At 39.6% G+C, this 51,784-nt stretch carries 39 protein-coding genes; 23 read left to right on the top strand and 16 right to left on the bottom strand.

Going from position 1 to position 51,784, the window contains the following annotated elements:
* Positions 1 to 239: 239 nt before the first annotated feature.
* Both msrA and lpdA read left to right on the top strand, forming a co-directional pair.
* Entirely contained in the window at positions 240 to 803 is a 564-nt protein-coding gene (gene msrA, locus Q0954_RS13045) for a peptide-methionine (S)-S-oxide reductase MsrA (RefSeq protein WP_299457490.1), read from the top strand.
* Positions 804 to 1,095: 292 nt separating this feature from the next.
* Entirely contained in the window at positions 1,096 to 2,490 is a 1,395-nt protein-coding gene (lpdA, locus tag Q0954_RS13040; RefSeq protein WP_299457489.1) for a dihydrolipoyl dehydrogenase, read from the top strand.
* Between the two features lie 471 nt (positions 2,491 to 2,961).
* Here the strand turns inward: lpdA and Q0954_RS13035 are convergent, their stop codons facing one another.
* The 3 genes from Q0954_RS13035 to Q0954_RS13025 all read right to left on the bottom strand — a co-directional run bounded on the left by Q0954_RS13035 (position 2,962) and on the right by Q0954_RS13025 (position 5,107).
* The gene (locus tag Q0954_RS13035) at positions 2,962 to 4,071 is read right to left on the bottom strand and encodes an alpha/beta fold hydrolase (RefSeq protein WP_299457486.1); all 1,110 of its coding nucleotides are present in this window, start codon (positions 4,069 to 4,071) and stop codon (positions 2,962 to 2,964) included.
* Positions 4,072 to 4,134: 63 nt separating this feature from the next.
* Entirely contained in the window at positions 4,135 to 4,791 is a 657-nt protein-coding gene (locus tag Q0954_RS13030; protein ID WP_299457484.1) for an SdpI family protein, read from the bottom strand.
* 25 nt (positions 4,792 to 4,816) lie between these two features.
* Positions 4,817 to 5,107: an autorepressor SdpR family transcription factor gene (locus Q0954_RS13025; protein WP_299457481.1), complete on the bottom strand. Its 291-nt coding sequence runs from the start codon at positions 5,105 to 5,107 to the stop codon at positions 4,817 to 4,819.
* 313 nt (positions 5,108 to 5,420) lie between these two features.
* Between Q0954_RS13025 and Q0954_RS13020 the strand changes: the two genes are divergently transcribed.
* From Q0954_RS13020 to Q0954_RS13005, 4 genes are all read left to right on the top strand, one after another.
* Entirely contained in the window at positions 5,421 to 11,579 is a 6,159-nt protein-coding gene (locus tag Q0954_RS13020; protein ID WP_299457478.1) for a hypothetical protein, read from the top strand.
* An 87-nt stretch (positions 11,580 to 11,666) separates the two neighbouring features.
* On the top strand, positions 11,667 to 12,488 hold the full coding sequence (locus Q0954_RS13015; protein WP_299457476.1) for a hypothetical protein: 822 nt from the start codon (positions 11,667 to 11,669) through the stop codon (positions 12,486 to 12,488).
* 740 nt (positions 12,489 to 13,228) lie between these two features.
* Entirely contained in the window at positions 13,229 to 16,351 is a 3,123-nt protein-coding gene (locus tag Q0954_RS13010) for a gliding motility-associated C-terminal domain-containing protein (RefSeq protein ID WP_299457473.1), read from the top strand.
* A 357-nt stretch (positions 16,352 to 16,708) separates the two neighbouring features.
* On the top strand, positions 16,709 to 17,746 hold the full coding sequence (locus Q0954_RS13005; protein ID WP_299457471.1) for a PorP/SprF family type IX secretion system membrane protein: 1,038 nt from the start codon (positions 16,709 to 16,711) through the stop codon (positions 17,744 to 17,746).
* Between the two features lie 73 nt (positions 17,747 to 17,819).
* Here the strand turns inward: Q0954_RS13005 and Q0954_RS13000 are convergent, their stop codons facing one another.
* The 3 genes from Q0954_RS13000 to Q0954_RS12990 form a co-directional block, all read right to left on the bottom strand.
* On the bottom strand, positions 17,820 to 18,608 hold the full coding sequence (locus Q0954_RS13000) for a prolyl oligopeptidase family serine peptidase (RefSeq protein ID WP_299457469.1): 789 nt from the start codon (positions 18,606 to 18,608) through the stop codon (positions 17,820 to 17,822).
* 221 nt (positions 18,609 to 18,829) lie between these two features.
* The gene (locus Q0954_RS12995; protein WP_299457467.1) at positions 18,830 to 19,186 is read right to left on the bottom strand and encodes a hypothetical protein; all 357 of its coding nucleotides are present in this window, start codon (positions 19,184 to 19,186) and stop codon (positions 18,830 to 18,832) included.
* Between the two features lie 41 nt (positions 19,187 to 19,227).
* The gene (locus Q0954_RS12990; RefSeq protein ID WP_299457465.1) at positions 19,228 to 20,055 is read right to left on the bottom strand and encodes a hypothetical protein; all 828 of its coding nucleotides are present in this window, start codon (positions 20,053 to 20,055) and stop codon (positions 19,228 to 19,230) included.
* A 554-nt stretch (positions 20,056 to 20,609) separates the two neighbouring features.
* Here Q0954_RS12990 and Q0954_RS12985 point away from each other — a divergent pair.
* A complete protein-coding gene (locus Q0954_RS12985; protein WP_299457463.1) occupies positions 20,610 to 21,761 on the top strand; it encodes a hypothetical protein in 1,152 nt (383 codons plus the stop codon).
* Positions 21,762 to 22,344: 583 nt separating this feature from the next.
* Here Q0954_RS12985 and folE read toward each other — a convergent pair.
* Both folE and Q0954_RS12975 read right to left on the bottom strand, forming a co-directional pair.
* The gene (folE, locus tag Q0954_RS12980; protein ID WP_299457462.1) at positions 22,345 to 23,091 is read right to left on the bottom strand and encodes a GTP cyclohydrolase I FolE; all 747 of its coding nucleotides are present in this window, start codon (positions 23,089 to 23,091) and stop codon (positions 22,345 to 22,347) included.
* The gene (locus tag Q0954_RS12975) at positions 23,051 to 23,461 is read right to left on the bottom strand and encodes a 6-carboxytetrahydropterin synthase (RefSeq protein ID WP_002699514.1); all 411 of its coding nucleotides are present in this window, start codon (positions 23,459 to 23,461) and stop codon (positions 23,051 to 23,053) included. Before Q0954_RS12975 ends, folE begins: the two co-directional genes overlap by 41 nt.
* 512 nt (positions 23,462 to 23,973) lie before the next feature.
* Here Q0954_RS12975 and Q0954_RS12970 point away from each other — a divergent pair.
* Together Q0954_RS12970 and Q0954_RS12965 are read left to right on the top strand one after the other, a co-directional pair.
* The gene (locus tag Q0954_RS12970) at positions 23,974 to 25,449 is read left to right on the top strand and encodes an NAD(P)/FAD-dependent oxidoreductase (protein WP_299457459.1); all 1,476 of its coding nucleotides are present in this window, start codon (positions 23,974 to 23,976) and stop codon (positions 25,447 to 25,449) included.
* 530 nt (positions 25,450 to 25,979) lie between these two features.
* The gene (locus Q0954_RS12965; protein ID WP_299457457.1) at positions 25,980 to 27,509 is read left to right on the top strand and encodes a SulP family inorganic anion transporter; all 1,530 of its coding nucleotides are present in this window, start codon (positions 25,980 to 25,982) and stop codon (positions 27,507 to 27,509) included.
* Between the two features lie 312 nt (positions 27,510 to 27,821).
* On the opposite strand, the gene Q0954_RS12960 is transcribed toward Q0954_RS12965, so the two are convergent.
* From Q0954_RS12960 to Q0954_RS12935, 6 genes are all read right to left on the bottom strand, one after another.
* Positions 27,822 to 28,403, bottom strand: a complete 582-nt coding sequence (locus Q0954_RS12960) for an alkylphosphonate utilization protein (protein ID WP_299457455.1) — start codon at positions 28,401 to 28,403, stop codon at positions 27,822 to 27,824.
* 77 nt (positions 28,404 to 28,480) lie between these two features.
* Complete coding sequence (locus Q0954_RS12955; protein ID WP_299457454.1) at positions 28,481 to 29,044, bottom strand: hypothetical protein; 564 nt, start codon at positions 29,042 to 29,044, stop codon at positions 28,481 to 28,483.
* Positions 29,041 to 29,604: a hypothetical protein gene (locus Q0954_RS12950; protein ID WP_299457452.1), complete on the bottom strand. Its 564-nt coding sequence runs from the start codon at positions 29,602 to 29,604 to the stop codon at positions 29,041 to 29,043. Before Q0954_RS12950 ends, Q0954_RS12955 begins: the two co-directional genes overlap by 4 nt.
* 628 nt (positions 29,605 to 30,232) lie before the next feature.
* A complete protein-coding gene (locus tag Q0954_RS12945) occupies positions 30,233 to 30,388 on the bottom strand; it encodes a hypothetical protein (RefSeq protein ID WP_002699500.1) in 156 nt (51 codons plus the stop codon).
* A 294-nt stretch (positions 30,389 to 30,682) separates the two neighbouring features.
* Complete coding sequence (locus tag Q0954_RS12940) at positions 30,683 to 31,555, bottom strand: response regulator (protein ID WP_002699498.1); 873 nt, start codon at positions 31,553 to 31,555, stop codon at positions 30,683 to 30,685.
* Positions 31,556 to 31,652: 97 nt separating this feature from the next.
* A complete protein-coding gene (locus Q0954_RS12935) occupies positions 31,653 to 34,517 on the bottom strand; it encodes a tetratricopeptide repeat protein (RefSeq protein WP_299457447.1) in 2,865 nt (954 codons plus the stop codon).
* Between the two features lie 294 nt (positions 34,518 to 34,811).
* Here Q0954_RS12935 and holA point away from each other — a divergent pair, with 294 nt between their 5' ends.
* From holA to Q0954_RS12895, 8 genes are all read left to right on the top strand, one after another.
* Positions 34,812 to 35,888: a DNA polymerase III subunit delta gene (gene holA / locus Q0954_RS12930; RefSeq protein ID WP_366916742.1), complete on the top strand. Its 1,077-nt coding sequence runs from the start codon at positions 34,812 to 34,814 to the stop codon at positions 35,886 to 35,888.
* A 110-nt stretch (positions 35,889 to 35,998) separates the two neighbouring features.
* Positions 35,999 to 39,061, top strand: a complete 3,063-nt coding sequence (locus Q0954_RS12925; RefSeq protein ID WP_299457446.1) for a tetratricopeptide repeat protein — start codon at positions 35,999 to 36,001, stop codon at positions 39,059 to 39,061.
* 230 nt (positions 39,062 to 39,291) lie between these two features.
* Entirely contained in the window at positions 39,292 to 39,792 is a 501-nt protein-coding gene (locus Q0954_RS12920) for a hypothetical protein (protein WP_299457445.1), read from the top strand.
* Between the two features lie 7 nt (positions 39,793 to 39,799).
* Positions 39,800 to 40,162 (top strand): alkyl sulfatase C-terminal domain-containing protein, encoded by a 363-nt coding sequence (locus tag Q0954_RS12915; RefSeq protein WP_299457444.1) that lies wholly within the window; start codon positions 39,800 to 39,802, stop codon positions 40,160 to 40,162.
* A gap of 145 nt (positions 40,163 to 40,307) precedes the next feature.
* Positions 40,308 to 40,508 (top strand): hypothetical protein, encoded by a 201-nt coding sequence (locus Q0954_RS12910; RefSeq protein ID WP_002699489.1) that lies wholly within the window; start codon positions 40,308 to 40,310, stop codon positions 40,506 to 40,508.
* 277 nt (positions 40,509 to 40,785) lie between these two features.
* Positions 40,786 to 41,799 (top strand): RluA family pseudouridine synthase, encoded by a 1,014-nt coding sequence (locus tag Q0954_RS12905; RefSeq protein ID WP_299457491.1) that lies wholly within the window; start codon positions 40,786 to 40,788, stop codon positions 41,797 to 41,799.
* A 213-nt stretch (positions 41,800 to 42,012) separates the two neighbouring features.
* Complete coding sequence (locus Q0954_RS12900; protein ID WP_299457441.1) at positions 42,013 to 42,462, top strand: YbjN domain-containing protein; 450 nt, start codon at positions 42,013 to 42,015, stop codon at positions 42,460 to 42,462.
* Between the two features lie 156 nt (positions 42,463 to 42,618).
* Positions 42,619 to 43,179: a hypothetical protein gene (locus tag Q0954_RS12895; protein WP_299457440.1), complete on the top strand. Its 561-nt coding sequence runs from the start codon at positions 42,619 to 42,621 to the stop codon at positions 43,177 to 43,179.
* A gap of 125 nt (positions 43,180 to 43,304) precedes the next feature.
* Here Q0954_RS12895 and Q0954_RS12890 read toward each other — a convergent pair whose 3' ends face one another.
* Entirely contained in the window at positions 43,305 to 44,402 is a 1,098-nt protein-coding gene (locus Q0954_RS12890; RefSeq protein WP_299457437.1) for a TerC/Alx family metal homeostasis membrane protein, read from the bottom strand.
* Between the two features lie 1,551 nt (positions 44,403 to 45,953).
* Between Q0954_RS12890 and Q0954_RS12885 the strand changes: the two genes are divergently transcribed.
* The 6 genes from Q0954_RS12885 to Q0954_RS12860 all read left to right on the top strand — a co-directional run bounded on the left by Q0954_RS12885 (position 45,954) and on the right by Q0954_RS12860 (position 50,575).
* Positions 45,954 to 47,255, top strand: a complete 1,302-nt coding sequence (locus tag Q0954_RS12885; RefSeq protein WP_299457435.1) for an AAA family ATPase — start codon at positions 45,954 to 45,956, stop codon at positions 47,253 to 47,255.
* Positions 47,256 to 47,405: 150 nt separating this feature from the next.
* Positions 47,406 to 47,765, top strand: coding sequence for a hypothetical protein (locus tag Q0954_RS12880; protein ID WP_299457433.1), 360 nt, complete (start codon positions 47,406 to 47,408; stop codon positions 47,763 to 47,765).
* A gap of 7 nt (positions 47,766 to 47,772) precedes the next feature.
* Positions 47,773 to 48,129: a hypothetical protein gene (locus Q0954_RS12875; RefSeq protein ID WP_299457431.1), complete on the top strand. Its 357-nt coding sequence runs from the start codon at positions 47,773 to 47,775 to the stop codon at positions 48,127 to 48,129.
* A 17-nt stretch (positions 48,130 to 48,146) separates the two neighbouring features.
* Complete coding sequence (locus Q0954_RS12870; protein ID WP_299457429.1) at positions 48,147 to 48,500, top strand: hypothetical protein; 354 nt, start codon at positions 48,147 to 48,149, stop codon at positions 48,498 to 48,500.
* A gap of 91 nt (positions 48,501 to 48,591) precedes the next feature.
* Complete coding sequence (locus tag Q0954_RS12865; RefSeq protein ID WP_299457427.1) at positions 48,592 to 49,689, top strand: M28 family peptidase; 1,098 nt, start codon at positions 48,592 to 48,594, stop codon at positions 49,687 to 49,689.
* 37 nt (positions 49,690 to 49,726) lie between these two features.
* Complete coding sequence (locus tag Q0954_RS12860; RefSeq protein ID WP_299457425.1) at positions 49,727 to 50,575, top strand: M23 family metallopeptidase; 849 nt, start codon at positions 49,727 to 49,729, stop codon at positions 50,573 to 50,575.
* 148 nt (positions 50,576 to 50,723) lie between these two features.
* On the opposite strand, the gene Q0954_RS12855 is transcribed toward Q0954_RS12860, so the two are convergent.
* Positions 50,724 to 50,960, bottom strand: coding sequence for a hypothetical protein (locus tag Q0954_RS12855; protein WP_299457423.1), 237 nt, complete (start codon positions 50,958 to 50,960; stop codon positions 50,724 to 50,726).
* Positions 50,961 to 51,784 lie beyond the last annotated feature (824 nt).

Below are 51,784 nucleotides of genomic sequence, written 5' to 3'. Positions count from 1 at the left end.
AAGTTGTTTACCTACTTTATTTTTAAAAGGGTTTCAGTTTTAGGTCTACGCCGTGCAATTAAATAGTTTTTAAAATCGCGGAGTATTGATACTTCTATTCTATATTAAAAACATTTTACCTGAACCATCACTTATAATAATTTATGTATAACTTACTCAAAGTAAAAACGCTACTTGTTGGGCTTATGTGCCTGGCAATGGCTTGTAACTCTCAAAACAAGGTTAGTAACAGAACAACTATGACTCAAACAAACAACCAACCTACTCCTGACGGATTGGAAAAAGCTACACTGGGGGCAGGCTGCTTTTGGTGTGTAGAAGCTGTTTTTCAACGATTAAAAGGGGTAACTAAAGTAGAATCGGGCTATACAGGTGGTAACACCAAAAACCCTACTTACCGCGAAATTTGTACAGGTACAACTGGACATGCTGAAGTAGCTCAGGTTACGTTTGACCCAAAGATCATTAGCTTTGCTGAGCTATTAGAGGTATTCTGGCGCACCCATGATCCTACCACGCTCAATCGTCAGGGCAACGACGTGGGTACGCAATACCGTTCGGCTATTTTTTACCATAGCGAAGAGCAACGCAAAATAGCCGAAAAATCTAAAAAAGATGCGGATGCTGCAGGTATATGGGCCAATAAAATTGTCACTGAAATTACTCCTTTGGGGGTGTATTATCCGGCAGAAGATTCTCACCAAAACTATTACAATAATAACCGAAAACAAGGGTATTGTGTGTATGTGATTGACCCCAAGGTAGAAAAACTTAAAAAGAACTTTGCGGACAAACTGAAGTAAATCAATCATTGGCCTCGAACCAGGCTCAACAACTTACCCCAGAAAACACTTCTTAAAAATTAAGGAGTGTTTTCTATCTGGCATAATAAGCAGCAAGTAACACAAAAGCTGGTTTTCTCTCCCCTACCCTAAACTCTCACTAAATTTCTTTTTTTTCTCATTTCTGCTACCTTTGTAAGGACTTGTATGCATGATGGAATTTTTCAAAAAATTAATCATTTGGCAAAGAATGGTAAATATGAAAAATTCTATTTCGAATTGATTTCTCAACATCTTAAACACACATAAAAATATGTCCGCACAATATGATCTTATTGTAATAGGTAGTGGTCCGGGAGGCTATGTAGCTGCTATTCGTGCTTCTCAGCTAGGAATGAAAGTAGGCATAGTAGAAAAAGCCGAACTAGGGGGTATTTGTCTAAACTGGGGATGTATTCCTACCAAAGCTTTGCTCAAAAGTGCTCAGGTGTTTGACTACATTACACACGCTGAAGACTATGGTGTAAAAGTAAGTAAGGCTGAAACTGATTTTACCGGCATGGTGAAACGAAGCCGTGATGTAGCAGGAGGAATGAGCAAAGGAATTCAATTTTTGCTTAAAAAAAATAAAATCGATCATATTGCTGGCTTTGGAAAAGTACTGAAAGGCACCAAGGTTGAAGTAACCGATGACAAAGATGCCAAAACTGTATACTCACCCAAAAACATCATACTTGCCACGGGTGGTCGCGCCCGCGAGCTGCCTAACTTGCCTATAGATGGCAAAAAAATCATTGGTTATCGCCAGGCAATGGTGCTCGACAAACAGCCTAAGTCGATGGTGGTGGTAGGCTCTGGTGCTATAGGCATCGAATTCGCTTATTTTTATCATACCATTGGCACCGAAATCACTATTGTGGAGTACATGCCTAACATTGTGCCTAATGAGGATATAGACGTGTCGAAACAACTGGAACGCACTTATAAGAAAAAGGGCATGAAGGTGATGACCAACTCTGAGGTGACCTCGGTGGATACTAAAGGTAAAAAGTGCAAAGTACACGTAAAAACCAAAAAGGGCGAAGAAGTAATAGAGTGTGACGTAGTGTTATCGGCGGTAGGCGTAAGCACCAACATCGAAGGTATTGGTCTGGAAGATGTAGGCGTGGCAACTGACCGCGGACAAGTGGTGGTAGATGAGTTTTACCAAACCAATATTCCTAACATTTACGCCATTGGCGATATTGTAAAGGGACCTGCTTTAGCACACGTAGCTTCTGCCGAAGGTATTATTTGCGTAGAAAAAATGGCAGGGCACAACCCTGAGCCTTTAGATTATGACAATATTCCGGGTTGTACTTATTGTGCTCCTGAAATTGCCTCTGTAGGTTATACTGAGAAAAAAGCCAAAGAAGCAGGGTATGAGCTTAAAGTGGGTAAATTCCCATTCTCTGCCTCAGGTAAAGCCAAGGCTGGTGGAACTCCAGACGGATTTATCAAGGTGATTTATGATGCCAAATACGGCGAGTGGTTGGGTGCGCATATGATTGGCGCTAATGTAACCGAAATGATTGCCGAGGTAGTAGTAGCACGTAAGCTGGAAACTACTGGCCATGAAATTTTGAAGGCGGTACACCCCCACCCTACTATGTCAGAAGCCATCATGGAAGCTACAGCAGCTGCTTATGATGAGGTGATTCACTTGTAAGTTCCCCACAGGGGGCAAGCTTCAAGTCCTTGGATACCGATGCATATCGGTGCGACAAGTCGCAAGTCCTTAGATACCGATGAATATCGGTGCTACTCCCTGTTCCACGGGTAACTACACTTTTATATCACGTTGATTTTCAACTGTTTACAAAAAGCGTAGTTAAAAGCTTTCCATCGATAGTTGACGGCTGTTGCATAAGCTTCTAAAAATATCCTGAAAAGCCCTGACTTATCTTAACGATTTGGTCAGGGCTGTTTTATTTTGGGAATATTTAGTAAATCACTGGCTTTCGAATTAATAAGAACATTTATAAACACGAAGCGGTTTCTAACTATCAAAGTTGTAAGTATCTGAAAATAAACCCTTTACAAACTTGATGACTCTACCTAGACCTAGCCGCTAGTGGAGGTTATGCCGACATCCCGTTTATGGGGAACCTTGTTGGGGCTACTAATTAAAAGCTATTGACTATTTCACCACTTTTACCCGCTTCAATACCCAACTACTTACCAAGGGCAAAAACTCAGGCAACAATTTTTTAGGAAGTTGGGCATATTCGCCAGGCGAGCCTGTATTGGCTTTCTGAAACAAGTGATTGGCGTCTTTGAGCACTTTTACGGTTACATCTTTGTTTCCTGCTTTTTTCAGGGCTTTTTCTAAAGGTTTTCGGTTTTGTGAGGTCAGCACTTGTAAATCTTTTTCGCCAAAAATGGCAAGTACTGGACAAGTAATTTTCTCCATATTTGGGCGAGGGTCATAGCCGATAAAAAACTTATACCAAGGGTTTTGCACTCCTTTGAGCTGTTGTTTAATCACATATTCAGCATATACTTTAGGCTTGGTAATATGAGCGGTTTTTTCTTTGGGTAGCTTTTTTATTTCTTCTAACAAATAAGCCACATTTGCTTTGGTTACTTCTTCCCAACCTTTGCCTGTTTCTACTGCCTTAAACATCATCAACGAACGTTTTCTTTGCGCTTTGCACTCCTCGTCTGACTTACCCGCAGCTTTTAGCATAGCATCCGATTGTTCTAAAATCACTTCTCTGCCTGCCACTGTAGGTCCTGCCATCAATACCATAAAAGCAAGGCCAGGATGCTTGGCATAGACCAAATGCGACACAATGCCCCCTTCGCTGTGCCCCAATACACCTATTTGTTGGGGGTTGATGTCTTTTCTTTTTTCTAACAATTGAATGGCTGCTACCACATCTTCGGCAAAATCTTCGGTGGTTGACTGCATAAGTTTTCCTGTAGACTTGCCCACACCTCGATCGTCGTACCTTAGCACAGCGATGCCTTTGGCAGTAAGATCATCGGCGATTTGTTTAAATATTTTAAACCCCAAAATATCCGAATCGCGGTTTTGTGGTCCGCTACCCGTAATAAGCACTATTGCGGGATGTCTACCCTTGGCTTTGGGCAAAGTAAGGGTACCACTTAGGGTAACTTCACCATTCTTAAAAATGACTTCTTCCTCAATATGAGCTTTGTTTTGTGCCATTGCCTGGCCAATTGTTAAGGTAGCCATGAAGCAAGCAATGAATAATAATGTATGCAAATGATTCAATTTTTTCATGGGTAGTTTAATCAAGAGTTATACTGCAACTTAGTTAATAATAGGTGGAGGTTATGGTGTACACTAGTGTTCTTTGAGTTGTTTGTGTAAAATATAAGAGTACACGGTTGGTACCAATACCATGATTAAAATGCCTGTCATAAAAACCCACATTGGCGATTGTACACCATAGAGCATAACCAAAGATATAAGTGCTGTAACCACCCACACCTGTCCACCCAAACGGTGGGTTTTTACCCAAACATCCTCGTTTTCTATAGTCCAAGGGGTACGAATGCCCACAAAATAGTTGGGGCGAAGTTTACCCATAAAGTTGCCCAAGACTAAAAATAACAACAAAATAAGGGTGAGAATGGCTTTGAACAGGTGAAACTGAACACCTGCCGAATGGATAATGATAAGGCTGGTAATGGCCGCTATGAGCGTAGTACTTGAGAAGATCACCCAACGAAAAGCGGTTTTAAATTGCTCAAAATTTTTCTTAGGATCAATTTTAGGCAACAAAAAAAGCAAGCCATACGACACAATATTGATGCCCATAAACAGGGCAATGCTTACCTCTTTAGCCGCATAAGAGTCAGGTTTGCCGTGAATATTCCAATGTATTGGAATCTCTGCCGGGAGCTTGCTCCAAAGTAACGCCGCAATTGCTGCTGGTAAAGCAATGGTGAGCCCACCCCAAACCCACCAAATCAAGGTATGTTGTTTACTGTCCATCATATTTTTTAATATTAAAGTTTCAAAATTAATCACTCATTGCCTGGTCGCTCGAAGGAGCCTCACTGTCTTTGAGCCCCATTAGCCAGGTCACTATATCTTCAAGCACTGAAGTACTCAACGAATAATATACATATTGCCCTTTTTTGACCGACACCACCAACTCTGCCTGCTTGAGCAAGTCAAGATGATACGATACGCTAGGCTTGCGCATATCAAAATGGTCTGCAACTTCCCCTGCTGTCAGGTCACTGTCTTTGAGCAAATCCAGAATTTTACGCCGAGTAGGATCATCCAACGCCTTGAAAATTTTTTTCATGTATTATTCATTTTAATTCAATAGTTAGATAATTATCTAAATATATATTTCTATAACGAATTACACAAGTTTTGAGTGCAAAAATCTTCCTTTTTGAAATCTCCCCTCAATTTAAGTGACTGTTTATAAGTACTTTACAAAAAACAAGCTATTCTATTACTTATAATATGATGTTATATGATCATCATAAAAAAAAATAGTCCTAAGAAAAAGAGGAAAGATGCACAATTTTGGCGGCAGGGAATTATCACTAACCGAGGGAGGTGTTTTATAAAAGAACACCCTATTATTACACTTATTTATTAAATATCCGATGCCCAAGTCAATCCAGAAAACTGATTCGATCCAAGAAAACAGGACACAGCATACATTGCCCAAAAACAATGCTGGCACCAATAAACACAAGGCCAAGCAACACCCTATAACCGCCAAACAAACACCCATACAACGAAAGAAAAACCACGGAAGAGCTGCCAAAAAACAAAACTGGCAGCATGAGATTAATGAGGAAATAGACTTATACAATGAAGAGAGGTTTGACACAGGTCGAGAAGATTATCTACCAGATCATAGTGAACGCCCGAAAAAAAGGAAAAGAAGAAGGAAGAAAAAGAAAAAGTCAACTCCCCCACTCAAAAAAGCACAGTCACTTATTGCCAAAGATTTACCACCCAAGGTAAAGAAAGATACCCTGCCTTTGCCAGAGGTAAAAATCAACCCTGCACCTGAATCAGGAAGTCGTCGAGAAGAAGTAAGTCCAACTCAACTACCCGGAGGTGACATAGGCTACGAACGCTCGGCACGGGAGATAAATGATGGAGAAAAGATTTTTGAGCAAAACCGTAACTATGCCATCACAGCAATCAGTAGGCTTAATCAATACTTACATACTTTAGATGAAAGCATTCTTAAAACTCATAGCAGTGACCCTATCCTCGCTACACTAAAGATAGTAGCTAAAGAAGTGAAAACAGCCATTGAAAACATCAATCAGGATATATATCAGGCAGTACAAGATGTATCGTTGGCTTTATCATTTAACATTACAACTCCCTATGCACCAAAAAAACAAAAGGCAGTTACCCAAGCTATAGACCAACGTCTTGCCCGCCTCGCTACTCAGGCAAACAAGCTTAAAAGTACTTGGAATGGAACTATAGCCGCACTGGTGGCCGAAGCACAAGCCTTGAGGGTTTCTAAAGGGCAAATACATATTGGCGACAAAGCTGAAGCTAATAGTGATTCTGACCAAACACTCTATAATGTATACGCTCCTTACAGAGGACGGGAGTTTAGGGGATTAAGCCAAAAAAATCCTGAAAAGAAACCAGGTGGACAAAGCTCATTAAAAGCTACTTTACTGGAAAAAAGTATGTCGATCAATGCGGCCGCTCATCAACTATATAATTTGCTGATGGTGAATTTTTCCAAAGACCAAATTGGTTTTGTTCAAGCAATCAGGCTCATGTCGCGCCCTGACATACACAAAGTAGAAACCGCTTTTGTAAATGTGCCCGATAACACTAACCATAAAACTTTGCGTGAAGTACTCATCAAGCGCTATGGTACGCCCAACGTAGGCAACGATCGCAAAGATGGGCAACGCGCCAAATACTTGTTTGAACTACTCGACAATGGAGGGAAAGCCACCAATGCCACCCGTTTGGCAGTATCGCTGGGGCTAATGGAGCGGGGTACTTGGGCTAGGTTTGTGTCTAACGAAGAAGAGGTAGTAAGACTGGCTGAGTTATGCGACCCGCACGAGTTGGAAAAGCTCTGGAATATTTATGGAGCAGCTATGCAACGTAGCCTAAACACCTACAACTACCGCAGAATCAAAAACTTTGTAATTTCTAATACACACTATGCTGCGATCAAAACCACTGCTAAGGCAATAGGCAAAGAAAAAGACTCAGCCAAAAAAACAGCACTGGAAAATAAACTGGGCGAATGGCAGGCCAATATTTTGAGGGATAGAGATGGGGCATCGGCTTTCTTGGCACAAAAAGACCGACAATTGGCCGCTATTGTTAAAAACTTTAGTGTAGGCGCCAGCAAGTACGTTGGGAGGCTTGGGTTTTCATTACCCAAAACCAATGGCAAAGTAAAAGACCTTGCCAAAGCGGTAGAGGCCTGGCTAAAAACCATTGCCAAAGAAGAAAAAACTTATTTTAACAACCAACCTGTCATTCGTCGCTACATTTCGGGGCAAGCAGTAAAATTTAAACCAATAGGCAAATATAAAGACAAGAACCAAAGCAAAGATTTCGAAGAAATAAATATTACCCCTCCCAGCCCTACCCAATACCTTCAATCTATTGGCGAAGGTCAAGTATTGCTTGGCAAAGGTTTTTGGGGCAAACTGGGCGGCTCTGTTGCCGCCGTTTTTCAATACCCCACCGCACTTGCGACCAATATCTTGTCTTTGGGCAGGTATACCCTCTTTTTGTCTGACAATCAAAAACAACAGTACCGCGCCAATAAGATGGGCTGGAACTCAGGTGACCGAAAATTTTTGCGCTATATGGTAGAGGCTGGTACCGCCAACAACGACCGACAAGACGATCACCCAAGCGATGAAAGTAGGCACGCACCTGCACCTAACAGCTCAAAAAATCCTGAACGAAAGGCTTACCTGCCAGGCTTAGAAGAAGAACGGATAGAAGGACACCAAGCTTCAGATCTCAAGCAAATTGTACATACAGTCCGCCACATTATTCAAACCCGTGGGGCAGAGTTTGAACCTGAAATGTTGGCGGCACTGGTAAATATTGCCCGGCAAGCAGACATTACTGACCAAGGCGGAGGCTGGGATAATAAATGGAATCCACTCAACGCCAAAAGGTATAAAATCAACCGTCGGCAAGACTTGGTAAAATCGCTGATGAAGTTGCCCGACCGCTGGAAAATTCAGTTTTTGAATGCCTTTTTGCCCAAAGACCAGTCTATAGACAAAGCCACCGATGCCCAACAAGCCAACGACCGCACCGACTGGGCATTGGATTGGGTAAGGCGAGTGTTGATAGCTTTGCGAGTTGCACCTAAACAGATACACGAGGTAGTGGGCAGTCTAAAATACGGTGGTGATGTATCGCCTACTTATTTAGAATTGAGGCGCTATGCAGGCAAAGAAAGTTTTAGCTCGCACAAGGTGGTAGCCTTGGCTTTTCAGCTAAACGATAAAGAACTGAAGATTGCCCAAGCAGACAAGGAAATGCACATAGGGCTGGAGCGCCAGTTTGCCAAACACCTGAAAAGTTCTTTTTTGGGCATTTCGTGGAAACGAAAATTGGGTAATAAAAGCATTGTAGAGCGGTTTAATAGCCTGAAAGCTCATTTGCATATTCACCCTTTGCTCAACTGGAGCAATGATGGACAGAATATTAGTAAGGGGAGTTATAAAAAGCTGGAAAAGAAAACTTCACACACCCTCGATAAACGCATCAGAAAGGATATAAGTGACGGAGCATCAGACCTCAACCGTGAAGAAAACCGTTTGCCAGATAGTGATTACAAACGTTATCACCTCGACTATGTGGAGTCTAAGGATGTAAATGATGATATAGGCAAAGCACAAACAGAGCGACGTGACCAACAAAGCGACCTGGATAACCTGGGAGGGGTCAAAGAACTGTCTTATAAAGCGTACCGGGCAAAAGTTAAAACGTATGCCGCCCGGTTTGCCCAAATAATAAAAAATACCAACGACTATAACAAGGCATTACAAGCAGCGCTTGATATATGGCAAAAAGGTGATGAATTTGTGATGTCAAGGGCACACTTCAACGCAAACCTTACCAAATGGCGTAATCCTAACTTCAGGAAAGACGAACATTCTTACCCAACCTACGCCCGCTCGCTCCAGCAACGCAAAAATATTTTCTTTGTAGAGGTATACAGCAGTTTATTACACAGTGATTTTAAGGCTTACCGAAAGTTTGAAAAGTTAACTAAATTTAACTACCGCCGAGAAAGTTCCTCACGTAATGTGAACACTGTCACTAGTATGTATGGGCACGATTTTGATCTAATCAACGAAATTCTTAAAAGCAATTATCGCTGGTTTAGGCCTGCCTCAGGGCGAGATAAAAGTGGGGCAAGTGCCGCTTTCGCCAATCTCAACGGCAGGGTACTGCTGGAAGAATGGACTAATGTAAAAGCACACAGCGACAAAATTGATCGCCGGACAAAGTTGAAGGAAGATATAAAGGCTGAGAAACGACAAAAAAAGCCCAATGAAAACCGAATAAATACGCTGGAACAAGCATACAATGAATTGAACATTACCATTAGAAATGAGTGCGTACCTATGCCCCGCCAAGATCGGTTGAACCAGCTTAAGAATGCTTTTCCGAACGATGGAGCATACCTGGACATGGTGCGTAATCTACTATTGCACCTAAGCAATTCGGCAGAGTTTGATAAAAGTTTTTTTGATGCTTTGAAAGAAAAAGGCTACCAATCGGGCGACATGGTGACCTTGACTGAAGTGTATAAATACCTTGCTTCGCAAGAAAAAGAGAAATTTTTGACAGGGGGCTCTATGACTACCCAATGGAAAGCCCTCACAGTGAAAAGTACCGAACGTAAAGAAGGAGCCGCTCGTTTGGTAAGTGCCATGCGCGAGCTGGACAGTGCTCGTGATGAGGGCAAGGTGCACTCAACCATTGGCGAAAATAAGGGGTTCTTTTATGACACGTATTTCGACGATGTAGAAGAACGTCAGGAAGGCTATGAAAAACAAGCAGCCAAGTATCGAAAAAACATTGGCAAGATGCTTTGGATGTTATCTACAGCAGCTTTTGTACCTTTTGGCGCCGGGCTAGGCATAGGCAGTGCCTTAGCAGCTAAGCTGGTGGTTTCGGCATTTTTTATCGGGCAAGGAATGGCCATTACTTTGCTTAATTCGGCACTTGATCCTTATAAACACAGCATAGGGGGCGCTTTTGGTGAAACTGCCTGGGCGGGTGTCAAGGGAGCGCTTTTGTCGGGAATGCTCATGGGTGGTTTTGAACTCAAAGCCATTTTTGAAAACATGAGTTGGTTAGGCAGCGAGAGTATTGATGCACTGGAGTCGGCAAACGTGGACAATGACGCCTCTTTTTTTGACAGGTTTACTGGCAACCCTGAAAAACGAATGGAACTATTGGGCAAAAAAGCCGGGGAGTATGGCATGCGCAAAGTATACAAAGAGATTGGCAAAGAAATAATCAGAGGCATTGACAAAGGGGTAAGGGAAGGGCCTCAGGCTGGATTAGTAAATTTTAAAGATGTGTTCAACCGGGCATTCATTGTAGAGATGTTTTCTAAAGTAATGCTTAAAATATCATTGACTGATGGAGCTACAGGGGTCGCTCCTGCCTTGGATGAGTTATTTGGGGCTCCTGACAAACCCAAAGAAAAATACACTAACCAAGATTTTGCTGATGACTTTAGAGGAGGTGAGTTGCGTAGGAATGTGCGCCGTAAACTGTACGAACAATTGGGCTTTAAGCATTATACCGGTATGTTGGAGTATGCTATTTCTAACCAAAATCCTGCTTTTCGTCCATTTATTGTAAAATACGATGTAAGCCGAAAAATGCCCACTGCTCAAGAGTCGGTAGACTACTTAAAGCATAAGGAAGAGGCAGAAGAAGCATTGCTCAACCTAGAAATGAAAGTAAATAAGGCACAAAACCAACTCAGAAAGAAAAAAGAAGAAGATGTAGAAGACTACACCCCTGACTTTACTTTTTTGAATCGCCTTATATCCAACTTAGAGCAAAACGCCCCCAAAAAACTAGAGGCATTAAAGAACGCCATTAACACTACCTGTGCTCCGCAAATAGACTATATCATCAATATTTTATCGGGCTATCAAAATGAGGATACTACAACAGGGGTCAAAAAAATAAACTTGACTGATGAGAACGGCCAAGAGCAAACTTTACTCCATCGTCCAACTGGTTTGCCTGGAAAGCAACCAAAGAAAAAAGGCACAAAATCAAACCAGTCTGTACCAAAACCTAAAAAAGCTCCTTCAAAGAAAAAAACTGCCACTAAAAAGAAAAAGGCAGCTAAAACACTGTCGTGGTTTGAAACTAACTCAATAGTAACTAATGACACACCCAGCGAGCATTTACCCAGTCGTTTTAGGGTAACCAATGTATCAGGCAATAATAATAACTGTTTGGTATTTTCTATTGCTGCGGGTATAGGCAAAACACTCACCAAGCAAGAGGCTCTGCAGATAAGGCAGACTATAGGAGTGCACCATCAAGGTTTTTTGGAGAATAACTTCAATATTGTGGATAAGATATGTACTGCACTGGGGCAAAGCATAGAAATACGCTGGTGGCGACAATCCTCGGCAAATACCGTGACACCCGCTGGAATCAACTTTACTTATGGTACAGGACCAAACAGTGGTCGGGTAGTAAATGTAGTCGAAGTAGGTAATAATCACTTTCAGTTATTATCAGAGATCTAACAGTATATTCGTTCATTATCAATTTATTACGCATTAATGTTTTCTAAAAATTCTTCAAAAAACCTTACACTTCAGTTTGATCAAAAAATGCAATGGATGCTTGGCAACACCCCACTACAAAACAACACCAACATTGCCTTGTTAAAAAAATGGTGGCAATACCTGAATGTACCCCCTGCTTTATTTAGTGCAGCCATAACTCAGCAACGTAACTGTCTTACTTTCAGTACTCAGGGAAAAACAGTGGAGGTGTTAGAAAGTCACGCCAATTATTATCACCAAGAGCTAGGGATAGCAATGACTCACTTGCAACGACTAGAAACGCTGGGTGAACGCTGGCAACCCAACACACTGGGGAGTTGGATAGAGCTAAACACCCTGGGAGCAAATGCTGGGTGGTATGTTCCCGTAAATTTAACTGCAACCGAAATACTTGCCACATTTGATGAAGACAGCCTCAACCGACGATTGTTTTATAGGTGGACACAATACCACCCAGCGTTTAAGTGCACCCAATACGGAGAAGATTTTTCTGGAGCAGGTATTCAACAAATAGAACTCTTGTTTGACGTTACACAAACACTTACTACCCAGTATCACCACGCACTTGCTTTGGCAGACTTATATAAGGTTAACGCCTTTCCTACTTATCTACAAGAAATACTAGAGCATTACAATACTATCCAATTGGCTCTTTCGCTATGGCTCACCCCTCAGGGTGTGGTAAAGTTTGGCTTAAAAGTATACCAACCCTCAATAAAATTGATGATGGCGTTGACAATGCTTACTGGGTTAAGCAAAACCGATGAAACATCATTGGCTCTAATACATAGCTCTTTTGACAAAATTGCTTGGGTAGAGGTTCAACAAGTCACTGAAGGGCTGGTAACAACGCTAGAGTTTAGGTAAATTACTTTGATCAACAAGCCTTATAACTATGCATTATGTTAAGTTAAGTGGTTAAAAATGCCATCGTAATCATACTACTACCAGGCTTACTTACACAAAAAGTTGTAATATAAAGGTTCAAAATCGATAAAAACCATCGCCTGCGACCTAAGTTTATACAAGGTTTACTTCAAAAAACAAGGTGCTAACTCCTACACATTTTTACACTTGTGTAGTCTAGTGTGCACTTAGATGTATCCCACTTTACCCCCAAAAGATAAGTTCTGAAGAGGCAAAATACATTAGTGAACTTTTACAACACAAAAACAGGGGCTTATCTAGGTTTACAGATTACCAACACAATATAAGCCCAATAATTGGCTATTTACCTGAGAGATTGATGCTACACAGTTCCCCCCATATTATTCAAAAATTAGCTCCGCTTTTATAGTATTATTTTAACCAAAACCTACACAAAATTAACATTCAATTGTAACGTCTAAACAAAAAAAGTTCTAACATTTGTAAGTTTTTTACAAAAAGACACTTTTTTACCTTCTGACAACTCTCTTACTTTACATATTATTTCACGCCACAAAATTTTATAAAATATGGAATTAGCAAAATATACTTTTGCATTACCTAGCAATATACTGGGTGATGCCTTCTATTCTATTGCCTGTTGGCAAGTCCCACATCAACATTCTATTACTCAATTAAATATCTAGGCTCAGCAGCCCTTCTTTATATACTATACATCAATGAGAAAATACATAATCGCCTGCTTAATTTTAATCATAAGCGGGCTGCTGACCTCGTATGCTCAAGCACAAAATGTGAGCTGTACTGATATTAGTTTCGAGAGTGGAACTTTTGGTGCATGGACTGGCCAAACTGGAAGCATTGACGGTAGTGGAGTGATCACTTTGCCAAACACTGGTTTGGTAAATGGCCGCCATACTATCATGACTCCAGGAGTAGACCCTTTAGTGGGAATCCCGACTGTACCTGCGGGTGCAACGCACTCAGTAAGGTTAGGCAATGACGCCTCAAACAGAAAGGCTGAATCAATGGAAATTACTTTTACAGTAACTGCCGCTCAGTCAACTTTTCAATATCAATATGCCGTAGTACTGGAAGATCCCAACCACCAACCCCACCAACAACCAGGGCTGGAGTTTAACATGTTTGATGCTGCGGGGCAACCTATTCCGTGTAGCTCGGTTAAATTCGTGTCAGGGGGCAATATTCCAGGTTTTCAGTCTAAAGGGCGCATTCGCTACAAAGACTGGACAACCGTAGCGGTAGACCTGATGCCCTACATTGGACAAAAAATCACAATCAAGTTTACTACTAATGACTGTACGTTGGGTGGGCACTTTGGCTATTGCTACCTTACTACTGGATGTTCGCTTCAGTCGGTGTCAGTCAGTGGTTATTGTTTCAATGTCAATGGAGTCACGCTTTCGGCACCTATAGGCTATGACGAATATAACTGGTCGGATGGGCAAACCGGACAAAGCGTGTTTGTCACTAACCCTACCCCTGGTGATACTTACACCGTGACGCTTAAGTCTGTAAGTGGTTGCCAGACTCAAGCTTCAGTAGTGATTCCGCCCAAATCGCCCAAAGTACCCGAACCCATACCCGTGCCTGTGACACCTGCTTGTGGAGCAAACCTACAGCTAGAAGCCAGTGGCAGTGCCAATGGCAGGTATAAATGGTTTACATCTACCAATTCGGCAGATTCTATTCGCGGGGAAGTGACCAATATTTACAATCCTCCGTTTGCCACCAACAGTGTCACTTATTATGTAGCAGCAGTAGATGATTATGGGTGTGAAAGTGATAAAGTAGCCATGAGTACTGTAGTGTTGTCTACACCGTTACCACCCAAAATGATAGTAACTGATGTATGTGTGCAAGGTACTATTACTTTTACAGTAGACGAAACCAACGCCAATACTTACCACTGGTATAAGGATAGCATAGGGGGTACTGCCTTCCAAGCATCCACTAACAAGACTTTTACTACTGGGGTACTTAGCAAAGATACCACTTTTTATGTGTCGCAGGTAAGCGCGGTCAATGGTTGCGAAAGTGCCCGCACCAAAATTACTGGGCAAGTGCATCCCTTGCCAGTGATAAAAGTCATTGGTAATAAAGGCTGTATTGGCGAACAAATATTATTGAAGGTAAGCGGAGGAGTACAAGGCAAATATAAATGGTATACCTCCAAAAACCCCGTAGATATCATCGCTGGAGCTATTGATAGTACTTATCTTACACCACCTTTGGCTACCAACACCACCTTTTACATAACTGCCGAAAGTGTCGAAGGATGTACCAGCCTACTTGACTCAGTAGTAGCACAAGTGGAGGCACCTCCAGCCGCCCCAAAAGTACCAGGCATGAGCATTTGTAGTGGAGAAACCGCCACCGTCACCATCAACGAAACCAATACGAATACTTTTAACTGGTATACTATGGCAATGGGAGGCACTGCTTTTCAGTCTTCAGGGGCTAAAACGTTTACGAGTGGGATACTTACTGCTAACACCAAATATTATGTATCGCAAACCTCAGCCGCTGGCTGCGAAAGTAGCCGTACCGAGGTGCTCATAACAGTAAACCCTTTACCTCCGGCTCCCTTAGTTATTCCTGGCAAAGGCTGTGCAGGCTATAGCATATTATTACAAGCAAGTGGCAGTACTAGTGGCATTTACCGTTGGTATACCTCTACCAATACTGCTGACTCTATTTCTGGGGCAAACTCTACCACATTTAATACCCCTCCCATTGATCAAAACACGACATACTATGTGGCAGCTGTAAGCAATAGCGGTTGTGTGAGCTCAATGACTGCAGTAATAGCGGATGTAAAACCTACTCCGGGTGCTCCTGTAGTGAGTAGTAATCAAGAAGTATGTGGAAGTGGTAAAATCACCTTTACCATTAATGAAAACAATACTTATGAATACAGGTGGTATACTGACAGCACCAGTACTGCTCCCTTTAGGGCTGGCACAGAGAAAACTTATACTACTGACTTGCTGACAAGTACCACCAACTTTTATGTATCACAGGTAGGTGTTAACGGTTGTGAAAGTCCTCGCACTTTAGTCCAGGCAATCGTCAACCCACTGCCCCATGCTCCTCGCATAATTGCTAGTGAAGGATGTACAGGCTATAGTGTTACTTTACAAGTAAGTGGGGCAAATAATGGTGAATATCGCTGGTATAATGACTCGCTTAAAACATCACCCATTAATGGAGTAACAGATAGCCTATATCAAACTCCAGTATTGACCACATCTACTCAGTATTATGTAAATATAGTAGATGCAAAAGGCTGCGAATCACCACTTACTAAAGTGCCCGTTACAGTGCACGAATTGCCTGCTCCTATTACCAAACAAGATACTACGGTATGCCTGGAAGATATAGGTAGCTTGAAGCTAGATGGAGGCGAAAATCATCATTATACCTGGAACACAGGCGAAACCTCAAGATATGTGACCGTTACAAAAGAAGGACTGTATACAGTAACTACTCAAAATGTACACGGTTGTGAGCGTACGGATAGCATCAAGGTAACAGCACTTTGCGATCCTGTCGTGTATATCCCTGAGGCTTTTTCACCCAATGGTGATGGAAATAATGACTTTTTCAAAGTGTTTGGGCGCTACATTGAGCACATCGATATTATGATCTACAACCGTTGGGGTACTTTAATTTTTCACTCCAATAAGTTAGACAGTACCTGGAATGGTGCCGTAAAAGGGCAGGTTGCCAATGCAGGTGTATTTAGGTGTAAAGTAGTGTATCGGGGCATCAATGGTAAAAACAAAGAAAAACAAGCCATGGTCCATTTGGTAAAATAACACTTGCTAAGTACCAAGGCTTTCAAAATACATATACCAATCCACAAAGCAATAAATAAATTGTTATACAGGTGTATATTTATCATATCAACAAGTAAGTGATCAGACTGGATTGGTATTATTTAATACAAGCCTTTGTGCATAAAACAACACTCAATACTATACTATAAGTTACTTGTGGCTATCTCATAAGAAATTTTAGAAGGATATTATTCTAAATACTAACCATAACTGGAAGATTTTTGAAATCTGCCAGATATAGAATTTCTTAACAAACGTTTTTTCTGAATAAAATTTGGCAACGTTTAAGTAATGAGACAGCCTGTATTACAGACAAAGCTAAAGAATTATCCCCCCATGAAGTTAATTAAATACAATATATTCATGTGCTTGTTTATGTGCCTGTACATGGTCGCACAAGCACAAACCGACCCCCAGTTTTCACAGTTTTATAATGTTCCTTTGTACCACAACCCTGCGTCGGTAGGTACTGCGGGTACTCGGTTTGCTATGACTAGTCGTGCACAATGGGCGGAGGTATCAAGCGGAATGAATACTACGCTGGTATCTCTCGACCATAATTTTGGCAAAGGTGGAAGCAATGTAGGTGGTTTTATACTACGTGACCAACAGGGCAAAGTAGGTGTAGTAGCTTATCACGTGGCACTGCAATATGGCTACGCTATCAAGTTGAGTAAAACCTGGCGGTTGCGCACTGCTATGGAAGCTGGGGTGATCAACAAGAGACTGGAAAACAATCTTAAATTTGTAGATCAGTTTGACAACTCAGGCTTAATCAACCCAAATAACTCCGAAAAACTTATCAGCGAAAGTATATTTTACCCTAGTGTAGGCGCCGGATTGTTGCTACACAACGAGGTGTTTTGGGCAGGTGTATCGGTCAATCACTTGAACCGTCCTGAACAAAGCTTTTTCGCTCAAGACCAGCTCAACACCAGGGTGGCTACCAGAGCCACTATTTATGCAGGAGCACGCATTCCCTTATTTCACGATATTAACAGCTCATTAAGTCCGACTTTTTTGTACAAGGAACAAGGAAGTTTTAAGCAAATGGACCTGGGTGTTTATGCCCACTTTCCTATCAGTTATGCCTTTAGGTATAAGCACAAAGCAGCCAGTAATGTACAAGGCATTGCCGGAGTTGTGTACAGGGGGTGGGTATTTGAAAAGTACGCGCACGATTTGCCTAATAATGACGCCATAGTGCTCATGGCAGGGCTTGGCTTCAATAACTGGGGCATTAGCTATAGCTTTGATGCAGGTATCAATGGTAAAGATGTGCGGTTGAACAATGCCCACGAAATAAGCGTGATTTATACCTGGAAAAAATCTAAGAAGCGGAAGAAAACCTTTTTCCCTTGTCCTTCTTTCTAGGGATAGTTTAAACATTTCCCTCTCTCTGGTTAATCAGCCAGAGAGAAGGATTATTAATCAACCATTGCCTTTATCACAAAAACTCCCCAAAAAAAGCCAGCATATTGTCTACTTCTGAGTCCCAATATTTATAATTATGTCCTGCTTTAGTCCAATGATATTTCACTTTAAGGTCAGGGTTTACGTTTTTTAGGGCATTGTATAACAACAAAGATTGAGCAAAAGGCACAATACGATCTTGCTTGCCATGGCCTATGTATAAACCCATTTTTAGTTTTTTGGCGTGGTACACCAGGTTTTCTGTCCCTGTTTTCCAACGTGCCGGAAACTGCCCATAGCTACCCAAATACCCAATCATCAAACGATCAGTAGTCATTTTGGTAGGGTCATAGTCACCCGAAAGTGCCGCACCTGCTACAAACAACGCTGGTGCTGCCATGCCTATAGCTACTACCCCACGCCCGCCAGTAGACAACCCCAATAAGAAGTTTTTTTGTGAAGTAAGCAATATACCATAGTCTTTTTGTAAACTCGGAAGCATTTGTTTGACTACCCAGTTGAGGTCAGGGTATTTCTTCCAACCTGGAAGGGTTTGCGGATAAAATTTTGCTGAATACACGCTTTTACTCATTTCGGGCAAAACTAGCCTAAACCCTTGTTCGAGCGCTTTTTTACACAAAGACGATTTGTTACACCAATCTTCTTTAGGGAAGTTCCAGCCTGGCAATACTACAATATTTCCTTTTACCTCCCCTTTTGGGCTGCGTATGTCTAGTTTATGCCCACCAATAGTGAGGGTAACAACGCTGTCTAGCATAGGGTACACTTTAGTTTTAGGTGTGGTAATTTGTGATTGCTTCATTGCCGCAGGCTCGGCTAAAAAAGCGGCCTTTGCTGTATTTTTTTGAGCGTTACCACAGCCTGTAAACCAAGACAAAAGGCAAAGGTATACAACAAATCCTGTCAAGTTTTTTTTCACAATAATTGGTTTGAATTACAAAAAGAAACAGGCTTTTGGTTAATAAATCAAAAGCCTATTGAAGATACAATTTAAGAATATTTTTATTGATGTATCCTTTTGTTTTAATAAGATTCTGTCCATTTATTTCCACAGCTTTTGCAACGATAAATGTGATCTACCTCACAATCGCTGGCTCCAGTCATTGGATTACCATTGACAAAATCAGTCCCCAGATAATATACTGTAGCCTGCTTACATTTCCAACAGGTTTTGTCAGACTTATAACTACCACTACTTTGCTCCTCTTCATCGGTGTGAGGTGTATTAGAGTAAGAGTCGTGAAAGTGACTGCCTCCCCCATTAGATGGCGATGGTGTTTTTTGTACATTGGTTTCTTCCTCTAATTTATCCAAAAAACCATTGATTTCTTTTTCGGCATCATCTGCCAAATCCTTCAAAAACTTTTTAAAAATACTCATACATATAGTTCGTTTAAGTTGTTAAAAATATGCGCTGAAATTTACCACGCCCAACGCACAAAAAACTGTGGAGTACTTGTTGTCCAGGTACTATTGCGATGGTAAAACCACTCTACCCCTATTTTAAAAGTATTTTGAGGGTCTTCGCTAAAAAGCTTGCTTACCTTCCAGGCAATATTAGGTTGAGTCAAAATATCAAAACCATCGTTTTGGCTTTGAAACATGTCAAAATAGCCCTGAAAGGAGAACTCTAATCGATTACTAATACGAATAGGCAACCCCCAAACTCCGGTAATTTGATAAGTTTTAAAATCGGAGTTATCATAACGGTAATACCCATTGATAAAAAATACATTGAATAGCGGCACCCTAAAATTGACCGATAACCCAATCATTCGAGCATGATAGTTTTCACCTTGGTTGATTTGCCCTGCCAATAAAATATCGTCTACCCCAAACGCATTGTTGTAACTGATCGCCTGGCGGTTTTTAATCCGGTAACGCTTCTTGGGATCTTCTCCCCCTCCGTTGAATATTTTCTTTAGACTAATTCGTGGTTGCCACTCGGCATACAAGCTGTAGTGGTTGCCCGTGGGTTGATTGTTGGCGTCTAAAAACTGTCCCGAAAAGAAGTTTACAAAGAAAAAATTATCACCATAAGGCCAGGTAGAGAAATTATCTATAATAAAGGTAAGCATTTGCCCACTTTGAGTATTAAGTCCAGTGGTAATATCATCGAACCGGGTTCCATAAGAAACCTGTGCTCCAGTATGTGATACATTTACTTGAGCAAAAGTTAAATCATTGAACATCATACCAGGCATAAACCAGAGTATCAGTAGAGCTATTCGTAGTTTTTTCTTCATCATGTCAGTTATTTCAGGTTCAACAACAAACGCCTCACCTGGCACTTGTTGCTTACCTTAATTATTTTTTTGCTTTTATAATAACAATACTCCGCAGTGATTTTAGCCAAAGTTGACTGCTGATTACCTTCGGTGAGCACCGATATACATCGGTATCTAAGGACTCGCCAGAGGCTCGGTTATCAGCAGGTTATGATTTTAAAAACTATTTAATTGCACGGCGTAGACCTAAAACTGAAACCCTTTTAAAAATAAAGTAGGTACGCAACTTTAGTATAAACTACTGATTAACTTCGTTGAGCTCGCCGTAGCAGAGCTACAGGCTCGGTTTACAGGGCTTAATAAGGTAAACATTTACTCAAATCAGCTACGGACTATGGACTAAATACTATGGACTATTGTAATAACACAAGCCTACACAGTGGTTGGTTTGATACATATTTTCAAGAAAACTTATGGTCTGCCTGTAACCTTTCTCTAAAGTAATAGTTTCCTTTTTTGATTTTTAAAATAACGCATCAAATAATCAATTAGTAAACTATATAACCATGTACTTTATGCAACGCATATTATCACTCATTATCCTGGCAACTATGTTGGCTTTTTGCCAAACCAATGCTCAAAACAATTCATCTACCACTAATATAAAAGGTGAATGGGTAGCCAAACTAAGAAAAAATAACAAAGTATGGCTGCAGATAACCATAAACCGCGCAGGAGACAATGGGCAGCATAGTCGTTGGAACAGTAGCTCATCGTATAAGCAACAGGAATTTAGTGGGCTCCAACCCAACAACAAAGAAAACCATACTTTCACGCTCAGTAGAGACGCAGGCAAGCTTAGCTTTAACGGAGCTTTTGTAGGCAAGGCAGGTGCGGGTGATTTTACTTTTCAACCCAATCAGGATTTTCGCAATTTCTTGCTAAAGGAAGGTTTTGACAGAATAAGCAACGACAAACTCATGGCAATGACACTACACAATGTAAGTAGAAAGTTTGTGAAAGACATTAAAAAAACGGGGTACAAAAATTTCTCCACCTCTAAACTCATTGCCCTAAAAATCCACAATGTGTCACCAGAATTTATCAAAAAAGTACACAATGCTGGATTTAGAGATATTTCATTGAATAAACTAATTGCTTTCAAAATACATGGAGTGACTCAACCCTTTATAGAAAAAATGAAAAAAGTCGCTGGTAGCGACCTTAAAGCAAGCAAACTGATTGCTTTTAAAATTCATGGGGTCACACCTGAATTTGTGAAAACATCGCGTGAGAAGTTTGGCGACATCTCTATGAATAAAGTTACAGGTTTTAAAATTCATGGAGTGACAGAAGAGTTTATGAATGACATGAAAAGAACAGGTATAACCAACTTATCTGCTGCTCAACTTATTGCGTTTAAAATACACGGAGTCACGCCTGAATTTGTCAAGGATTTTAAGAAAATGGGATATGACCAACTAAGTGCATCTAAACTTACCAGTTTTAAGATTCACGGAGTAACTCCTGAATTTGTACAAGCACTCAATAAACTAGGCTATCAAGAAGTATCTGCTTCCAGGTTAATTTCGTGCAAAATACATGGGGTTACCACTGGTTTTATCCAAAAGATGAACAAAAAAACCAACAAACAGCTGCCATTGAGCCGTTTGGTTTCTTACAAAATACATGGCATCGACAAAGACTTTGACACAAATGATGATTAATTGTCAAGCCGCTACAAAAGAAATAATGATTAGTTACCCTCTCTGGAGGGTATTTTTTTGAAATGAAATTTAGGTGAGTTATTTTAAGTGATGAAGTAGTAAAGATGAGTAGGTTACCCTGATCTCTCCCCCTATCGCAAAAAACATTAAAAGTTTATTACAAAGGGGGGAGAGATTGGATAGGTAAAATGTACTTGATAAGTGAAAGTATAATCCATCAGGCAAAAATGGATTAACATTATTTATAATAATTCCCTCAATATTTTTTGATAAAGGGCATCTGAAGCTTCAGATGCCTTTTATGTTGGTGGGTACCTCTACATCAGGCAAAAAGAGGCCCCGAATTAGTTTTTTTTAGAAAAACGGTGATTATAAAATCCTTCCATTAATAACAATGCTCTACTGACAGAAAAATGACAAATGCCAGGTGTTTTTTTTCAGATAAGTGCAACTTGAACCCATAAAAAACTCATAACCAGACACTTATCAATTAAATTTTTATTTACTATCAAATGATTGTTAAGAAAAAAGGCTGGCCATAGCCAACCTATTATATTATATTATTTGTGTGTCTTACAGCAATTTATTTGTTCATTTCTATATACTTTAAGAACTCATTACGGGTGGCTTCTTCCTGAAACTTACCACTATAATATGAAGTTACCGTAGTACTGTTGGTATCTTGTATACCACGTGATGAAACGCACATGTGAGCAGCATCCATTACCACTGCAACGCTTCCAGTGTCTAACATTTTCTCCAACTCTTTACCAATCTGAATAGTCAGGCGTTCTTGTACCTGTGGGCGGCGCGAAAAGTATTGAACAATTCGATTAATTTTAGATAAGCCTATCACTTTACCACTTGAAATATAGGCTACATGGGCTTTACCATAAATAGGCACAAAGTGATGCTCACAATTAGAGAAAAACGTAATGTCTTTTTCTACCAACATCTCATTGTACTTATACACGTTTTCAAACAATGTAGGTGCTGGTTTATTGGCAGGGTTTAACCCACTAAAAATTTCTTTAATATACATTTTAGCTACCCTGTGAGGAGTACCATTCAGGCTATCATCGCTTAGGTCGAGCCCCATAATTTCCATAATTTCGCGAAAACGTTCCTCAATGAGTTTAATTTTAGTATCATCGCTCACCTCAAATGCATCCTCACGTAAAGGAGTCTCATAAGAAGAGGCTACGTGTTCGTCCCCCATCTCCTCCATGTTCATTTTGTCATTATTTTTGTGATTATGAACTCCATTTTTATGCTTTCCATTCATATTATTAGGACGCAGGGAATTCAACAAAGTTTCTCTCTGTTTCATACAGTCTGATTTTTAAATCGAGTTTAGGATCCAGCTTTTCTCTCAAAATTCGCCAAATAACCATTGCGATATTTTCGATAGTGGGGTTCAGGCGTTCAAATTCCTCAAGATCCAAATTTAAGTTCTTATGGTCGAACTTATTCAACACTTGGGTTTTCACCAATACAGCCAAATCTTCGGTACGCATCACATAGCCAGTTATAGGGTTTATCTCACCTATGACCTGTACCTCAAGGTCAAAATTACAACCGTGATAATTTGGATTATTATAAGGTCCAAAAATGTCTTGGTTTTTTTCTTCGCTCCAATCAGGGTTATGCAAACGATAGGCTGCGTTGAAGTGTTCTTTACGTGCAATTATTGCTCTCATTTATAAAGTGTTACTAATGCAAAAAAATTAGTAAAAATGATTTTGAAAGCAGTCATACACCAAACAATATCTCTACTGTTTTTGTTTCACTTTCTTTGCAATGTAATAAATAAATTCGAAACAATTCTAAGAAGCAAAGCATAGGTCACCAATACTGGCTTTACTAAAATGGTATTTTTACCGCTGTTTTTTTTGCTTTTTTGAATCACTCCTGCCTTATAACTATTAAAAGTTTTTAAAACTAAAAAAAAACAAAATTTTATGTGGTCACTTAAGCATTTACCTTTCCCTTTCAGAATAACTTCTTTCTCGAAAAAGCTTACCAAAAACCGCTAAAATATGTTTTCAAATAAAGTGAAGTTTTGTACCTGCCTATATATAGACCAAAAGCTACTATTTGTAATGTACTACTTACAAAAAAAATTAAATTTTATAAACATTCTCCTGATCTGCAAAGTTCAAACAACCAGCTTACCCGATACCAAAACGAGTGTAACTTTGCCAATAAATCTATGAAACCAACTCATCATCAAGTCATCATTGTGGGTTCAGGAATGGGAGCCCTTACCACTGCCTGTTTGCTTGCCCAGCAAGGACTCAATTGTTTAGTACTGGAACAAAATTATTTACCTGGTGGATGCACTAGTTCTTATTGGCGTAAAGGTTTTGTTTTTGAAAGTGGTGCTACCACACTGGTAGGGCTTGACCCACACATGCCTTTGCAGTATTTGCTAAATCAGACTGGCATCAAGCTAAACCCTACCTACTTGTCGTTGCCCATGCAAGTACACCTCAAAGACCAGCAGGTGGCACAACGCTACCAATCACTAGATGCCTGGATTACAGAAGCAGAGCGGGTTTTTGGCAAAAAAAATCAACGCAAGTTTTGGGAGTTTTGCTATAAGGTGAGCCAATTCGTTTGGAAAACCTCCCTGCGTCAAACAGCCTTCCCTCCTACTCAACTAGCCGACTGGTGGCAATGTATACGCAACGCCAGTGTACAACAGGTGAATTATGCCAGGTACGATTTTTTTTCGATGCAGTGGCTACTCAAAAAGTTTGATTTATTGGACAATCAACTGTTTGTCGATTTTGTAGATGAGCAACTCCTCATAACTGCTCAAAACTACCACCCTGAAGTAAATGTGTTGTTTGGAGCAACCGCACTTTGTTATACTAATTACAAAAACTATTATATGCCCGGTGGTTTGATTAACCTCGTCAATCCATTGATTGAATATTTAGAACAACATGGGTCGGAGGTAATGCTACGAAACGGAGTACAACATATCGAATACAATACGATAAATCAACAATATGAAATAACGACAAAAAAAGGTAACTATACCTGTGATTTTCTTATATCAGGTGTTCCACTCAATAATACGGTACAATTGTACAAAAACGCTGTAAAGTCTACACTTAAGCATAAGGTGTTACCTTCTGAAAAACTCAACAGTGCTTTTCAAATGGGCATTGGTTTTACGCCTGGTAAATATACCCCACAAAATTGCATTCATCACCAAATACACCTGCCCAAGCCATTGCCCGAAATAGGTTCACACAGTATTTTTGTAAGCTTAAGCCACCCCGAAGACACCAGTCGATGTGACACTAAAGGACAAATGGTGGCTTCGATAAGCACACACATAGCTCATCCTGCAAAAAATACAAACATCAACAAAGGTCTGGTAGAACAAGTCATCCTTGATACATTGGAACAAAAAGGTTTTCTTGCCAAAGAAGATATTGTATATAGTCATTCGTCTACCCAAAAGTCATGGCAAAAATGGACAGGACGTGCCCACGGATTTGTGGGTGGTTACCCACAATACATGAACACAAAACCTTGGCAAATGGTAGGTGCCCGTCTTGATCAACACAAAGCTTATTTATGTGGCGACACTGCTTACCCTGGACAGGGTATTCCAGGAGCAGTATTGAGCGGCATCATTGCCTTTGATAAGCTCAAAAGGGACTGGTTGTAAGCCAATGATGGTGAGCGAAAGGCTTAATAAAAACCTTAGGTTTAATATTTTTTCACATGTAAACATTGTGTTTTAAAAATATTTTCTTACATTTGTCATGCATAGCTGGTTGAAGGATCTTGGGGGACGGTAGATAACCATTATCTACTTCCCTCAAGTTTTTTTGCTTTAGCACACCCTCCAAACAAATTTTACAACCCCATTTTCACTTAATAAACACCCACAAAATCTCTATACCTTCAAAATAAGATCTTTTTAATGTTTAGCTAAGTATACATCATCAAAAACAACCTTTTATTGTATGAATTAAAGATTACTACTGTTGTGTATCGTAAAATAACCTTAATTTTTTCCTTTAGAATTATATTCGGTCTTGTCAAAAATCAATACTGTATCAGCTTTTAATGCTACTTTCCCAAAACTTTGATAGCAAACCACCAAGCTCCATTAAAAATTGTTACCTTCGCGCCTGCAAATAAAAAGGCCAGAGAAGACTTCTCAATGATTATATTGCTCCTTAGACTTATTGTATGAAAAAGTATTTTAACTTATTTGACCTTTCTCAAAAGGTCAATTACAAAAACGAAATTTTATCAGGTTTGACCGTAGCCATTGCTTTGGTACCAGAAGCAGTTGCTTTTGCGTTAATGGCTAAGTTGTCTCCACTTACTGGGCTCTATGCAGCCTTTATGGTGGGATTGGTGACCGCTATTTTTGGCGGACGCCCCGGAATGATCTCAGGAGCCACTGGTGCTATTGCCGCAGTGATTGTAACCTTGGCCAAGACACACGGCGCAGAGTATATATTTGCTACCGTGATTTTGGCAGGTGTTATACAAGCTACAGCTGGTTTTTTAAAACTAGGAAAGCTCATCCGTTTGATTCCACACCCTGCTATCTTTGGTTTTGTCAATGGGCTCGCCATCATTATTTTTAGCGCCCAACTTGGCGAATTTAAAGGCCCCGCCGGAGACTGGCTTACAGGCGAACCATTATTTATATTTCTTGGGTTAGTGTTACTTTCTATGGTTATTATTTGGGGTTTACCCAAATTGACCAAGGTTGTTCCTTCTTCGCTGGTCGCCATATTGGTTGTATTTGGTCTGGTGTTTTTTATGAACATAGATACAGCTACAGTAGGCGACAAAGCCTCTATTCAAGGTGGGTTCCCTCCTTTTCACATTCCAGTCATTCCTTTCACTTTTGCTACTCTCAAAATCATTCTTCCCTATGCCTTTATAGTAGCAGGAGTTGGTTTGATAGAAAGTTTACTCACGCTAAATATCATTGATGAAATTACCGAAACCCGTGGAAGAGGCAACAAGGAAGCAGTGGCGCAAGGACTTGCCAATATTTTTTCTGGTTTCTTTTCCGGCATGGGAGGTTGTGCTATGATTGGTCAAAGTTTAATTAACATTTCTTCTGGTGCCAGGGCGCGTTTATCGGGTATTGTAGCCGCTATACTACTACTGGTATTTGTAATGTTTGGTTCCAGCATTATTGAAATGATTCCTATGGCTGCCCTTACTGGAGTAATGATTATGGTATCAATTGGTACTTTTGAATGGGCAAGTTTGCGTACACTTAACAAAATGCCTAAATCAGATATTTTCATTATGGTGTTGGTAACATTGATCACTGCGGTATTGCACAACCTGGCACTTGCTGTAATCATTGGAGTAGTCATTGCCGCATTGGTATTTGCCTGGGACAACGCCAAGCGTATTCGTGCCCGTAAATATGTTGACGACAACGGAATAAAACACTATGAAATATATGGTCCTTTGTTTTTTGGTTCGGTAAGTACTTTTAGTGATAAATTTGATGTACTGGGCGATCCTGATGAAGTAATCATCGATTTTGCCGAAAGCAGGGTGGTAGATATGTCAGCCATTGAAGCATTGAACAAGATTACTGAGCGCTATGAGAAAGTGGGCAAAAAAATACACCTCAAACACCTAAGCCCCGATTGCTATAAACTACTTAAGAACGCAGAGCGCATCATTGATGTAAACATTGTAGAAGACCCTACTTATAAATTGGTAGTAGATAAGTTGTAAATGCTTGTTTGAACATTGATTGCTGTATTTTCCCTGTTCAAACAGTCCATTTTATGAAACAGACAAAATAAAAAAGACCCGCTACTATGGCTTGTAGCGGGTCTTTTTTTTGTTATAGCTTTGTCAGCTAAGTAATGTTGCCGAAATAATGTCAGCAAATTTAAGTAAATATTTTTTCGCTAGACAAGGCGAAAAATCGGCTAATAGCAGCGCTATTCGGCTATTTTTCAACGATGTATAGCGACTAAAATATACAGTTAAAATGGGGAAGTTATTTTGACTGCATTACTAAAACACTATTGTATTCATTGTTTATGACTTCTTGACAAATTTGGTCAGAATAACAATGTGTTGCCCGTTTACTCGCCCCTCTATATGTTCAGCATTATCATACGTTAGCGAGATATTCCGCACCGAAGTACCACGTTTAGCCGTAAAATTAGCTCCTTTTACATTGAGGTCTTTTACAAGCACCACTGTATCGCCTGCCTGCAAAGTAGTCCCATTACTGTCTTTGTGTACAATGACATCTTCTGTAGAATCGTTACCTTCGCCAGTAGCTTTTGCCCAAGCCAGCGTTTCTTCCTCTAGATATAGTATATCTAACAAGTCTGACGGCCAGCCTTCTCCCTGCAAACGCGTCAACATTCGCCAAGCAATCACCTGTATGGCCGGCACCTGGCTCCACATGCTGTCATTGAGGCAACGCCAGTGATTAGGGTCAGTTTTTTCAGGCGCTTCTATTTGCTCAAGACAAGTGTTACATACCAATGCACTTTGCTCAGCTGTGTTTTCAGCAGTTGGAGGCACTTCATATACCTTTAGGCCATTGGTAACACTACACAGCTCACACTTCGACTGGCTTCGGGCAAGCAATTCTTTCTCTACACTCATTTTGTCTGATTGATTTTCTGATTTTTTCAGAAAGGTAACTAAATTATCAGTCTTTCATATTTATTCCTCAAGCCTTTTTATGGCAACTTCAATACTTGCTGGGGCAACACCTTTTGCAAAATATCTTTCATTGCTGCGTTTCTTTCTACCAATTTCCAACCTTTATAAGTCAACTCCTTTACTGCATACGCTTGTCGATTACTGGCTAAAATCATTTTTTTCGCTTGGGGATTTTTAGAGGCAGTGTGGGTAGCAGCAAGTGCAGCAGCAATATTGTCGGCGTTTTTTACTTGCTGTGGTTGGGCTAAACTATGGCTGTGTTCGTCCTGATAGTTTACCAACACATACTTTACTCCATCTACCACCATTGTTTCAGATATATGGGTTACTATAATGCGCTCAAAAATAAGGTGTTTACTTGTCTCCTTTTTATTGTCCATGCGTTGCAGTACTTCTTGTTTGTTTGCCAACCCAAACACTTTGGGATACACAAACAGTAAACCACCTTTGTTACCACTGGTTTTCAGGGCAGTGGCATATTCCTGCATAGTTTTACGAATGTCGTTTTTGTCAGTACCTTGGGCACAGACTCCCTGAATTAACGCTATGATAACTAATCCAATTAATACAATACGTTTCATAATTTTTCTAATACTTCTTTGGGTAATAATTTATTTAATACTTTGTGCTCCTCTTTCTTTTTCTCTAAAACCTTCCAGCCTTGATAAGCAGGGTCATTGATTACATACATTTCGCCTTTGGTCTGAATCACTAACTGTTGGTTTGCCTGGTCCAGACTTACATTGTTGTTGCCATAAACCTGCTGAAAGAATGAGGCAAGGTCTTGCAAAGCCACTTTACTTTTTCCTTTCTTTTTCACGAGTAATTTAAAAGTATAAGCTGCCAGCGCATATTTTGCTTGATTTACTTGAATAACATCGGATAGGCTGGTTAATAAAGGGGATTGAAAACTAATACCTCGGTTGCGCACACCATTCATAGACTTCTCTATTTGTTTTCTGGGTACTATTTCAAAAAACTTTGGATAGAGATAATCTAAACTCTTGATCATTTCATTCTTTTCGAGGAGTGCAAAATAAGATTTTAAGGTTTCTTTAATTTGTTTTTGGTCGCTTTGGGCAGTAGCTCCACTGCCAAATAATAAGCCTGCCAAAAGTAAGAGATAAAGTGTGTTTTTCATAATGCTTTAGTGGGTTACTGTATTTTGAAATATAAAAATAAGCAAATAAATCCGGTTTTGGGTAGTCCCACCCAACGCCCAGGTATCACAAAGCTTTCATACATTTCACCAGTTTCATATATCAAACTCAGTGAGGAAACAAACTCGCTGTGGCTGTACGGAATGTAGGCAAGAGACAATGCTTGCTTAAAGAATAGTGAAATGATTACCACAGAAACCCCTGAAGCGTGGCACCTATATGATAAAACAATAAAATAAATAGGAAGACAAAACAAGGGTGTTATGGTAGCTCGTCAGGTGTACCCTTTTGTTGGGAGAGAAATTGCATGAATCTTGGGGACAGACAGGTGAAATACAAGGCGATAAAATGTAAAGGACTTAGAGCAGACCCATTAATTACACTACCCATAAATTTGATAAGGGCATAAAAAAACGAAGCAGCGACCACTGGTTGCTGCTTCGTTAAAGTAAGGCATAGTTGACTAAAATTCCTTCGAAAAACTTAGTTGCATAACTGGTTTCAATGCTGGTTGAAGGATGTTTGTTTTGTGGTTTATTGGTCTATTGTTTATTATGTTTTGTTTTAGGTTGTTCTTTTTTATAATCTTTAGGGCAGTTGATAATTTGGTTATCTTTTTGACTCAACAATAGCATTGGCTTCTAATAAAGATTCTCCTTCTTCTCCTAACAGGTCTTTTATTTCTTCTTCAGATAACAGGTTTAACCCCATTAGACCCATACCTAGTTTTCTAACTTTTTTCGGATTTTCAAAATAATCTTTCATGCCGCTGATATTGTTTGTGTCCTTAGACATTAATAAAATAATTTTATCAATAAGTGTAACGTAAAGTGGTCACTGAGTTTTGATAGCTGGTGAGCTGGTTAAAGAATGTGTTAAAGGATTTTGGTTGAAGAACCTTGTAGTTTAGTTTGCTAACTGGCTCATTGATTACATTACAAAGGTAGGGCAAATAGTTGGGAGAGAAAAAAAAACCGTATTGACAAAAGGTCTACAAAAAGATAGACAAAGTATTGACAACACGGCTTCAAAGGCTCATATTGATCAGAAACGCACTTTTTATTCTCCTAAAGACCGAATATAATCGGCAAACTTGAGCTCGTCTGACAAAGCCATCTTCTTTTTGATACGATGATGGTGGGTAATTACGCTCTTAGGAGTGATATTGAGCAACTGGGCAATTTCTTTATTTGACAAGTAAATACGAATGTAGGCACAGTGCTTTAAATCTTCGGTAGTAAGCTGGGGGCACTGTGATTTGAGAGTTCTGAAAAAACTAGGATGCACTTTCTCAAAATGAGTTACAAAGTTTTTCCATTCATCTTCAAACGCCAGGCTCTCTTTGATCAGTCTCAACACCTTTTGCAGTTTTTTGTTGGCTTCGCCCTCAGTCATCTTCGACACTTTGCCCAACTCAGCATAAATAGTTTCAAGCATTTGATTTTTCTGATAGCTCTCCATTGCCTTCACGCTCAGTTCACGGTTTGCCTGGCTTTCTATCATTTCTTTTTGCTTTTCTATTTCTATGTTTTGCTCCTTGATCAGGCTCATCGCCTTATATAATTTAATGGCAGACTCTACCCTTGCCTGTAGCTCTTTTTCGCGCACTGGTTTTTCTACATAGTCAGTAGCTCCTGCGTCAAATGCCTCTTTGAGGTCTTCTGACTCAGCCCTGCCAGTTACCATGATAATAGGTATAGTTTTGGTTTTTTCCTGCGCCTTGAGCCGTCTTAAAGCATCAATTCCTTTCATTACAGGCATCTCCCAATCCAGCAAAATCAAGTCTACCACCTCATTTTCAGCAATCTCACAAGCTTCTTCTCCATTATTTGCCTCAAATATTTCGTACTCAAACACGGCATTATCTAAGTATTTCTGTAGTATCTCTAAGTTCTGTATACTATCGTCCGCTATCAACACAGTTGCTTGCATAATTTTTATATGTTTGATGGTAAGTAATTAGGTAATACCTTTTCAAATATAGATAAATGCTCATCAATAATTATTTGTGGTTGTCTGAGGTCATTGTTTATGCCTCAGGCTTTATTTCAACGATGAGCTCCTGGTACCTTATCTTATTTCTCTTTCTCAGTGCTTCCTGTACTTTCAACTTCCATTGTTGCACACCAGTTTGTGCTGGATCACACTGAAACTGATCAACCAATTCCTCGAGTTTTTTTCTTTTATAAAAAGGCACATCTGCTATACTTTGGATAAAAGACAGAATCACCCCTTTCTCTTCAGGGCTTATCTCGCCAGTAACTTCAGCATCGGTCACAGGCAAAGGCTCCTGCTTGTTATCTTTAGGAGTAGCCAGCGTTTCGGTAACTTCTACTTTGGGCAAATTAAAATAAAATACGGTACCTTTGCCTAGCGTAGAAGCTACTTTGATTTGACTGCCATGTGCTTCAAGGGCAATTTTACAAAAAGTAAGTCCTAACCCAGTAGACCCAGTATTGGCAAAGTCGCGGGCATTGCCTACTTGATTGAAGGCTTCAAATATATTCTCAAAATCTTTTGGATCAATTCCCTGTCCGGTATCCGCCACTTTTATACACACAATATCACCCTTTTCTTCGCTGCTTAAGGTAATGGCTCCGCCAATGGGCGTATATTTGATCGCATTAGTTAGCAGGTTTTCAAAAACCCGCTCAAGGTATACTGCATCAAACTTGCCCTGCAAACGCTCAGCAATGTTGTTTTGTACCTTTATGCTCTTTTCTTCGACAAAGGGCTTCATATAGTGAATTGCCTCTTGAGCAATTTTATGAAAACGATGCTGTGCCTTGCTCAACGTAAGGTTAGATGATGCATACTTTTGTACCTCTAGCATGTCGTTGGTATATGATTTTATTCTACGTGCTGAGCGATGTATGTCCTGAATCTGTTTTCTTACCTGAGAATTTTCAGCTTTCATCGCTTCAGTTTCGCTGCTATAGGCAAATATTACATTCAAAGGATTTTTTAGGTCATGGGCAATCATTGCAGTAAGCCGGGCTTTGGAATCTTGGCTTTGTTTAAGCTTTATATTGGTTTTTTCTAGGTGTTCTTTTTGACGGTTCAACTCTCGGTAGTGCTCTTGAATAAGTTTATTTGCTTGCCTAAACTTCTTTACGTGTTTCTCTATTTGCTTATTTTTCTGGCGTTTCTCTTCATAAGCCCTGGCATTTTTCAATGCAATGGCTGTATACACCGCCAGGTTTTCCAAAATATTGAGATGATAATCGGTGTAAGCATTTTTTTTCAAACTTTGCACACATACTACCCCTAGAGCCTGACCATCGGCAAGCAGTGGCAAATAAATACTAGATTGAGGTTGCTCAGGAATAGAAGTGCCATCTTCAAACTTGCTAAGCGTACTTTCCAACTGGGTGTCAAAACGGTCGATATACTGACTGTAGTCTTTTTCGAGATCGTTGATAAATACCGTCTTTTTGTTCTTTAAACACCACACCGCAAATTGATCTTTGTAGTGTAAACTTCGCTTGTAGGGCTTCATTTTTTTACCATCTTTCAGCGCAAGCTTAAACTCTACAATTTCGGCTTCGGGTATATTGATCCCAATGCCAAAAATACTGGCGTCCATCAATTGGTTGAGGTGCTGATAAGTTTTGTCTGAGATTTCTTCTAAATTAAGCGAAGAGGTAATTTCTTTACCAATCTGACTTAATAGCTCTATGTTTTCGCTGGCTTGCTTCTTTTGTTTTTGCTGCCGCGAAAAAAACACCCATTGAAAAATGGCAAACACTGATACGACAAACAACGCCCCCAAAGTAATAATGAAGTTACGCCGTTTCTGTTGATCTTGTAGGTCATTGGCGTACTTTTCGGCATAGTACTTTTGCTCTACTTCAGCCAACTCCAGGGCACGGGTGCGGTTAAAGAGGCTGTCTTTATATTGGGTGTATACCCTATAGTACATCAAAGCTGAGTCAGGCGAGCCTTTTTTAGAATATATTTCCGACAATATTTTAGAGGCTTCTATCATCCTAAACTTCTCCTTAATCTGAGTACCCAGGTTGTAGGCTTTAGTACCAAAGTATATTGCCGAATCTATTTTACCCAATATAGCATAAGCTTGCGCCATATATTCAAGGGGTTCTATTTGACGGTTTTTGATGTTGAGTTCCCTCAAAATCTTCAACTCTTTTTGGTAGTAGGGCAACGCTTCCCGGTATTTTTTCTGTGCCGATAGCACCTCACCCATATTACCTGTGGTCATTGAGATCATAAACTGATCATTCGTTTTCATGGCAATCAACCGCGACTTTTTGTAATAATCCCAGGCTTTGGCTTGCTCGTTTTGATTAGAGTATACCACTCCTATGTTGTTGAGGGTAGAGCTTAAACCCTGATTATCTTGCTTGGCTTTGTATAACTTAAGGGCTTTTTGATAATATTCATGGGCTTTTTCATATTCACTTAGTTTCGAATAAATCACCCCTATTTTTCGCAAAGTATTGGCGTGCTGTACATCACTTGCTGTTCTTTCAAAATACTTTCGGGCTTCGACATAGCTCTTAAGTGCCGAGGTAAAGTCAGACTTGTCAGTATAGGCATTGCCCATAAACCAATAGGTATCCGCAATTGCTTTTTCATTTTCTAACTCTTGCCAAGCGGCTAAAGCTGCCTGTTGTGCTTTGATAGAAGCCGCATAGTTTTCATGTCGCAGGTGGTAGTTTCCTATACAGTTTTGTGCTTTGGCTATCCCCTCTTTATTTTCTAGTTTTTTTGCCAGCTTTAGGGCTTTGATACCATACTCTAACCCACGATCTTCGCCACTGAACAAATAACTAAGCTCAATAAACACATCGATTTTCTCGTCTTTTTCAGACAACGAAAGTAAGTTAACTAAACTGTCTACAGCTTTTTTAGAAGGTGGTTGTGCCTGCACACTGCAGATTGATAATACAATAAATAAAAGGCATATATTTTTTGTAAAATAATATTGCATAACCCTATACATGAATGTGTGGAAATGGCGAATTTCACCCACAAATAATTGAATAAAAACGCTAACAAATGTAACAAAAAACCAACGATAATACACCATCACAGTACTTGTTTCCTAAGTTCCCCCACTTGGTATCAATACCTACAGTACGTCTATATAAACAAAGAAAGCAGGTGAAACTTTAGGGGAAATTATAAATTTTACTAATTTTAAAATTGCAGTGAAAACACACCTTTGTCAAGGAACGATTTGCCCTTGGCAAATGATGATAAGAAAAAGAAAAATATGCCCCAAACTCCAGAAAATGTACTGAAAGACCTAAAGGCTAAAAAATACGCCCCCATTTACTTTTTACATGGTGATGAGTCTTATTATCTCGACCAAATTTCAGACTTTATCGAAAAAAACGTGTTACCAGAACAAGAAAAGGGGTTTAATCAAATCGTATTATACGGTAAAGACACCAACCTGGGTACTATAGTACAAAACGCACGTCGTTTTCCGATGATGGCAGAAAAACAGGTAGTTATTGTAAAAGAAGCTCAACAATTGGCTGACTGGAGCAAGGCTGACAGCAAAAAAATAATAGAAGCCTATATCAAACAACCTCAACCTTCTACTGTGTTGGTGTTTAACCACAAACACAAAAGCTTCAATAAAAATACAACCCTCTATAAACTATTTGACAAACAAGCTGTAGTGGTAGAGTCTAAAAAAATAAGAGAACACCAAGTAGGAGGTTGGATAGAGGGGTATTTTAAACAAAAAGGTTACCAGGCAAACTTTAAGGCTACTGCCATGCTGACCGAATCGATAGGGGCAGACCTGGGGCGTTTACAAACAGAAATTGACAAGCTGCTGCTAAACGTAAACGACCCAAGTAAACCTATTGATGAACACTTGGTAGAAGAACACGTGGGCATTAGCAAAGCTTATAATATATTCGAACTCCAAAAAGCTTTAGGGGTAAAAGATTGGTACAAAATACGTCAGATATTGATTTATTGGGAAGCTAACCCCAAAAGCCAGCCATTAATTCCTACGATTGCTATGATATTTCAATACTTTTGTAAATTGCTGGTGGGGCATAGAATCACCGATAAAAGTGATCAAAACCTGGCAAAAGTACTTAAGGTCAGTCCTTACTTTGTTAAAGACTATAAGGTAGCAATGAGGCATTATTCGCTGGGTAAGGTAGTACATATCATTCACTACCTTCGCGAAGCCGATCTTCAGTCAAAGGGGGTAAATACCCGCAATACTTCAGATGCTCAGATATTACAAGAATTGGTTTTTAAAATATTGGCATAAACTCGCCACAAGTAATTAACCACAAGCCCTGCTCACTTCTTATCAGAGGCTACTTAGCCACTGTTTGAAGCTTGAGACTTAAGCTGTGTGGTCTATAAAAAAATAATAATATGCAAAAACTCTTATGCTATTCACTGTATTTGAAAACCCTGTACCTGTTTATTTTTTGTGTGGTGACCTTAAACTCTATGGTCTATGCACAGCACACCCATGTTTTCAAACACCCTGACCGTTACTTCAAAAGAGGCAAGGCATTGTTTGCAAAAAAAAACTATGTAGCTGCCAAACAACAGTTTGAGGATTTTCTGCAAAAAAATAAGGAAGAAACCAAACATCAGGAAAACCTGATAGAAGCTCGGTTTTATGTAGCATACCTGGCACTTATACTGGAACAGTCTAATGCTACCAAGCTGTACCAAAAGTTTGTGCGTACTTACCCTACCCATCCCAAAGCGGCACAAGCTCATTACGCCTGGGGTAACTATTATTATGAAAAAAAAGAATACCTTACGGCAATAGAGTACTTAGAAAAAGTGAAAACTTTGCAGGCTCAACAAGCCAAAGTACAAACAAACGATAGCCAGATCAAGCTTGACTTCAGGCTAGGCAAGGCATATTTTGAGCTTGAAAAATACGACAAGGCGCTGACTTATCTTGATAAGGTAAAAGTGCTTGACCATGCTTACAGTTATGCAGCGAGCTATTATGCTGGCTACATTCGTTACAAACAAAAAGCTTATCAAAGCTCTATCAATGACCTAAAAATGGCCGCTCAATCGCCCGATTACCAAAAGACAGTACCAATACTTATTGCATCTAATTATTATGCACAGCAGCAATACCCCCGCCTACTCACTTATACCGACTCATTGTTTCAACGTAATGAAAACGTAGACGAAATTGCTACTTTATATCTTTTATCAGGTGAAGCAGCCTATTATACCCACAACTACGACAAGGCAATGTCTTATTTTAATCGCTATCTGGGCTTGTTGAGCAATCAACCACCTGCTGATGTTGCCTATAAGATTGCTTTTACTCATTACAAACTCAAAAGCTACTCACTGGCCGCCGAAAGTTTTAAGAACATTGCCGCACAAGAAAATGAAATGGGACAAAAAGCCGCTTATTATCTGGGGATTTGTTACATCAAAATGAATAACAAACGCTTTGCGGCGTCTTCTTTCGACCAGGTAAGAAAAATGCACTATGATGCCAGTCTTGAGTCGTCAGCTACCTGGACTTTAGGAAAACTACAATACGATCTGGAGCAATACACCGAGTGTATTCAAACCCTTGAGGAGTTTATCAAGAGCTACGCAGGATACCCCCAACGCAAAGACGCTGAAGTACTACTTACCAAAGCATATATGCACTCTAAAGAATATAACAAAGCCTTGATTTATATAGAACAGCTGCCCAATAGAAACGATGAAATCAAATCGGCTTATCAACAAATTGCCTTTGCCCGTGGTGTAGAGTATTTCAATGCAGAGGCTTATAGCCAAGCCATTGCCATGTTTAATAAATCATTGCAAGACATTCGCCTGCCACAATTGAGCTATGTAACCCGTTACTGGCTTGCCGAATGTTATGCTATTTCGCAAAAGCCTAAAGAAAGTATCCCTTACTATTTGCAAGTAAGAAAAGCCTTTGATAACCAAAACAAATACGCCCTGAAAGCAAGCTATGGCTTGGGCTATGCATATTATAACCTGCGTGAATACGACAAAGCACTGCCTTACTTTCAGCAATGTGTTACTTCGTGGCAACTGCGCACAGCTGCCGAAGAAGAAACTACCCCTTACAGTGATGCTGTCACTCGTTTGGCTGATTGTTTTTATGTACAAAAAAAATACGCCAATGCGCTACATTTATACGACGAACTCATTGCAGGCAAACATCCCGAACAAGATTATGCTTATTACCAACAAGGGGTTATCAAGGTAGCACAAGGCGACTATGACCTTGCCAAACAAAAGTTTGAGGATGTAGTACAAAACTTTCCTAACTCGCGTTATTATGACCAGGCTTTGTACGAAAAAGCTTTGATAGACCTCGAAAATGGCCATTACTCAGTAGCCATCGCGGGATTTTCTACCCTGATGAAAGAACGCCCACATTCGCTACTACGCCCTAATGCACTTCTCAAGCGCGCCTTGTCTTACCAAAACTTTGATAATACCAATGAGGCAATCAAAGATTATAAGGCTATATTGAAAGACCACCCTACTCATAGTACTGCCCCCAGTGCATTGTTGAGTTTACAAGATCTGCTCACCCAGGCAGGCAGAACTGATGAGCTCAACGAAATTTTACGTAATTACAAAAAAGTGAACCCTAATAGTAAAGCATTGCTTACGATTGACTTACGCAATGCCGAGCAAGCTTTTTTTGACGGAAAGTACAGCGAAGCCATCAGCTTGTTCAAGGCTTATATTAATAAATACCCCGAAGGTGGCAGCCCTAACGCTAAATATTATTTGGGGGAAGCTTACCTAAACAATGGTGATAATGAAAATGCTTTGCGTTACCACATGGCAGTAGTACAAGAACAAAAAAGTACATATATGGAACGCTCTATGCGCAGGGTGGGCGATTTACTTTATGCAAAAGAACAGTACCGGGCTGCTATTGACAGTTACCAAATGTTGGCTTCTATTACCAAAAATTCACGCAACCAACTCAAAGCCTGGGAAGGTCTCATGAATACCTATTATGAAATGAAAAAACTGGATTCGGTGCGTTATTACGCCAACGAAATCATAGAAAAGGGTAACTCTACTGCTTCGCGTAATAAGGCTACTTTATATATAGCCCAATCTTATTACGATGAAAATAAATTTAATGAAGCATTGCCGTTATTTAAAAAGGTAAGCGAAAGTGCCAAAGACAAAACAGGAGCCATTGCTCTTTATTCGTACGCACACGTACTTTATAATCAAGGACAATACAAGCCTTCACTCGATGCCCTGTTTCGCCTTAGCAAAGAGTTTCCTATGGATGATGATTTACGGGGTAAAAACTTTTTGCTCATTGCCGATAATTATATTGGACTTAAGGAGTATTTTCAGGCCAAAGCCACCCTTAACTCAATCATTGCCCGCTCGCCTAACCGAAATATTGTAACTGAAGCCCGTAAAAAGCTTAAAAGCATTGAGGATAAAAAGTGATTGATTTTTAGGAATTGTTCAAAAATAAATTTACACTCTGAGAGGTGATCTTTCGCCTTGATACTTCGTTATTTTTATTGCCCGTAGCGCTGCTATGGGCGCAAAAAATAGCCTCGTCTCAAAACAAAACTTCTACCTCAAGAATGGTAATTTAATTTCTCACCATTCCTTAGGGGCTAGTTTTATCTCTTCACAACGCTTTTTATTCATTGTTAACTTATCGAGCTTGTATGAACAAAAAAACAATTATACTCGCCATTCTTATTGTGGGCGCTACAGTCGTTTATTTTAAGAGTAATTTCTCGCGTACCAAGGGTAAAGCAGTGATCACTTACTTTAATAAAACACAAAGGCTCAACCAACTGAACGTTTGGGGCCCTTATGGATACTATCTAGTAGACTGGACGGTAAATGTATATGATGGCAAGCCCAATATAAGTGGCAAGGGCAGGTCACAGTTTAGAAGCTTTGGTAAAAGTAGTTCACGTAACAACTATTACCATCGCAACCAATTGCCCCTAGAGGCGGTAAATCAAAGCCTACAAAGTATGGAAAAGGAACAAGCTTATTTAATAAGGGTATCGGATTATAAAAAACAAAAAGAACCCAGTCAGACTTTTTTGATAATTACAAAAGACCCCGCATTGTATAATAATAACAAAAAGATGCTTGAACTGGCAAAAATAGCCATAAGACCAAACACTAAAACCAATGGTAGTTTAAAAAACTGATAAATTAATGGAAGAGAAAGACGTCACGCCAACAGAAATATTTGATACGTTGGCAATTAGGTTTAGAGAAGCCAAAGCACTGGAGCACAAGATTGATAGCAACTTACACTTTACTTTAACCGACCAGACTAAAGGTGATTATTTGTATACAGTAAAAGTGCAAAATGGCAAACTAGAAGTACAGACAGGGCACCACGACAAACCTACTTGCACGGTGCGCACCAAAGCCCAAACTTATGTAGATGTAAACTTAGGTAAAACCAAGCCACAAATGGCTATTATGTTGGGTAAAATCAAGGTAAGTAACCTCCCTGAGATGTTTTTGTTTGCCCAACTATTCGAAAAGTTTACCTTAGATTATGTCAAATAACCAAGTGTAATAGCCTTTGCAATGCTAAATTTGCCCCTGCAACATATTCAAACAAATATAAAAACGTTATCATTGTAGTTTAAATATATCATCAATTTTATTGAGGGTTTTCAAACATTATTGTTTAACAAATTATTGGTTTATCATGGGCTATAAATTTGAAATTATTATTGAGGAAAAAGGCAATCATTATGAAGCTTATGCTCCTAAAATACCCGAATGCAGGGCAACAGGTGCAAGCTATGAATTGGCTTTAAAAAATACCCGTGCCGCATTAAAATCTTATATTGGTCGGATGAATGACTCAGAAAAAGCCAGCTTGGCCATTTCTCCTGATAAAGACTAACAACTCAATCCAGGGTGTGCATTTTGCAACAATGCACGCTCTATATTCCTTGCCTTTCCCCTTTTCTACCCTCTTACCCTTCCTTTTACCTTTTTTATAACTCAAACACTACCTCAAATGCATTTGTCCACATTTTAAATTTTTTATACGCTCGAAAATCTTCATTTTTGCAAAATAAATATATTGAAACACTCCCCATCTAAAAAAAATGGAAGAAGAGAAGACCCCTAGTGAAGACTGGCAAACCGCTGACAAACCGGACAATGCTCCGGAAAATATGCAGGCTGAATCGTCTGAAGATGACGATTTGTTTGAGCATCACCGCATTGTAGTAGACAAAGGGCAAGTACCTGTAAGAATAGATAAGTTTTTGATGGACAGGGTACCCAACATTACCCGCAACAAAACTCAAAACGCTATACGTGAAGGTTTTGTAAAGGTAAACGATCAGGAGGTTAAACCTAACTACAAAGTACGCCCCGAAGATATTATCATTATATCATTGCCAGAGCCACCCCGCGAGTCTGAGGTGATTCCTGAAGATATTCCAATAAACATTGTGTACGAAGACGATGACCTCTTGGTGGTACATAAAGAAGCAGGCATGGTAGTGCACCCTGCCTACAACAACTGGACAGGCACGTTGGTGAATGCCTTGGCCTATCACTTTAAAAATTTACCTGAAAACCGTGATGGTCGTCCTGGATTGGTACACCGAATAGACAAAGACACTTCTGGTTTATTGGTAGTAGCCAAATCAGAGCACGCCCTGCAACACCTTGCCAAACAGTTTTTTGACCATAGCATAGAACGTACTTATTACGCATTGGTGTGGGGCGAACCTAAGCAAGAGGCGGGTACTATTGATGTAAACTTGGGGCGTAGCCTAAAAGACCGCCGGGTAACAGCAGCATTTCCGGAGGGTGATTTTGGCAGACATGCCGTTACACATTACAAAGTACTAAAAAACCTACGCTATGTATCGTTGGTACAATGTAACCTCGAAACCGGACGAACCCATCAAATAAGAGCACATATGAAACACTTGGGTCATCCGCTATTTAATGACGCTACCTACGGGGGCGACAAGATCTTGAAGGGAACAGTATTTTCAAAGTACCGGGCTTTTGTAGAAAACTGCTTTAAAGTAATGCCTCGTCAGGCGTTGCACGCCAAGTCATTGGGTTTTGTGCACCCTACTACCCAAAAATTTATTCAGTTTGATTCTGAGTTGCCCGAAGATTTTCAAAAAGCGATGGAAAAATGGGAACACTATGTGCAACATCACTGATAAAAGGTAAAGAGTAAGTCATCAATTAATTTATGCCTGTATGGTTCATTACACCACCTTAAAATAACAAGGTGGTGTTTTTTTGTGCCTTTGGAAAATGAGGGTAGGAAACATTGAACTTGCTTTGCAAAACAAAACCTAAAGTAAATTACCCATAGGCTATTTGAAAAAGAATAGTTTTTTTTATTTTTATAATTGAAAAATTTATGCAAAATGAAAACAATCAAAGAAATTCGTGTTGAACTGGTAGAAGCTATGATTGGGCATTATGTAGAGTCCATCGGCTTAACTACTGAACAAACTTATGATGGTGAAAAACGTGTATGGCATTGGAAGCACGGCTCTGCCAACATCGAAGTTTTTATTCAATCGGTAGAAGTAGGTAAAGAAAAAACCAGAGAATACCTGCGTATATTCTCGTTTCTTGCTGATGTACCTCAACTAAGCACCACTGCTCGTGAAAAGTTTTTGAACAACTTACTAGAGATGAATGATGTAAATCTGGGAGTAAAACTAACCATAGCTAAAGATACCAATAAAATTTACGCGACTTATGAGCGTGATATTCGCGGTATGGACTACCAGGAACTTGCTACCTGTGTAGCTGATCTGGAATGGTGGGCGGATAAGCTAGACGACGAGCTTAAGAGTTTTAACAACTAAGGAATGGTTGAAATTAGCCGAAAAGACTGTCCCTCCGAACTTGATTCGGAGGATTTAGATAATCGCTAAAGCTCAAATTAACGTATCTGGGAACAAAACTCATTGGAAACTACTCTAAACGAGAAAATATAATAAATAAGCTCTAAATTTTACTATATGAAACATTCTCTTACCATTTTTTTGCTGGTTTTCACCCTTGTTCCAACATTTGCACAAACCGAAAGTAAAGCAGTTTTCCAAGTGTTTGATGCTGAAACCCACCTGCCACTGTCACAAATAAATGTGCACTCGCTGACCCACCTCAATAAAGACGACTCACTGGCTACCAATGCCAATGGCAGCATTACCTTACACGTGGTGGAGCAAGATACACTGAGCTTTGTTGGAGCTTTGTATTACCCTGTGCATATTGTGGTTCATAAAGAAGATAACTTTGACTGGACTCACCCTATCAAAGTCTACCTTACCCCATTGATTCATCACTCACACCAAACCACCATACACGCGACTGATCCTTCACACGCCAAAATGAGTAGTGTTCATTATGACTTTACTCACACAAAGTTTGAAGACAAAAAGCTTAAAATACAAGTTTTTGAGCACGAGCATGCCGCAAACAAACGGGCAAAGTGGCTACAACATACCCGCGATAAGTACAATAAGGGTTTCAATATCATTGATATAAAATTTGCCAGAAGAGCAAAAGGTAAGAGGTAATGAAGCACTCTTCAACATTATAACAACGTAAACTCAATATTGCCAAACAAACAAAAACCCTTGTCTGACATAACTGTCCAGACAAGGGTTTTTAATATTATACCGAGATATAACCAATAGAAAGGCTACACACTCGCTTGTTCTTTTGTTTCTTCTCCTTCTTTCTTTTTTGCCGGAAAAGCAAGCGAAGCTCCAATACTGCTTCCCAAAATAAAAATAATAACAAAGAGCGAGTAGTGATTTTCGAAACCGATAGAATGCAACCATTTGTGCAACAACATTTTGGCTCCAATGAAAATAAGCAAAAACGCCAACCCTAATTTAAGGTAGTGGAACATGTGCATAATGTTAGACAAGAAGAAAAACATGGAGCGCAAGCCCAAAATGGCAAATATGTTTGAAAAGAATACAATATAAGGATCTTTGGTTACCCCAAATACTGCTGGTACAGAGTCGACAGCAAAAATAAGGTCAGTAAATTCAACAATTAGCAATACAACAAACAAAGGGGTGATCTGAATACGCCCATAACGCTGAATAAAGAAACGGTCGCCCACATAACGGGGAAACACAGAGAAATACCTCGAAGCAAGCCTTACTATAGGATGTTTTTGGGTGTCAATGGCTTCACCATCATCTTTGTCAAAAAACATTTTAATACCCGAATAGAGCAAGAAACCACCAAAGAGGTAAAAAATCCATTTGCCCACCACTTCGTTTTGAATAAGCGCCGAACCCAGAAAAATAAACAAAAAGCGCATGACAATGGCCCCCAGAATGCCCCAGAACAGGATTTTTTTATAATACTGTTCACGCACTTTGAACGAGACAAAAATTAAAATAATTACAAATATATTGTCTACCGAAAGTGAGTATTCAAGCAAATATCCAGTGAGAAATTCAAGTGCAATCACCCGGCGATAGTTGTCCAGGTTTTGTTCATAATTTTTTGGATCTGAGGGGGGAGCTTCTTTAAGGGAGCTATATTTAGAAATAACATCGTTGAGTTGCGCCTGGTTTTCGATGCCATGCATCACATGGCCATAATTTCTTATGATCAGATAAAAAATAATTGCCACCGTTACCCAGGTAACGCTCCAGATGGTGGCTTCTCGAAAAGATACAATATGTGACTTTTTGTTAAAAACACCCAGGTCAAGCATAAGCATGCCCAGAATAAAAACAATAAATGCCGCGAAAAATAAAACCTCGTTAGAAATCATGTAAACTCAAAAGTGATTTACCTTTATTTATCCAACCCACAGCGGCTGGCGTTTTAAAAAAGAACTGATGTACGGGTACCATTGACAAAACCTTGCCAGACCCACTGACCGTGCTCAAACACACCGGCTTAAAACATTTTTTGGTAAACCTTTTTATAGGGTTAAAACTATTTGCCTTTAATTTTATTTATTATCCAAGTACTCAATTTATGCCATCTAGCCCTCCAAATTTACCCTCAGAGAATTGTATGCTTATAAACTGACCAATGTCTTAAAGTAAACTACTGTTTAAAGCTTGATGGTCAGATAGTTTGTGAAGATATACATCCACGCAAAACAGCAGGATAAAATATATTCAATTTTTAAACCAAAAGAAAAAAAAAGAATATTACAAGTTTTTCACTTGTTAAGTAATCATGCCAAAGTAACCTGATTTACTGAACTTTACATTGTTTATTTACTATTTGTCTATTATAAACAATTATCACCAAACGTTTGATTCAAGATCACTTATTTTTTAGGGGTAATTTGTGTCAGGTAGTAAAAACAGTATGTTGGGTGCTGTTAAGTATCAAAAACTTAGGTGTTGCTATAGTAAGTCATCTGATGAGATGAATGTACTCATGATACTAAACAAATATAAGATGGTGTGCAAAACTCATTGATTAGCTGAAAAAACTCTACTCATTGTTACATTTCATAAGACCCTGTTTAAAATTCATTAGGTCTTTTACGCGACTTTTATGATTAGATACGTCAAATTCATCCTAAAACCTCCTGTAAACGAAAATTTAAACAAGCTCTAAGTTGTTGAGCAAAACTTACGTTGTAAACGATCAAAGTTTGATAAAATTTTCTGTTTCGCTAAGAATGCTGCATTTTAATGATTTGTAACATAGTTGTATAATGCAATTATAAAAGGTATTAAACAGGTATGATAGTATAAGAAAGAAAAAGAGGAAAGGAGTGTAAGAGATGGGTATAAAATAAAAAAGACAATGCCCCCCAATATTGGTGAGCACTGTCCGGAAAATAAGTGATCAAACTTAAGGTGCAAAGTTAGGATTTTTTTTGGGATAGCAATGATTTGCCTTAAAAATTGCCTGTTTTTTTTTCTTATTTGCACAAAACAATCCATAAACACGGCTTACCTTCTCAAAACAACGTTTTTTTCAACACATTTTTTTTTGCCCATTTATCTCGAAAATTCCGCCAGTTTAAGCTACGAATTACACTTATTTACCTCATAGTAAGTATCCATATCAAAGGTTTTTTTAGTGATATAAAATATAGTTGTATATATCAACAATAAAAATCATTTCTCGCCTATAGCTAACCTAGCAAGGGAATAAGTAACATATTTAAACCAGGGAGATAAGTAAAATATATTTTTTTGTCGTATGTTTCTCTATCTTGCTAACAGGTGCTATCTTGAGCATTATATATTGCCACTGCAAAACACCTACATAGCGGATAAGATAGTGGCAATAACTTTACCTGCCAATTCAGGGTATACTTTAACAGTTGATCCGAAATATTGTAAATAAAATTATGAGTAAAGTAAGAGAGGTATTAGAGCAAAATCCCAACCTTTGTAACCATTTCAGAAACCATCGTACTGTATTTATACATGGGTATGGCAATGCATCATTTACCCAAAAAATAGAAGGAGTAAAAGGCTTGAGTGTAGAAGAAAGAGAAAATGCCCGCATGCTGCACAACCTGCCTTTTAATGAAGAAATTTATTTTTTGATAGAAACCGACCAACCTTGGTTTTTACCAATTCTTTTTCCCTCCAATCACAGTGTTGTTTTTACCGATAAGGGCATTTCTATTGTGGCAGAAAGCAGCAGTCATAGTTTTGACAAGTTTATTTCCTGGGCTATTATTAAAGATGCCCACTTGAGAAATGATAAGTTCGTATTTGAAACCAGCAACGACGAAATTACCATCGATAATCAGCTCATTTATAGCATTGACGATAAGGAAAAATATCGCACCGATGCCGAAGTAATTGCCAAGCTGATACACTTGATAGCTGCACAATACGAAAGCGCTGAGAAACGTCTCAATGAGATGATTGGGCTAGATAAAGTAAAACGCAAAATAAAGGTCTTGACCAATTTTGTAAAAATGCACAAAATGCGAAAAGACAAGGGAATGAATGTAATGATGCCGTCACTGCACCTTGTATTTATGGGCAACCCTGGTACAGGTAAAACAGAGGTGGCACGCCTGATTGCTGAAATTTTTCAAGAAATAGGCCTGCTCTCGCGGGGGCACCTGGTAGAAGCCCGACGCTCAGACCTGGTAGAAAAATATGTAGGGCATACCGCCAAAAAGGTAGAAGAAGTAGTAATGAATGCTTTAGGTGGGGTGCTTTTCATAGATGAAGCTTATGCCCTCACCAATGGTGGCACTCAAGATTTTGGTCCTGAGGCCATTGATACATTGACGCCTCTCATGGAAAACTACCGCGAAAACCTCATAGTAATAGCCGCTGGATATACTAAAGACATGGAGCGTTTTTTGGCTGCCAATCAAGGTTTGAGTTCTCGTTTTTCTGAGGTAATCCATTTTGACGATTATAACCTGGATGAGCTTACAAAAATTTTTGAAAAAATGTGCCACGACCGGGGCTATGAACTCACTGACGCCGCCAAACTACACGCTCGCAAGTTAATTATGAAGTCGTTTGGTACCGATGCCGCCAAGTTTGGCAATGGACGTGGCGTACGTAACCTGTTTGAAAAGGTGTATATGAAACAAGCCGATCGTCTGGGTACTAAAGATTATGTAACGGAGGCAGAAATGACGGTGTTTGAGCCCGAAGATTTTGACATAAGTTACTGAAAATTGGTGGGGTAGTTCAATGTCAATACCTCAAACCATATTTGTTAGGCAGAGTATACAGTAGCTTGGTAGCTTATTATACCATTTGGTATCCTTCCCCTGATGATATACACCATTGTCAGGGGATATTTTTGTATAAAAAAACAACCTATGAAACACACCTATAAAAGACTTGTTTTTACCATATTACTTGGAGGACTTGCTACTACTCCTCTCGTGGCAAAAAGCCTCCTGTTACACTCCCTTGATGGGCTATTTGAAGTGCTGTTAACCATAGCCATCGTTGGGTTTGTACTTTTACTTATTCCTATTATCACGGCAATTGTGGGGGTAAAAAAGAAGAATCAGGCACTCAAAATTTTTTCTAAAATATACTCCTTTATAGCATTGGGGCTCGTGATAGTCAATGCGATGTACAATGATCTTAAGCCTTGGCTATTTCATCTCATTGTTTTTTTGATTGCCATATTACCACTCGTTATTTTAGAAGCTACGAAAAAGCAACACTAATTTTTTTATGAAAAGCACTCCAAAAGTATTTGTTCTTACCATGCTTTTTTGGTGGAGTATTGTCACTCCATCAAAGGCAGGCAACCCAATGGGCATAGTTGATGGGGTTGCCCAAGTATTGATCTTTATAGCCTTGGTATCCTCCGTGGTTTTGCTCATTCCTATCGTTACGACAATCATTGGGATACGAAAAAACAATTGGAAGCTCAAAGTCTTTTCTAAAGCATGCTCTTTTATAGTATTGGGGGTTATTGCAGCCAATGCGGTGTATAATGACTTTAAGCCTTGGCTACTGCATCTCATCATTTTTTTGATTGCTGCTTTACCACTCGTTATTTTGCAATTCAACAAAAGTAAAAATTGATCACGCTAACTTTTCCCATGAAAAATTTTCAAAGAATATTACTCACTGCCCTACTATTGCTTTTGGTTACCTCGCCAATCCTGGCAAAAGACATCGTAGAAGCCTTGGTAGGAGGCATCATAAAAATAACCCTGGCTTTTATAGCAGCAGCCATCATCCTTTTTGGTTTGCCCATTGCCACCGCCATTATCGGTATTGTTAGAAACAGCAAAGGCTTAAAAATTTTCTCACAAGCATACGCGATCGTTGCTGCTTTTTTTATATTTTTCGACATGGTGACTAGCTCTACCAAAAACTATGGTACTTACCTTGTCATGCTTGGCATTGCTATTTTGCCATTGTTGCTGATTCAACTATATAAGAACAATTAACCCTATTACATTCACAAGCACTTGCTTTTCATTGCATCGGTTCTCAAACTTGGTATATTTGTTCTCAACTACTGAAAAAACATCAATGAAAATGAAAAAACTTGTTATCAATACATTCATTATATATTGTTTGTTGTCTGCTATTACTCTGCTGTCTTTGCCAGGTTGTAGCGGTGACAAACCCAATGGAGGGAGTACCGTAAAAAACTCCACTCCTCCCCCACCCAAACCCTTGGTACTGGTTGATGCCCCAAAAATCAATGCTGACTCAGCGTATGCCTTTGTGAAAAAACAAGTCGAGTTTGGTCCGAGGGTACCCAACACTGATGCTCATGTACAGTGTGGCAATTATTTTTTAGACAAATTTAAATCTTATGGTTGGGAGGTAAAAGCACAAGGTTTTGACGCCATTCGTTATGACGGTGTAGTGCTCAAATCACGTAACATTATTGCCAGTTACAAAGCACCCGCTGCTGCTGCTGCCAAACGCACTGTGTTATTAGCAGCACACTGGGACACTCGTCATCTTGCCGATAAAGACACCAAAGATACTGACAAACCCATTGATGGTGCCAATGACGGCGCCAGTGGGGTGGGTATTTTGTTAGAGATTGCCCGCACTATTCACACATCGCCCAAAAAGCCCACAGTAAACATCGACATAGTACTGTTCGACAGCGAAGACCTGGGTTATCCTGAATCTGCTAAAGACGAGCACAAAAAAGCCGACACTTGGTGCTTAGGTTCACAATATTGGGCTAAAAATAATCCTGGCAGTTATTATTATGGTATTTTGCTGGACATGGTGGGTGCCAAAGGAGCCAAAATGTACAAAGAAGGTTTTTCGGTACGAACAGCAGGCGAAACGGTAAACGAAGTATGGGCCATTGCTGCCAAACTGGGTTATGGCAATGTATTTATTCCTAAAAATGCCCCTGAAATTGTAGATGACCACACGTATGTAAATAAACACACCAATACACCTATGATTGACATTATTGAGTTTGACCCTACCAACGAAACGGCTTACTTTGCTAAGTACCACCATACCCACGCGGATAATATGTCTATTATTGACAAAAACACCCTAGAGGCTGTAGGGCAAACTGTACTACAATATGTATATAACACTGCGGCAAGTAGTGACGCCGAAAAAGCTGCTACAAGCAGCAGTGGGTTAGCAAAATAAAATGGTAGTAAAGATGTTTTTCAAACCAAACTTTTCTATGAAAACATTCCCCCCCCAAACAAAGACTCTTCCTGCGGCTACAGGAAGAGTTTTTTATTGTTTATTATCGTTGCTTTTGCTGGCTTGTGACCAAACGCCACCCACTACCCAACAAGTGGCTTTACCTCCTGTTGTTAACTTAGCCCAAGTTGCCCAAAACAAACCCAACAAGGTACCTAAAATACTTTCACCTTGTGAGCGGTTCGACCGATTGAATACGCTGGTGCGGGATGGTAAAATAAAACGCTCGGCAGCTAAAGATAGCATCAAAAAACTATTGCCATTGGTGGCAAAATATTTTTACCAAAACGGAGGTAAAAACTACGACCGTAAGCAATGGGTATTCCCCATTCAAGGGTATAACAAGCATTTTATTGGGGGTAAAAATGGGGAAGGCTATGTGCCCAATGGTTACAACTACTTTGATGGCAACGAACACGGGGGGCATCCTTCGCACGATATTTTTATATATGACCGCAATCAGGACAACCTGGATGACAACACAGGAAAGCCAGTAAATACGCTCTCTATGGGCAGCGGCATTGTGGTAGCGTATGACCCAGCCTGGAAACCAGGTAGTGTATTGGAAGGGGGTCATTATCTATGGATTTACGACCCTGGTACTCAAGGCATTTTTTATTATGCCCACAATAGTAAGCTATTTGTAAAGCCAGGAGACATTGTAAAGCCAAGGCAACGCATTGCCCATATCGGACGCACTGGCAAGAGTGCTTCTGAGAAACGCTCGCCTACCCATTTGCATATTACTTATCTTAAGGTAAAACCAGATGGCTCATTGCCTCCTGAAGATTTATATCAGGACTTGTTGAAATGTAAGGGTTATTAGTTGGATGTTAAGATTTAGGAGATTTTTTAACCTCGTCATAAAATGACGACAGGTTGTGCGCTCGTTATTTGAATGCTTATTGTAGTAAATTCAACTCAAATAAGAAAAGCCCTGATTGCGTCAGGGCTTTGGTGTTTTAGGCTTGTTCTTATTTCATCCTATCCAATATTTCTACGCTGTTGAGCACGTATTGCATTTGTTGAATGTGTGCTTGTAAAAACGTTTTTACTTCTGTATACGCTTGATTTTCGAACAACTCTAATGAAGCATTGGCGTCAAGCGTTAATGCTTCTAATTGTGCATATATGCTTTGCGCAAATAGGTTGACCATTGATTGAGGAATGGCAATGTTTTGTACCTCTGAGTTTAAATCAGTAAATTGCATACTGTAATAATTTATTTGTTGCAAAAAAGCCCTTGAGGAGAGTCTCCAAACTTACACCTCTTGGGCTTACTTTCACCGTGAAAGTATAGACAAATATAGTAAAATCACCCGCCTTTTGCAAGGAAACTAACAGTTTAATTTACTGTAAATCAACACCTTATACAGTAAAATCCCTGGTTTCATACTCGTAGTTAATAATTGAAAAATTCGTATTTCAACTGTCTTACCACAGGGTGAGCTGAGCAATGTTGCTCGACAATTTCAAAAACGACTTATTTTTGAAAAACCTCAGCTTTAGGGTTGGCAAGTTTTGGTCTGGCTAAAGCCTTAAGACCAAAACAAGGAAGTTGTTTTTTGGCTTGAATTGTCTTCAGCCTCGCTTTGCGCTAATTACCTTCGTAGAGCTTCCTATGGTCGGTTCTTAATTGAAAAAGCATCGCTTCGCGCCAATTCTTAATTCTCAACTAGGAGTGCACGAAGTCTTGTAAACAAGGTTGTTTTTACTTTTAAAAGGCGGCGTATACGCTCAGGTTTGCTCTTTGCCAGGGTGATCATCCCAATAAATCGTAAATCTCCATTAGATTGCAGCAAGGGATTGCCCCTACAATTAGCCCCTTGAGTAAATTTTATACAGCAAAAATCACTAGTTTCATACTCGTAATTAATAATTGAAAAATTCGTATTTCAACTGTCTTACCACAGGGTGAGCTGAGCAATGTTGCTCGACAATTTCAAAAACGACTTATTTTTGAAAAACCTCAGCTTTAGGGTTGGCAAGTTTTGGTCTGGCTAAAGCCTTAAGACCAAAACAGGGAAGTTGTTTT

This window comes from uncultured Microscilla sp., assembly GCF_947493425.1.
In the GTDB taxonomy this organism is placed as follows: domain Bacteria; phylum Bacteroidota; class Bacteroidia; order Cytophagales; family Microscillaceae; genus Microscilla.
This window is presented reverse-complemented; position numbering and strand designations above follow the sequence as displayed.

Coding starts and splice junctions, on each gene's coding strand:
- msrA (WP_299457490.1), top strand. CDS start 240: ATGACTCAAACAAACAACCAACCTACTCCTGACGGATTGGAAAAAGCT.
- lpdA (WP_299457489.1), top strand. CDS start 1,096: ATGTCCGCACAATATGATCTTATTGTAATAGGTAGTGGTCCGGGAGGC.
- Q0954_RS13035 (WP_299457486.1), bottom strand. CDS start 4,071: ATGAAAAAATTGAATCATTTGCATACATTATTATTCATTGCTTGCTTC.
- Q0954_RS13030 (WP_299457484.1), bottom strand. CDS start 4,791: ATGATGGACAGTAAACAACATACCTTGATTTGGTGGGTTTGGGGTGGG.
- Q0954_RS13025 (WP_299457481.1), bottom strand. CDS start 5,107: ATGAAAAAAATTTTCAAGGCGTTGGATGATCCTACTCGGCGTAAAATT.
- Q0954_RS13020 (WP_299457478.1), top strand. CDS start 5,421: ATGCCCAAGTCAATCCAGAAAACTGATTCGATCCAAGAAAACAGGACA.
- Q0954_RS13015 (WP_299457476.1), top strand. CDS start 11,667: ATGCAATGGATGCTTGGCAACACCCCACTACAAAACAACACCAACATT.
- Q0954_RS13010 (WP_299457473.1), top strand. CDS start 13,229: ATGAGAAAATACATAATCGCCTGCTTAATTTTAATCATAAGCGGGCTG.
- Q0954_RS13005 (WP_299457471.1), top strand. CDS start 16,709: ATGAAGTTAATTAAATACAATATATTCATGTGCTTGTTTATGTGCCTG.
- Q0954_RS13000 (WP_299457469.1), bottom strand. CDS start 18,608: ATGAAGCAATCACAAATTACCACACCTAAAACTAAAGTGTACCCTATG.
- Q0954_RS12995 (WP_299457467.1), bottom strand. CDS start 19,186: ATGAGTATTTTTAAAAAGTTTTTGAAGGATTTGGCAGATGATGCCGAA.
- Q0954_RS12990 (WP_299457465.1), bottom strand. CDS start 20,055: ATGATGAAGAAAAAACTACGAATAGCTCTACTGATACTCTGGTTTATG.
- Q0954_RS12985 (WP_299457463.1), top strand. CDS start 20,610: ATGCAACGCATATTATCACTCATTATCCTGGCAACTATGTTGGCTTTT.
- folE (WP_299457462.1), bottom strand. CDS start 23,091: ATGAAACAGAGAGAAACTTTGTTGAATTCCCTGCGTCCTAATAATATG.
- Q0954_RS12975 (WP_002699514.1), bottom strand. CDS start 23,461: ATGAGAGCAATAATTGCACGTAAAGAACACTTCAACGCAGCCTATCGT.
- Q0954_RS12970 (WP_299457459.1), top strand. CDS start 23,974: ATGAAACCAACTCATCATCAAGTCATCATTGTGGGTTCAGGAATGGGA.
- Q0954_RS12965 (WP_299457457.1), top strand. CDS start 25,980: ATGAAAAAGTATTTTAACTTATTTGACCTTTCTCAAAAGGTCAATTAC.
- Q0954_RS12960 (WP_299457455.1), bottom strand. CDS start 28,403: ATGAGTGTAGAGAAAGAATTGCTTGCCCGAAGCCAGTCGAAGTGTGAG.
- Q0954_RS12955 (WP_299457454.1), bottom strand. CDS start 29,044: ATGAAACGTATTGTATTAATTGGATTAGTTATCATAGCGTTAATTCAG.
- Q0954_RS12950 (WP_299457452.1), bottom strand. CDS start 29,604: ATGAAAAACACACTTTATCTCTTACTTTTGGCAGGCTTATTATTTGGC.
- Q0954_RS12945 (WP_002699500.1), bottom strand. CDS start 30,388: ATGAAAGATTATTTTGAAAATCCGAAAAAAGTTAGAAAACTAGGTATG.
- Q0954_RS12940 (WP_002699498.1), bottom strand. CDS start 31,555: ATGCAAGCAACTGTGTTGATAGCGGACGATAGTATACAGAACTTAGAG.
- Q0954_RS12925 (WP_299457446.1), top strand. CDS start 35,999: ATGCAAAAACTCTTATGCTATTCACTGTATTTGAAAACCCTGTACCTG.
- Q0954_RS12920 (WP_299457445.1), top strand. CDS start 39,292: ATGAACAAAAAAACAATTATACTCGCCATTCTTATTGTGGGCGCTACA.
- Q0954_RS12915 (WP_299457444.1), top strand. CDS start 39,800: ATGGAAGAGAAAGACGTCACGCCAACAGAAATATTTGATACGTTGGCA.
- Q0954_RS12910 (WP_002699489.1), top strand. CDS start 40,308: ATGGGCTATAAATTTGAAATTATTATTGAGGAAAAAGGCAATCATTAT.
- Q0954_RS12905 (WP_299457491.1), top strand. CDS start 40,786: ATGCAGGCTGAATCGTCTGAAGATGACGATTTGTTTGAGCATCACCGC.
- Q0954_RS12900 (WP_299457441.1), top strand. CDS start 42,013: ATGAAAACAATCAAAGAAATTCGTGTTGAACTGGTAGAAGCTATGATT.
- Q0954_RS12895 (WP_299457440.1), top strand. CDS start 42,619: ATGAAACATTCTCTTACCATTTTTTTGCTGGTTTTCACCCTTGTTCCA.
- Q0954_RS12890 (WP_299457437.1), bottom strand. CDS start 44,402: ATGATTTCTAACGAGGTTTTATTTTTCGCGGCATTTATTGTTTTTATT.
- Q0954_RS12885 (WP_299457435.1), top strand. CDS start 45,954: ATGAGTAAAGTAAGAGAGGTATTAGAGCAAAATCCCAACCTTTGTAAC.
- Q0954_RS12880 (WP_299457433.1), top strand. CDS start 47,406: ATGAAACACACCTATAAAAGACTTGTTTTTACCATATTACTTGGAGGA.
- Q0954_RS12875 (WP_299457431.1), top strand. CDS start 47,773: ATGAAAAGCACTCCAAAAGTATTTGTTCTTACCATGCTTTTTTGGTGG.
- Q0954_RS12870 (WP_299457429.1), top strand. CDS start 48,147: ATGAAAAATTTTCAAAGAATATTACTCACTGCCCTACTATTGCTTTTG.
- Q0954_RS12865 (WP_299457427.1), top strand. CDS start 48,592: ATGAAAAAACTTGTTATCAATACATTCATTATATATTGTTTGTTGTCT.
- Q0954_RS12860 (WP_299457425.1), top strand. CDS start 49,727: ATGAAAACATTCCCCCCCCAAACAAAGACTCTTCCTGCGGCTACAGGA.
- Q0954_RS12855 (WP_299457423.1), bottom strand. CDS start 50,960: ATGCAATTTACTGATTTAAACTCAGAGGTACAAAACATTGCCATTCCT.